The following is a 56,832-nucleotide window of genomic DNA, read 5'->3' as shown; positions in this document are numbered from 1 at the left end:
CCTGCGACGACCAGCCCAAGGGCAACGTCTGCAAGCAGGACCAGGCTCCCGACACCCGTGTCGACAAGGGCTCCACGATCAAGCTGACGGTCTCCGCGGGCGCGCCGATGGTGGCGGTGCCCAACGTCGTCAACCTCTCCTTCGACGAAGCGGAGAAGGCGCTGAAGGAGAAGGGCTTCCAGGTCGAGAAGAAGACCCAGGAGTCCGACCGCACTCCCAACACCGTCCTGGACCAGAACCCCAAGAACGGCCAGGCCCAGAAGGGCAGCACGGTCACCGTGACCGTCGCCAAGGAGCAGGCCAAGTCCGAGATGCCGAACCTCCTCGGCAAGACCAAGGAAGACGCGGTCAAGCTGCTCAACGCCGCCAAGCTGAAGCTGGGCAGCACCACCGAGGTCGACTCGCCGGCCGCCCCGCCGAAGACGATCGTCCAGCAGCAGTACCAGCCGGGCGAGCAGCTGGCCCCGGGCACCACGGTCAACGTCCAGATCTCCAAGGGCTCGGGGCAGATGACCCAGGTCCCGCCCCTGTCCGGCGCGACCGTCGCCCAGGCCAAGGCGGAGCTCGCCTCCAAGGGGTTGAGCCTCGCGATCCCGTCGGGCGCCACGGACGACAACGCCATCGTGATCTCGAGCGACCCGCCGGCCGGGACCCCCGTCCCGACGGGCACGGTCATCAACGTCACGACGGTGGGCGGCAACCAGCAGGGCGGCAACAACCAGGGCGGCTTCTTCGGCGGCCTCACCGGCGGCCGCCGCTGACCCGGCCCCGCACAGCCCGAAGGGCCCGGATCCTCACAGAGGATCCGGGCCTTTCGTTTTCCCCCACCACGTCCGCACATTTCCACGAAAGCCGATCGTGTCTTCATATGTCGGGACTCGTTGATCCGGTCGGGGCGGGGCATCGGGTTCCGCCCGGGAAGGGCAGAGCGATGGTCGACGAATCGGTCCTGCTGGAATCCAGGTCGCTGCGCACGAGCGTCCTGGACCGTACGGATGTCCTGGACAAGGGCTCGTGATCAATCGGCTGCGGCAGCGGCACCGCGAGGAGCTGACGCAGAACGGCATGAGGACCCTCAGGAGCTCCGACCTGGCTTCGTTTGAAAGAGACAACCTGTCTCTTTCAAACGAGGGTTATCCACAGCGACGCGGTCGAGGCGGCCGCGTGCAGCTCGCCGTATACAGCCGGCGGGCCGTCCTGAACGTCGGGATGCTCCTCCGCGACAGCGAAATCGCACGTCAGGTGCGTGCGTACCTTCTGGACACCGAGTACGAGGCCCGTACGCGACCTGTGGATAACCCTGTCCACAGGCCCGACTCGTGTGCCGAGGCCACGGAGATCCTCCGGCGGCAGGTCGTCCCCATGCTCAACGTGCTCATCGAGGCATCCGGCGAGCACCGCGCCAAGCTCGCCGAGCACGACATCGCCATCAGGCAGCTCCAGCGCGCGCAGGCGGCCCAGGAGGCCCGGGCCCTCACCGGGGTGATCGGGAGCATCGACGCCATGAACCGGCGCGAGTTCGAACTCCACGTCGCCGGCCTGCTCCACCGCGACGGCTGCACCGACGTCGACGTCCACGGCGCAGGCCACGGCGGCAAGCTCGGCGTCGACATCACCGCCCGCACCGCCGACGGCCGGACCGTCGCCGTCCAGTGCAAGAACTTCGCACCCTTCCGGCAGGTGCTCAGCGGTGAGATGCAGAAGTTCCTCGGCGCCGCCAAGGTCCTGCACGGTGCCGAGGTGGCCCTCTGCGTGGCCACCTGCGCCTTCAGCCGCGAAGCCCTGGCCATCGCCGCCCGGGGCGGGGTCACGGCTGTCCACCGCGGCCTGCTGGAGGCGTGGAGCGCGGGAACACGGCTCCAGGTGCTGCGGTGACCGCGAACCGGTAGGTACCGGCAGTCAGCGCAGCTCGACCGGGGGCGTGCGCTTCGCGTCCACCTTCTCGGTGCGCACCAGCTCGCCCCACACCACGTACCGGTACTTCGAGGTGTACACGGGGGTGCAGGTCGTCAGCGTGACGTACCGGCCCGGCACCGTCTTCCCCGAGCCCTTCGGGACCGGCGCGATCACGTCGACGTTGTACTTCGAGGTCTGGCGCAGCTCCGCGAAGACCTTGTACACATACCAGGTGTCCCGCGTCTCGAAGACGACCGCGTCGCCGGTCCGCACCTTGTCGATGTCGTGGAACTTCGCCCCGTGCCCGTCGCGGTGCGCCGCCAGCGAGAAGTTCCCCGGCCCCTCCCACGGCAGGACCGCCTTCACCGGGTCCGTGTAGTACCCGGCCACGCCGTCGTCGAGTACCCCCGGCGACGTGCCCCGCTTGACCAGCACCTCGCCGTTCTTCATCGACGGCACGTGCAGGAAGCCGACGCCGCCCTGGGTGTCCAGCGCCCCCGGCTGCCCCTGCGCGCCCGCCGCGGGCGCGCTCTGCCACTGGCGGCGGATCTCGTCGCCGCGCGCCGACGCCTGCCGGTCCGCGAGGACGTTCGTCCACCACAGCGAGTACGCCACGAACAGGGCCAGCACCAGGCCCACGGTGATCAGGAACTCGCCCAGCAGGCTCAGGAATCCGGCGAGCAGGCTGCTGTTGCGGGGCGGTGCGGTACGCGACACTGCTGGTTCGTCCTTCGGCGGCTGTCGTCGGCTCTTCGGCTGCTCTTCGGCGGCTGTGCGCCGGCTCAGGGTGCTGCCAGCGCGGGCGGTGCGCCCTGGCTGCGGGGGCGTTCGTCGACCATCCTGCCCCATACGATCATGCGGTAGGTGCTGGTGAACTCGGGCGTGCAGGTCGTCAGGGTGATGTACCGGCCGGGCCCGGTGAAGCCCGAGCCCTCCGGAACCGGTTTGAGCACGGACACGTTCGTCGGCGGCGTCTGCGCCAGCGCCGAGGTCATCTCGTACGTGTAGTACGCGTCCCGCGTCTCGACCACGATCGGGTCGCCCGGCACCAGCCGGTTGATGAAGCGGAACGGTTCGCCGTGGGTGTTGCGGTGCCCTGCCACCGCGAAGTTGCCCTGCCGGTCGGCGGGCATCGCCGTCTTCAGCGTCCCGTCCCCGTAGTGCCCGACCATCCCCCGGTCGAGCACCTTCGGCTTGCTGACGCCCTCCGCGACCGGCACCTTCACGTCCAGCTTCGGGATGTGCAGGATCGCGAAGCCCTGCCCCGGCTCGAAGGCCGTCGCGGGCGGCGCGGCCGCCCCGCCGGGCTGCTGCTCCCAGGTCTGGCGCAGCGAGCCCGCGGCCCCGTCGGCCGTGCGCTGCGCGAGGACGTTGGTGTACCAGAGCTGGTAGGCGACGAACAGCAGCATCACCACGCCGACCGTGATGAACAGCTCCCCGGCCAGCCGGGTCACCACGACCACCGCGCCGCCCGACCGGGGACGCCGGCGCCGGCGGCCGCCACTGCCCCCGCGCCTGCGCGTCCGCTTCGCGGCCTGCTGTGCGGCCCTGCGCCGCGCGGCCCGGCCCCCGGTGGGCGCGGACGGCGCGAGCGAGGTCACGCGACGGCCTTGCCCACCACCGGGGCCAGCCCTGCCGAGCGCTCGACCGCACCCGCGTCCCCGCAGCGCACCAGCCAGTTCGCAAGCATCCGGTGGCCCCACTCGGTCAGCACCGACTCGGGGTGGAACTGCACGCCCTCGACGTCGTGCTCCCGGTGGCGCAGGCCCATGATGATCCCGTCCTCTGTCCGCGCGGTGACCTCCAGGACGTCCGGCAGGGTCTGCGGCTCGGCCGCGAGCGAGTGGTAGCGGGTCGCGGTGAACGGCGACGGCAGCCCCTCGAAGACGCCGAGCCCCTCGTGGACCACCGGCGAGGTCTTCCCGTGCAGCAGCTCGGGCGCCCGGTCCACGACGCCGCCGTACGCGACCGCCATCGACTGCATGCCCAGGCAGACGCCGAAGACGGGGACGCCGGTCTCGGCGCAGTGGCGGACCATGTCGACGCAGACGCCCGCCTCCTCCGGGGTGCCCGGGCCGGGTGACAGCAGCACGCCGTCGAAGCCGTCCTGCGCGTGGGAGAGTTCCACTTCGTCGTTGCGGAGCACCTCGCACTCGGCCCCGAGCTGGTACAGGTACTGGACCAGGTTGAAGACAAAGCTGTCGTAGTTGTCGACCACCAGAATGCGCGCGCTCACGGAGTGGCTCCCGATCCCTCGTCCACCGTCACATCGTTGAACGGAAGGAGCGGCTCGGCCCACGGGAAGACGTACTGGAACAGCACGAAGACCACCGCGAGGACCAGTACGAGGGAGATCAGCGCGCGTACCCACGCGTTGCCCGGCAGATGCCGCCAGATCCAGCCGTACATGCCGTCCGCGTTCCCTTTCGCTCTCGCACCGCGGGGGGCGGTACTCACCCAGACTAAGGGCAGCGGCCGTTACCGGAGGGTCAGCTCGGCAAACCCTCGGGACGGCCCCGATCGGCGGTCCGCGTCGCGGTCAGCTCCGCCCACACCACGAGCCGGTGGCTGTGCCCCCATTCCGGATCACAGGTGGTCAGGGTCAGGTACCGGCCGGGCCCGGAGAAGGGGGAGCGGCGCGGTACCGGGTCGACGACCCCGACGTCGGTGGGCAGGGTGCGCAGCACCGCGCCGCGGACCGTGTACGTGTACCAGGCGGTCGCGTCCTTGAGGATCACGGCGTCGCCCGGGCGCAGGTCGGGGACGTCCTTGAAGGGGTCCCCGTACGTGCGCCGGTGGCCGGCCACGGCGAAGTTCCCGGTGGCGCCGAGCCGGGCCGTGCCCGCGTAGTGGCCGAGCCCCTTCTTCAGCACCTCGGTGCCGGTGCCCTGCAGGACGGGCTTGTTCCAGTCCGCTCCGAAGCGGGGGACGTACATCTCGGCGAAGGGCTCGCCGTCGGGGTAGCCGGGCTCCGGCGCGGGTGCCGGTGTGGCTGCCGGTGCGGGCGGGGTCGCCGGTGCCGGCCCGGGCCCGGGCGTGGTCGCGGGGGCGGGCGTGGGGGCGGTCGCGGGGGCGGCTGCCCAGCCCTCGCGCAGCCGCGCCATCTCGCCGTCCATGGCCCGGTCGGCCTTGACCCCGGTCCACAGCAGCACGTATGCCGTGAACAGCACGATCAGGGTGCCGGCCGTCAGGCACAGCTCGCTGAACGTCCGGACCGCCAGGCGCAGCAGGGCGTCAGGGCGTGCTCGTCGCGGAGGAGGTTTCCAGCGGCTTCGCATAGTGGAGGTCCACTGTGCCGGAGTAGCCGGGAAGTTTCAGCTCCTTGTGCTCGTCGACTTTCCAGCCGAGCCCGTACGCCGCCACGTACAGCTGGTAGTTCTGCAGGGCCGGGGAGGCGGCGAGCGCCTTGCGCAGCGCGCCCGGGTCGCCGACGGCGGAGACCTTGTAGGGCGGGGAGTAGACGCGGCCCTGGAGGATCAGGGTGTTGCCCACGCAGCGCACCGCGCTGGTGGAGATCAGGCGCTGGTCCATGACCTGGATGCCCTGGGCCCCGCCCAGCCACAGGGCGTTCACCACGGCCTGGAGGTCCTGCTGGTGGATCACCAGGTCGTTGGGCTGCGGCTCGGGGACGTTGGGGATGCGGGCGGTGGCGTTCGGCGGGGCGTCGTTGAGGGTGACCGTGAGGCCCTTCCCGGACAGCTCTTCCGTGCCGGAGGCGGTGCGCAGGGCGGCCAGTTTGGCGTCCTCTGCCCGGGTGCTGCCGTCGTCGCGCTCCGCGAGGGCGTCGACGCGGCTGCGGACGGCGGCGGTGCTCTGCTCCAGCTGCGCGTTGTTCTGGCTGCGCTCGTGGATGAGGTCGGAGAGCTTCAGGAGCGAGGCGTCCGTGCGGATGTTCGTACCCTTGGACGTGTTGAAGCTGGTGACGAAGATGAGGCCGGCCAGGGCGAAGACGGCGGCCGTGAGCAGCCGGACCAGCCGGAGCCGGCCCTGGGGACGGCCCTGGGGACGGGGACCCGCGGAGGAGTCGTCGGAATTGCTCAACGTACCCTTCTCCTTCAACGCCACAGGTCCACTACGCTAACGGACGCCCGGGGCAGGCAAGGTCCCCAGCGCATCGACAGGAGAGCCCCTCGTGCCGAAGTCACGTATCCGCAAGAAGGACGATTACACGCCGCCGCCGACGAAGGCGCAGCCCATCAAGCTGACCAGCCGCGGCTGGGTCGCCCCGGTGATGCTGGCGTTCTTCCTGATCGGTCTGGCGTGGATCGTCGTCTTTTACGTGAGCGAGACCCAGCTGCCGATCGAATCCATCGGCAATTGGAACATCGTGGTCGGATTCGGATTCATCGCGGCGGGATTCGGCGTTTCCACGCAGTGGAAGTAGTCGGGGCGTGAAGCGCGGGCGGCATGCACAGCGGGCAGCCGCCCCGCAAGCTCTCCCCAGGGGTTATCCACAGGGTCATCCACACCTGAGGAAAAGACAGAAGATCTGTGGATAACTCTGTGGAGCTTGACGCCGGTGTGATCAGGTGAGTTCGGCCGTCCGGACCACGACCAGGGCCGCTGCCAGCACAAACACCGCCAGACACGTCGTCCACTGGATGAGCGGTCGCGTCTTTCCGGCCCGCGGGCCGACCATGCCCAGCCCGAGCAGCAGACCGGTCACCAGACCGCCGATGTGGGCCTGCCAGGACACCGACAGGCTGCCCCCGAGCGGCACGAAGGTCAGGACCAGCATGAGCACGACCATCGTGATCACCGGCCGCATCTCGTAGCGCAGCCGGCGCACCAGGACGACCGTGGCGCCGAGCAGGCCGAAGACGGCTCCCGAGGCGCCCAGGGTCTGCGTGTTCGGCGCGGTCAGCAGGTAGACGAGGGCGCTGGCGCCCAGGCCGGACAGCAGGTAGACCGCGAGGTACCGCAGCCGGCCCAGCGCCGCTTCGAGCGGGCCGCCGATGACCCACAGGGCCAGCATGTTCCCGGCGATGTGCCACCACTCCGCGTGCAGGAACACCGAGGTCAGCAGGCGGTAGTACTGGCCGGTGGAGACGCCTCCGACGGGGCCGCCCAGGTACTCGACGTACCGGCCGAGCAGCTCGAGCTGCACGACGAGCGGCGGCACGAGGAGCCCCACGAGGAACAGCGCGGCATTGATCCCGATGAGGATCTTGGTGACGAGGTGGGGGTCGGCGGCGACCGGCGCGCCCGCGAGGGTGCGCGGCGCGTGCGCGGCCGGGCCGCCCCGGCCCGTACCGGAGCCTTCGCGGACGCAGTCGGGGCACTGGAAGCCGACCGAGGCGCTGATCATGCACTCGGGGCAGATGGGGCGCTCGCAGCGGGTGCAGCGGATCCCCGTGTCGCGGTCCGGGTGGCGGTAGCAGCCCGGCAGACGGTCGGTGTCCATCGGTCCCCCTCGGTCGGCGGCGGGGCTCCGGGTCAGCGCTTCTCGACGGCGACGGACTGGATGATCACGTCGTCGAGGGGGCGCTCGGTGCGCGGGTTGGTCGGCAGGCCGGCGATCGTGTCCACGACCTTCTGGCTGGCCTTGTCGGTGACCTCGCCGAAGATCGTGTGCTTGCGCGTGAGCCAGGCCGTGGGGGCGACGGTGATGAAGAACTGGCAGCCGTTGGTGCCCGGCCCGGCGTTGGCCATGGCGAGCAGGTAGGGCTTGGTGAAGGCCAGGTCGGGGTGGAACTCGTCGGCGAACTGGTAGCCGGGGCCGCCGGTGCCGTTCCCGAGCGGGTCGCCGCCCTGGATCATGAAGCCGCTGATGACGCGGTGGAAGACGGTGCCGTCGTACAGCGGGTCCTTGGTCTTCTGGCCGTCGGTGGGACGGGTCCATTCGCGGGCGCCCGTGGCGAGCTCCACGAAATTCCGGACGGTCTTCGGGGCGAAGTTCTCCAGCAGCTCGATCTCGATGTCGCCGTGGTTGGTCTTCAGGGTGGCGTAGAGCTTCTCGGCCACGGATCTGCCTTCCATAGTCAGCACTGTCGGTTCCCGATCCTCCCACGGAGGGCCGTACGGGACGGAAATCCTCCACCCGGATGCCCTGTCACGCGCGCCGCCGGGGCATTGGACGGGCATGATCCGACAAAGGGTGGAAAGGTGAACTGTGTCCGCCACCGAGGAGGAGGATCACGTGACCCGCAAGGACAGCGTGCGCCTGGCCGCCGACAGCGCCAGGGACACCATGAGGCACGCAGCGGATGTGGTGGCGCCGTACGCAGAATCGGCCAGGGACGCCGCCGTGCACTACGCGCAGGAGGCGAACGAGCGGTTGGCACCGAAGGTGACCCATGCCGCCCACCAGGCCTCGCGACAGGCGCGTACGGCGTACGACACCCATCTACAGCCCCGGATGCATGCGGCGCGCACCCATGTGCCGCCGAACGTCGACCGGGCGGCGGTGTACGCGGTGCACCGGACGCGGCATGCGGCGCGGCAGGCCGCCGACTACACCACGCCGCGGCTGGAGAACGCGCTCGCGGTGAGCCGACCGGTGGCCGAGGAGGCCGCGGCCCGATCGCTGGCGGCGCTGGCGGCGCTACGCGGCCAGGTCTCGGCCAAGGAGGTGCAGAAGCTGATCCGGCGCCAGGAGCGGCGCGCGCGCACGAGCCGCGTGGTCAAGGGCGTGGCGCTGGTCGCCGCCCTGGCGGGCGCGGCGTTCGTGGCGTGGAAGTGGTGGGACCAGCAGTCGAACCCCGACTGGCTCGTCGAGCCGCCCGCGGCGACCGAGATGTCCTCGCGCGACGCGGCCCCGGCGAGCTTCGACGACGAACTGGCGGAGAAGGAACGGGAGAGCTCCGGCGAGTAGGCGCGGGCGGCGACAGAAGGCGACAGAAGGGGAGGCCCGGATCCTTGGGATCCGGGCCTCCCCTTCTTCCTGTTCTTCTTCCTGGTCTCAGTCGGGGAGCGTGAGCACCTGCCCGGGATGGATGAGCTCGGGGTTGCTGCCGATGACGCCCCGGTTCATGGCGTAGAGCTCGCGCCAGCGGGCCTCGTTGCCCATTTCCTGCCGGGCGATCGACAGGAGCGAGTCGCCGCTCCGGACGGTGTACGTCCGCCGGATCGCGACGGCCTCGGGCTTGGGGGTGGGGGCCGCCGGCACCGCCTTGTGCGCGGCCGACGACGGAGTCGGGGTGTGCGGCGGATGGTCGGCCCAGGCGGAGCCCGGCGGCGCGGTGGCCGCCTTCGGCGCGGCCGGGGCGTGCTTCGGAGCGTGCTTCGGCGGAGCGTGCTTCGGCGGGGCCGCGGCGGCCATCCGCTCGGCGGCCTCGCGCGAGGCCGCCACGCGCGTGGCGGCGACCGCGTCGGTATACGCGGCCGCGTAGTCCTCGGACGCGGCCGCTGCCTTCTCGGATGCGGCCCGTTTCTTCTTCTCGGACCTCAGGAAATCGAAGAGTCCCATGTGTCTGTACGCCTCCGGCGTGGTGTCGCCCCCTGGTCCCCCCTGGTTCGGTGCCTGTGTCCACTGTCGGCCAGGAGGCGCGAGACGGCAGCCCGTGACGGCCCCATCCGGGGGACGGCCCGCGGGCCCGGCCCCTACTGGCGGGCGCGGCGCGCCGGCCGGGGGGTTTCCGACGGCGCCTCGAGCCCGCCCTCGGCCAGCAGCTTCAGACCGCGCAGCAGTGCCTCGCGGTCGGCCGCGGCAAGGGAGGCGAGGGCCTCGGCGTGGACCCTGTCGACGATCTCCTGGCTGCGGGCCGCCACGGCCGCGCCCTTCTCGGTGACGGCGATCACGCGGGCCCGCCGGTCCTTGGCGGACGGCCGGCGCTCGGCCAGGCCCGCCTTCTCCAGGGCGTCGACGGTGACCACCATCGTCGTCTTGTCCATGTCGCCGATCTCGGCGAGCTGGATCTGGGTGCGCTCCTCCTCCAGGGCGTGCACGAGGACGCAGTGCATCCGGGCGGTCAGCCCGATCTCGGAGAGGGCCGCCGCCATGCGGGTGCGCAGCACATGGCTGGTGTGGTCCAGGAAGTAGGAGAGGTCCGGCTCGGTCCGGGCGGGCGCCATGGCAGTCATGCCTCCCAGCGTAGCGATCGTTCGGAAGAAAATAGTCCCGCAATAAATCGTCTGCAACAAAACCATCTGCTACGGTTCCACCACCTGCTGCACAGCGCCCACGCGACCTGCTCCCGGATGGAGACACCCATGCCTGCCGCCGGCTCCACCGTCCCGACCACCGACCGCCCCGAGGCCTCCACCGCGCCGCCCCCGCCCGCGGACGCCCGCCCCCGGCCCCGCGCCCTGCGTTCGCGCTGGACCGCCCTCGCCGTCCTGTCGAGTGGCATGCTCATGACCATCCTGGACGGGAGCATCGTCAGCGTCGCGATGCCGGCGATCCAGGACGACCTGCACTTCACTCCCGTCGGCCTCAGCTGGGTCGTCAATGCCTACCTGATCGCCTTCGGCAGCCTGCTGCTCCTCGCCGGCCGCCTCGGCGACCTCCTCGGCCGCAGGCGGCTGTACCTGGCCGGCACCGCCGTCTTCACCGCCGCCTCCGCCCTGGCCGGGCTCGCCGGCTCGCCCGAGGTCCTGCTGGCCGCCCGCTTCCTGCAGGGGCTGGGCGCGGCGATGGCCTCGGCGGTCAGCCTCGGGATCCTGGTCACGCTGTTCACCGGGTCCCGCGAACGGACCAGGGCCATCGCGGTGTTCTCCTTCACCGGGGCCGCCGGCGCCTCGCTGGGCCAGGTGCTCGGCGGGGTGCTCACCGACGCCCTCGACTGGCACTGGATCTTCTTCATCAACCTGCCCGTCGGGCTCGCCACGCTGGCCCTGGCCCTGCCCGCACTGCCCGCCGACCGGGGGCTGGGCCTGCGGGCGGGGGCCGACGTCCTCGGCGCCCTGCTCGTGACCGGGGGCCTGATGACGGGCATCTACGCGGTCGTCGAGGTCGAGCAGTACGGCTGGACCTCCGCCCACACCCTGGGCCTCGGGGCGCTCTCCCTGGCCCTCCTCGCCGCCTTCGCCGTCCGCCAGGCCAGGGCCCGCACCCCGCTGATGCCCCTGCGGATCCTGCGCTCGCGGGTGGTGGCCGGCGCGAATCTGGTCCAGGTGCTGATGGTGGCCGCGATGTTCGCGTTCCAGATCCTGGTCGCCGCCTACCTCCAGCGGGTCCTGGGCTACGGGGCGTCCGCGACGGGGCTGGCCATGCTTCCGGCTGCCCTGGTGAGCGGCGCGGTCTCCCTCACCGTCTCGGCCCGGCTGAACGCCCGCTTCGGCGAGCGGCGGGTCCTGCTGGCCGGACTCGCCCTGCTGGTACCGGCGTTGGCCCTGCTGACGCGGCTGCCGGTGCACGCCGGCTACGCCGGCGACCTGCTCCCGGTGATGCTGCTGACCTCCGGCTTCGGCCTGGCGATGCCGGCCCTCACCACCCTGGCCATGTCCGGTGCGGGGGAGCAGGACGCAGGACTGGCCTCGGGCCTGTTCAACACCACCCAGCAGATCGGCATGGCGCTCGGCATGGCCGTCCTGTCCACGCTCGCGGCCTCCCGCACCGAATCCCTCGTCCGTTCGGGCCGTCCCACCATCGAGGCGCTCACCGCCGGCTACCACCTGGCGTTCGCCGTGGGCACCGGCCTCCTCGCGGCCGCGGCCGCCGTGGCAGCGACCGTACTGCGGTCCTCGCGCCGCTGAGTTTCACGTGAAACATGGCCCCGAACGGGCGCCCCGCCACCGGGCCGGAGACGCGACAAAGCCCCCTTGACCGGCGTTTACGCAGGTCAAGGGGGCTTCCATCTGTGGAGCTTAGGAGACTCGAACTCCTGACATCTGCCTTGCAAAGGCAGCGCTCTACCAACTGAGCTAAAGCCCCGAACACGTGGACGCGACCGTCTCCGGCGAAGGAGCGACCGTTCCGCAGAACAGAGTACCGGGTTCACCCCCTCATCCCGCAAAATGATAGGGACTCCCGCCCTGCGACCACTCTCCGTAAGATGCTCGCGAGGTTCGCACCAGCGAAGGGGAGTAGTCAGAGTGGACGCAGTACAGCAAGAGGCCACTGCCAGAGCCAGGGAGCTCCAGCGCAGCTGGTACGGGGAGCCGCTGGGTGCGCTCTTCCGCCGGCTCATAGACGACCTCGGCTTGAACCAGGCCCGCCTCGCTGCCGTCCTCGGACTGTCGGCGCCCATGCTGTCCCAGCTGATGAGCGGCCAGCGCGCCAAGATCGGCAACCCGGCCGTGGTCCAGCGAGTCCAGGCCCTCCAGGACCTCGCGAGCCAGGTGGCGGACGGCAGCGTCAGCGCGGCCGAGGCCACCGACCGGATGGACGAGATCAAGAAGACCCAGGGGGGTTCCGTCCTCAGCAACAACGGCCAGACCAGCACCGGTTCGGGCGCTCCCACCGTCAAGCGCGTCGTCCGTGAGATCCAGTCGCTGCTGCGCTCGGTCTCCGCCGCCGGCGACATCATCGACGCCGCGAACGCGCTCGCCCCCAGCCACCCGGAACTGGCAGAGTTCCTCAAGGTCTACGGTGCGGGCCGCACCGCCGACGCGGTCGCCCACTACGAGGCGCACCAGAACTGAGACCGGACGCGCACGGCAGCGAACAGCAGCAACGGGGGACGGGCGCAGCAATGGGTGAGGTGTTCGCCGGCCGGTACGAGCTGATCGACCCGATCGGCCGCGGCGGCGCGGGCGCGGTCTGGCGGACCTGGGACCACCGCCGCCGCCGGTACGTGGCCGCGAAGGTCCTCCAGCAGAGCGACGCCCACATGCTCCTGCGGTTCGTCCGGGAGCAGGCCCTGCGGATCGACCACCCGAACGTGCTGGCCCCGGCCAGCTGGGCCGCGGACGACGACAAGGTCCTGTTCACGATGGACCTCGCCGCGGGCGGCTCCCTCGCGCATGTGATCGGCGACTACGGGCCGCTGCCGCCCCGGTTCGTGTGCACCCTGCTCGACCAGCTCCTGGCGGGCCTGGCGGCCGTGCACGCGGAGGGCGTCGTGCACCGCGACATCAAGCCGGCCAACCTCCTGATGGAGGCCACGGGAACCGGGCGGCCGCACCTGCGGCTGTCCGACTTCGGAATCTCGATGCGCAAGGGCGAGCCCCGGCTCACCGAGACCGACCACGTGGTGGGCACGCCGGGCTATTTCGCCCCCGAGCAACTCCAGGGCGCGGAGCCCGACTTCCCCGCCGACCTCTTCGCCGTCGGGCTGGTCGCCCTGTACCTGTTGCAGGGCCGCAGGCCCGATTCCCGGGCCCTGGTGGAGCAGTTCCGGGCCCGGGGCGTCCCCGAAGCCCCCGAGGACATCCCTGCGCCCCTCTGGGACGTCGTCGCGAACCTCCTGCAGCCCGACCCCGCGAGCCGCTTCCGGACCGCCACAGGGGCCCGCAAGGCCCTTGCCGAGGCCGTCCAGATGCTGCCGGACCCCGCCCCGGACGAGGATCCGGTCGAGGTGTTCGACCAACTCGGCCCGCTGCCCGCAGGTTTCGGCCCGGACGGCCCCCTGAGCACGGCAGCGGCGACGCCCGCCGCCGCTGCCTCGGCGACCGGCAGCTTCCACCTGGCGCCGCCCGCGCAGGGGACCGCCCCGAGCGCCCCGAGCGCCCCGGATGCCCCGAGCGCCCCGACCACCCCGCCCGCGCGGCCCGCCGGGATCGCCCCGCCTCCGCGGAAGGTCGCCGCGGCGCTACTGGCCGCCGCGCTGCTGTGCTTCGCCGTGGGCGCCTGGGCCCTCACCCGGCTCTGACGGCGCCCCGCCCGCGCCGGGCCAGCAGGACCCACCCGCCGAGGACGAGCAGCAGCAGGGTCCCGGTGCCGAAGCCGCCGGCGGCGACCAGTCCCATGGTGGCGCGCCGGTCCGCCGCGGCGAGCGCCTCGGGCTGCGTCAGCCCCTCCCGGGCGGCCGTGCGGTCGCCCTCGTCCACGCCGAAGCCGGACGGGAGCGGGCTCTCGGTGTACGGGGGAGGGGCCGCGGCCCTGCCCTCCACGTTCAGCCGCAGCGTGAGCGGCACCGGTACGGCGTCCTCGGTGAACTCGCCCACCTTCTCGGTCATCGTGACCGCCAGGTAGTACCAGCCGGCCACTCGGGCCGGGTGCACCGTGCGGTCGCTCGCGAACCGGTTCTCGTACGCCACCGGGGCGGTCAGCGGCAGGGTGGCGGCCGCCTGCTTGCCGTCGTATGCGGTGTCCTTGTCCGCGACCAGGGCGCCGTACGGCGTGTAGAGGCCGACGACCAGCCCGGTGGAGGCCGACCCGTACTCCTTGGTCATCCTGGCGCCGGCCAGCTCCGCGCTGACCGCGAGCTGCTGCCCCCAGTCCAGCGGCACCCGGTAGAAGCGGGTCTGTCCCGGCCGCAGCCCGTCGCGCCACACTCCGGCGCCCACCGCCCGGGCGTCGTTGAAGCCGGTTCCGCCCTCGCGCGGCACCGGCCTGCCGCCCGGCGCCACCGGCCGGGCGGAGGGCCACGAGCTCGGCGCCGCCATCGGGGCGCTGCCGCTCTTCAGGCCGGGCTCACGCGACACCTTCAGCTCCAGCGGCCACGCCGCCCGGTCGGAGCCGGAGGAGGCCTTGCGGGTGAGCTTCGCGTAGTAGACACCGGCCTGCTGGCATGCGGTGTCCTCCGCCAGCCGCCGCAGCCCGACGGCGCCGATCGGTCGGGGGCCCCTGCCGTACCCGAAGTCCGCCTCGGTCGGGTTGCCCGGGCAGGTCCGGCCGTCGGTGCTGATCACCGTGACCTCGATGCCGTCGTTGCCGGAGTCGATCTTCGCTCCGGGGGGAGGCGCCAGGACCGCCGAGACGTACACGGTGGAGCGGTCGTCCAGGTTGAGCCGGTAGAAGCGCTCGCCGGGGGCCATGGAGTCCTCGTAGGCCTTGCCCGGCTCCACCAGCGGTGCGTCCGCCGTGACGGCGGCGCCCTGCACCTTCCGTGCGCCCTCCGCGGGCCGGTAGGACGGCAGCGGGTCCCCGGCCGCGTGCGCAGTCCCCGGCAGGCCCAGCAGCAGGCCCAACAGGCCCAGGGCCGCCGCCCCCGCCGGGACCGCCCTCCGCGCCGGACTCCTCACACCCACCCCCGAATGTGCTGAAGCAACCGAATCCGTGAGTAACGGACGTTTCCGTCACCGAGCAGCACAAAGCCCCGGCCGCAGCGGCAGCCGGGGCTTCATGAGATCGGCCTTGGGTCTCACACGCCGGAACCAGAAGGCACGGAGTCGGTAGCCTCCGTCCACAGGTCCTGCTCGGCGCGGTCCGCCTGGATCTGGCGGTACACGAGGAGCCCGCCGATGGCGGCCAGTGCGACCAGGAGCAGCTTCTTCACCGCGCGACCTCGTCTTTCGTTGACGTTGGGTACTTCTGGCGGCCAACAATACACACCGATCGATACCGTTCGGTGACCTGGGAAGCCCCGGGTGGCCGAACGACGAAGACCCCCGGGCCGTGGGGCCCGGGGGTCTTCGTCGTCTGTGGGGCTAACAGGATTTGAACCTGTGGCCTCATCCTTATCAGGGATGCGCTCTAACCAACTGAGCTATAGCCCCATCCGCGCTGCGCGCTGACTCCTGAAGATTAGCGCACAGACACGGTCCCGCCAAAATCCGTTCCCGTGGGGCGTCCCCGCAGGTCATCCGACGGTCATTCGTCCTCGGCGAGCGTGAGCTCCACACCGCCCACGAAGCCGGCGGACAGGTTGTAGATGAACGCGCCCAGCGTCGCCAGCGCCGTCGCGAGCACGACGTCGATCACGGCGATCACCGAGGTGAAGATCAGCACCCGCGGCAGGGACATGAAGGACTGGAGGTCGAAACCGTTGCCCTCGTTCGAGCCGGTCGCCTCGCTGATCGTGCTGCCGACGGTCGAGAAGACGCCCATGGCGTCCATGACCATCCACAGCACCGCCGCCGCGACGACGGTGCACACGCCGAGCGCGATCGACAGCAGGAAGCTGACCTTCATCACCGACCACGGGTCGGCCTTGGCCACCCGCAGCCGCGCCTTGCGCGTCCTGGGCGTCGTACGGACCGCCGGACGCGGTTTGCGTGCGGCACCGGAGTCCCCGGCCCCACGCTGCGCACCGGGGCCCGAGGGGGCCGCGTACGCCTGCGGCGGGTAGTAGGGCTCCTCGTCGGCCTGCCGGTCGGCCGGCGGGGCCGCAGCAGGGGCGGCCTGCGTGCCGGCCTGCTTCGCACCCTGCTTCGCGCTCTGCTTGGCGGCCGGCTTGGCCGGAGCGGCGGCCGCCGGCTTGGCGGCGGCCTTCTCCTGCTTCTGCTTCGGCTCGCGGGCGTCCGTCACGGTTGTCCCCCTGCCCTCGGCGGCGCCGGCCCCACCCTGGGAGTCCGCGGCGGGGCCACGGGCACCGTCCTCCCCAGTCTTGGCCGGTCCGGCGCCCGTGGCTCCACTCACGACTTACTCCTCGTGCTCCCCGGCCGAGGGCTGTGCGCCCTCGGCTGCCTCGGCGGCCTGCGGTTCGGCCGCCTCGGACTCCTCGACGTCGTCCGCTTCCTGACCGGCCTCGGCGTTGCGGGCGATGCCGACGACGGCATCGCGCTTGCCCAGGTTGATCAGCTGGACGCCCATGGTGTCACGGCCGGTCTCCCTGACTTCGTTGACTCGCGTACGGATCACACCACCGCCGAGCGTGATGGCGAGAATCTCGTCCGACGCGTCCACCACGAGCGCGCCCACGAGCGAGCCGCGGTCCTCCACGATCTTGGCGGCCTTGATGCCCAGACCGCCGCGGCCCTGGACGCGGTACTCGTCGACCGGCGTCCGCTTGGCGTAGCCGCCGTCGGTCGCGGTGAAGACGAACGTACCGGGGCGGACCACGCTCATGGAGAGCAGTTCGTCGCCCTCGCGGAAGCTCATGCCCTTCACACCGGAGGTCGCGCGGCCCATCGGGCGCAGCGCCTCGTCGGTCGCCGTGAAGCGGATCGACTGCGCCTTCTTGCTGATCAGCAGCAGGTCGTCCTCGGCGGACACCAGCTCGGCGCCGATCAGCTCGTCGTCGCTGCCGTCCTCCCGCTCGCGCAGGTTGATCGCGATGACACCACCCGAACGGGGCGAGTCGTAGTCCTTCAGCGCCGTCTTCTTCACCAGGCCGGCCTTGGTGGCCAGGATCAGGTACGGGGCTGCCTCGTAGTCGCGGATCGCGAGGATCTCGGCGATCTGCTCGTCCGGCTGGAAGGCCAGCAGGTTCGCCACGTGCTGGCCGCGCGCGTCCCGGCCGGCGTCCGGCAGCTCATAGGCCTTGGCGCGGTAGACCCGGCCCTTGTTGGTGAAGAACAGCAGCCAGTGGTGCGTGGTGGAGACGAAGAAGTGGTCGACGATGTCGTCTTCCTTCAGCTTCGTACCGCGTACGCCCTTGCCGCCGCGCTTCTGCGAGCGGTAGTCGTCGGTCTTGGTGCGCTTGACGTAGCCGCCGCGCGTGATCGTGACGACGATGTCCTCTTCGGCGATCAGGTCCTCGATGGACATGTCCCCGTCGAAGGGCACCAGCTTGGAGCGCCGGTCGTCGCCGAACTTCTCGACGATCGCGGCCAGCTCCTCGCTGACGATGCCGCGCTGCTTCTCCGGCGAGGCCAGGATCGCGTTGTACTCGTTGATCTTCGCCTGGAGCTCGTCGTGCTCGGCGACGATCTTCTGGCGCTCGAGGGCGGCCAGGCGGCGCAGCTGCATCTCGAGGATGGCGTTGGCCTGGATCTCGTCGATCTGGAGCAGGCCCATCAGGCCCTCGCGCGCGATCTCGACCGTCTCGCTGCGCCGGATCAGGGCGATGACCTCGTCGATCGCGTCCAGCGCCTTGAGCAGGCCGCGCAGGATGTGGGCGCGCTCCTCGGCCTTGCGCAGGCGGAACTTCGTCCGCCGGACGATGACCTCGATCTGGTGGTGCACCCAGTGGCGGATGAACGCGTCCAGCGAGAGCGTGCGCGGCACGCCGTCCACCAGCGCCAGCATGTTGGCGCCGAAGTTCGTCTGCAGGTCGGTGTGCTTGTACAGGTTGTTCAGCACGACCTTGGCGACCGCGTCCCGCTTGAGGACGATCACCAGGCGCTGGCCGGTCCGCGAGGAGGTCTCGTCGCGGACGTCGGCGATGCCGCCGATCCGGCCGTCCTTGACCAGGTCGGCGATCTTCTGCGCGAGGTTGTCCGGGTTGACCTGGTACGGGAGCTCGGTCACCACCAGGCACTGGCGGTTCTGGATCTCCTCGACCTCGACCACCGCGCGCATCGTGATGGAGCCGCGGCCGGTGCGGTACGCCTCCTCGATGCCCTTGCGGCCCACGACCAGCGCGCCGGTCGGGAAGTCCGGGCCCTTGATCCGGTCGACGAGCGCGTCCAGCAGCTCCTCGTGCGTGGCCTCGGGGTTGGCCAGGTACCACTGGGCGCCGTCCGCGACCTCGCGCAGGTTGTGCGGCGGGATGTTGGTGGCCATACCGACGGCGATACCGGCGGAGCCGTTGACCAGCAGGTTCGGGAAGCGCGCCGGCAGGACCGTCGGCTCCTGGTTGCGGCCGTCGTAGTTGTCCGTGAAGTCGACGGTCTCCTCGTCGATGTCGCGGACCATCTCCATCGACAGCGGCGCCATCTTGCACTCGGTGTAGCGCATGGCGGCGGCCGGGTCGTTGCCCGGGGAGCCGAAGTTGCCGTTGGAGTCCACCAGCGGCATGCGCATCGACCACGGCTGGGCCAGGCGGACCAGGGCGTCGTAGATCGAGGAGTCGCCGTGCGGGTGGTAGGTGCCCATGACGTCGCCGACGACGCGGGCGCACTTGTAGAAGCCCTTCTCGGGCCGGTAGCCGCCGTCGTACATCGCGTACAGCACGCGGCGGTGCACCGGCTTGAGGCCGTCGCGCACGTCGGGCAGCGCACGGGACACGATGACGGACATCGCGTAGTCGAGGTAGGAGCGCTGCATCTCCGTCTCGAGCCCGACGGGCTCGATCCGCACCTGCGGCTCCTCTTCGGGGGTCTCGGTGGTGGTGGGAGTGTTCTCGTCGGCCATTGCTGGTCTTCAGGTCCTTTCAGGCGGTCAGCGAACGGACCGACTCAGATGTCGAGGAAGCGGACGTCCTTGGCGTTGCGCTGGATGAAGGAGCGCCGGGCCTCGACGTCCTCACCCATCAGCACCGAGAACAGGTCGTCGGCCTGGGCCGCGTCGTCGAGCGTGACCTGGCCGAGGACGCGGTGGTCCACGTCCATCGTGGTGACGCGCAGCTCCTCGGCGTTCATCTCGCCGAGACCCTTGAAGCGCTGGATCGAGTCTTCCCTGATCCGCTTGCCGTTCTGCTTGCCGAGCTCCACCAGGGCGTCGCGCTCGCGGTCCGAGTACGCGTACTCGAAGTCGTCACGGCCCCACTTGATCTTGTAGAGCGGCGGGCGGGACAGGTACACGTGACCGGCCTCGACCAGCGGGCGCATGAAGCGGAACAGGAAGGTCAGCAGCAGGGTGTTGATGTGCTGGCCGTCGACGTCGGCGTCGGCCATCAGGATGATCTTGTGGTACCGGAGCTTCTCGATGTCGAAGTCCTCGTGCACACCGGTGCCGAAGGCGGAGATCAGCGCCTGGATCTCGGTGTTCTGCAGGATCTTGTCGATCCGGGCCTTCTCGACGTTCAGGATCTTGCCGCGGATCGGCAGGATGGCCTGGTACATCGGGTTGCGGCCGGACTTGGCGGAGCCGCCGGCGGAGTCGCCCTCGACGATGAAGATCTCGCACTTCGTCGGGTCGTTCGACTGGCAGTCCGACAGCTTGCCGGGCAGCGAGGCGCTCTCCAGCAGGCCCTTGCGGCGCGTCAGGTCGCGGGCCTTGCGGGCGGCGACACGGGCCGTGGCGGCCTGGACGGACTTGCGGACGATGTCCGCGGCCTCGTTCGGGTTGCGGTCCAGCCAGTCGGCGAAGTGCTCGTAGACCGCCTTCTGGACGAAGGTCTTCGCCTCCGTGTTGCCCAGCTTGGTCTTGGTCTGGCCCTCGAACTGCGGCTCGCTGAGCTTGACCGAGATGATCGCCGTCAGACCCTCGCGGATGTCCTCGCCCGTGAGGTTGTCGTCCTTCTCGCGCAGGATCTTCTTGTCGCGCGCGTACTTGTTGACCAGCGAGGTCAGCGCGGCGCGGAAGCCCTCCTCGTGGGTGCCGCCCTCGTGGGTGTGGATGATGTTGGCGAAGGAGTAGACGCCCTCGGTGTACCCGGTGTTCCACTGCATCGCGATCTCGACCGAGAGCATCCGCTCCTTGTCGTCGGCCGCGATGTCGATGACCGTCGGGTGGACCAGATCGCCCTTGCGCGAGTTCAGGTACTTCACGAAGTCGACGATGCCGCCCTCGTAGTAGTACGTGACGCTGCGCACCTTGTCGGGCTGCTCGGCCTCCTCCGGGGAGTCGGCGCCGACCGTGGCCTTGGCGGACTCGCGCTCGTCCGTCAGCTTCAGCGTCAGGCCCTTGTTGAGGAAGGCCATCTCCTGGAAGCGGCGGGAGAGCGTCTCGAAGGAGTACTCGGTGGTCTCGAAGATGTCCCCGTCGGCCCAGAACGTCACCGAGGTGCCGTGCTCGTCGGTCTCCTCGTGGCGGGCGAGGGCCGCGGTGGGCTCGCCCATCTTGTAGTCCTGGGTCCAGCGGTAGCCGTCCGTCTTGATCTCGACCGAGACCTTGCTGGACAGGGCGTTGACGACGGAGACGCCCACGCCGTGCAGACCGCCGGAGACGGCGTAGCCGCCGCCGCCGAACTTGCCGCCCGCGTGCAGCACCGTCAGCACGACCTCGACGGCCGGCTTGCCCTGCGCGGGGATGATGCCGACCGGGATGCCGCGCCCGTTGTCGATCACGCGCACGCCGCCGTCGGCCAGGATCGTGACGTCGATCGTGTCCGCGTGACCGGCCAGCGCCTCGTCCACGGCGTTGTCGACGACCTCGTACACCAGGTGGTGCAGGCCGCGCTCACCCGTGGAGCCGATGTACATGCCGGGCCGCTTGCGGACCGCCTCCAAGCCCTCCAGGACCTGGATCGCACTAGCGTCGTAGTTGTTCTCGTTGGAGTCGCCGGAATCGGCCACGAAGCGCCCTTTCTGGCACAGCGCAGACCGGACTCCCAGGCGGCGCGAGTGGGCCGGCGGGAACGGCTGCGTCGATCTGCGTTGTCGGTGTTGCTCGGCGGATCCCGCAAGCGGGCGGGACTTAGCACTAAGTCTACCGGTAGCGCTGACATCAATGGGGGTTTGCCGGTACCTGGATCCGCATGTGCCGCCCTGAACCTCCCTCTCGCGACTCCCCATATTCAGACCGGGGCTCAAAGAGGCTCACACGGGCACCCAGCGCTTCGGCCTGTCAACCTCCGGCTACCGTGAGGGACGCCACCCGCGCCGCCGCTGCGGCCGCCTATCCGTAGGTGTCCCCGGGGCCCGTGCTGCCCGGTGCCCGCAAGGGTCCGTACCGCTTCGGCCGCCCGCCCGGACCCTGCACCTTGATCAGCCGGACCGTCCCCTGGCCCAGGTCGGCGTTGAGCCGCGCGACCAGCTGCGGCGCCAACAGCTTCAGCTGCGCCGCCCACGCCGAGGAATCGCACCGCACGACCAGTTCACGGTCCTCGTAGCGTTCCGGTTCGCAGTGCGCGGCGATCTCCGGCCCGACGATCTCAGGCCAGCGCTCCATCACGCCGGCCACCGCCATCGGCATCTCCCAGCCGCGCTCCGTGCGCAGCCGGTCCAGCGCCGCCATCAGCGGCATCGGGTCCCGGCCGTCCGCGCGGGCGCCCGAGCGCAGCCCCTGCTGCGGCCGCCCCTTCTTCCCGGCGGCGGCGTTGCCGCGGGCCCGCGCCGCCTCGCGGGCGGCCGCCAGCGCCTGCCGCGCCAGGTCCACGCCGGAGGGCTCGGGCGCCTTCCGGTTCGGCTGCGGCTCCCGCGACTGATCCCGGGTCTGTCTCGTCTCCCGCCCGTCGTGCCGGTCGGCCCGGTCGTGCCGGTCGGGCTGCCTGTCCGTACTCACAGCCGGGTCACCTCACCGCCGGACACCCCGAACCGCGCCCCCACCAAAACGTCCGGAACGTCGTCGTCCACCGCCGCCGTCACCAGCACCTGCTCCCCCGGCGCCACCAGCTCGGCCAGCCGCTCCCGGCGCCGGGCGTCCAGCTCCGCGAACACGTCGTCGAGGATCAGCACCGGCTCGGTCCCCTCCGCGCGGAGCAGCTCGTACGAGGCCAGCCGCAGCGCCAGCGCGTACGACCACGACTCCCCGTGGCTCGCGTACCCCTTCGCCGGCAGCTCCCCCAGCCGCAGCAGCATCTCGTCCCGGTGCGGGCCCACCAGGGTCACGCCCCGCTCGATCTCCTGCTTGCGGACCTCCGTGAGCGCCTGCAGCAGCGCCTCGTACAGCGTCTCCCGGGACCGCGCCGCCCCGCTGTCCACCGCCTCGCCCGCGGAGGAACGGTACGCCAGCCCCAGCGGCCCGCCGCCGGGGGCGAGCTGCTCGTACGCCTTGTCCGCCAGCGGCAGCAGCGTCGCGATCAGGTCCAGCCGCTGCGCCAGCAGCTCCGCGCCCGCCCGCGCCAGGTGCTGGTCCCACACGTCCAGCGTCGACAGGTCCATCGAGCGGCCGCCGTGCCTGCGGGCCATCGCCGCGGACTTCAGCAGCGTGTTGCGCTGCTTGAGCACGCGCTCGTAGTCCGAGCGCACACCGGCCATCCGCGGCGAGCGCGCCGTGACCAGCTCGTCCAGGAAGCGCCGGCGCTCGCCGGGGTCCCCCTTGACCAGGGCCAGGTCCTCCGGCGCGAAGAGCACCGTCCGTACGATCCCCAGCACGTCCCGCGGCCTGACCTGCGAGGACCGGTTGATGCGCGCCCGGTTCGCCCGCCCCGGGTTGAGCTCCAGCTCCACCAGCTGCTGGCGCTCCCCCTGCCGGACCGCCGCCCGGATCACCGCCCGCTCCGCGCCCATGCGCACGAGCGGGGCGTCCGAGGAGACCCGGTGGCTGCCCAGCGTCGCCAGGTAGCCGATCGCCTCGACCAGGTTCGTCTTGCCCTGGCCGTTGGGGCCCACGAAAGCCGTGACGCCCGGGTCGAGGGGAACCTCGGCCCGGGCGTACGAGCGGAAGTCGGCCAACGAGAGATGCGAGACATGCATACGGCGCCGACCTCCCCCGGCTTCCTGCTCTGCTGTTCTGTGGTGCTGTGGTGCTGTGCTGCTGCCGTGCGGCGGGCGGGCTACTTCTTCTCGACCGCGTGGCCGCCGAACTGGTTGCGCAGCGCGGCGATCATCTTCATCTGCGGGGAGTCGTCCTGCCGCGAGGCGAACCGCGCGAACAGCGAGGCCGTGATCGCGGGCAGCGGCACGGCGTTGTCGATCGCGGCCTCCACCGTCCACCGGCCCTCGCCCGAGTCCTGCGCGAAGCCGCGCAGCTGCTCCAGGTGCTCGTCCTCGTCCAGCGCGTTGACGGCGAGGTCGAGCAGCCAGGAGCGGATGACCGTGCCCTCCTGCCAGGACCGGAACACCTCGCGGACGTCGGTGACCGAGTCCACCTTCTCCAGCAGCTCCCAGCCCTCGGCGTAGGCCTGCATCATGGCGTACTCGATGCCGTTGTGGACCATCTTCGCGAAGTGGCCCGCGCCGACCTTGCCGGCGTGCACGGAGCCGAACGCGCCTTCCGGCTTGAGGGCGTCGAAGATCGGCTGGACCGCGGCGACGTGCTCCTTCTCGCCGCCGTACATGAGCGCGTAGCCGTTCTCCAGGCCCCACACGCCGCCGGAGACGCCGCAGTCGACGAAGCCGATGCCCTTGGCGGCGAGCTCCTCGGCGTGCTTCTCGTCGTCGGTCCAGCGCGAGTTGCCGCCGTCCACGACGATGTCGCCGGGCGAGAGCAGGTCGCCGAGCTCGTCGATGGTGGACTGGGTCGCGGCACCGGCCGGGACCATCACCCACACCACGCGGGGGGCCTGCAGGCCGTCCACAAGCTCCGAAAGGCTGTGGACATCGGCGAGATCCGGGTTGCGGTCGTATCCGATGACGGTGTGGCCTGCGCGGCGGATGCGCTCGCGCATGTTGCCGCCCATCTTGCCGAGACCGACGAGACCGAGCTCCATCAGGTGGTTCCTTACGCGTTGTGGCCGTGTGTGCCGGGCTCCCCCGACTGCCGGGGACACCCGGCTCCGAGCCTACGCCGGGCGGTGCCGCCCGGCGCCACGGGCGGCACCGGGCACGGCCGTACGGGCGCTGTACGGGCTCTGGGCGCGCCTCTACGGGCCACACGGGCGGTACGGGGGCCTGAGCCGCGGGGGCGCGGGGGGCGCGAACGCCGTCGGGCCCGGTCCCGCGGGCTGCGCGACCGGGCCCGACGTGCGCGGGCGTCAGCCGGACAGGCGCACCGGCATGATCAGGTACTTGTAGGCCTCGTCCGCCTCGGCGTCGACGGCCGGGCGCCCGCTGAGCAGCGCCGGCTTGGTGGAGGTGGTGAAGCTCAGCTGGGCGACCGGGGAGTCGATCGCGCTCAGGCCGTCGAGCAGGAACGTCGGGTTGAAGGCGATCGAGATGTCGTCGCCCTCGAGCTGGGCGTCGACGCGCTCCACAGCCTGTGCATCGTCGGAGGAGCCGGCCTCGAGGGTCAGCACGCCCGTCTCGAAGCTGAGGCGGACCGGGGTGTTGCGCTCGGCGACCAGGGCCACGCGCTTGACGGCCTCGACGAACGGGGCGGTCTCGATCACCGCGATGGAGTTGAACTCCGTCGGGAAGAGGGTGCGGTACTTCGGCAGGTCACCCTCGAGCAGGCGGGTGGTGGTGCGGCGGCCGGCGCCCTCGAAGCCGATGAGGCCCTCGCCCGCGCCGGAGCCGGACAGCGCCAGGGTGACGGTGTCACCGCTGGTCAGGGACTTGGCGGTGTCGAGGAGCGTCTTGGCGGGCACCAGGGCCACGGCGGAGGCGTCCGGGTTCTCCGGCTTCCACAGGAACTCGCGGACCGCGAAGCGGTAGCGGTCGGTGGAGGCCAGGGTGACGCGGTCGCCCTCGATCTCGATGCGGACACCGGTCAGGACGGGCAGCGTGTCGTCGCGGCCGGCGGCGATGGCGACCTGGGCGGCGGCGGAGGCGAACACCTCGCCGGGCACGGTGCCCGTCGCGGTCGGCATCTGCGGCAGCGCCGGGTACTCCTCCACAGGCAGGGTGTGGAGTGTGAATCGGGAGGAGCCGCAGACCACGGTCGCCCGTACACCGTCTGTGGAAATCTCCACCGGCCGATTGGGGAGGGCGCGGCAGATGTCGGCGAGGAGCCGGCCGGAGACGAGGACGGTGCCGTCCTCCTCCACGTCCGCCTCGACGGAGACGCGGGCCGAGACCTCGTAGTCGAAGCCGGAGAGGGACAGCGTGCCCTCCTCGGCCTTCAGCAGCAGGCCCGCGAGGACGGGCACCGGCGGCCGGGCCGGGAGGCTGCGGGCAGCCCAGGCCACCGCCTCCGCGAGTACGTCGCGCTCCACCCGGATCTTCACCGGAACCGCCTCCTGCTGTTGCTCGCTCGCCTGCCGGCCTTCGTCGTCGGCTCTCGCTGCCTCGGTGCCTGGACGGCTCGGAGCCTCGATGCCGGGAACCAGTCTGACGTACGGCGCCGACAGCTGGTGCTGCCGACCGTCAAATCGGGAGCGAGGTGTCGGGGCGGCCTCTCGACCACGTTGTGCACAGCACCCGCTTGAAAACCGAATCCGGGCTAACTGTCCATGGGGGTAGTAGTAGGGCCTGTGGAAACCGTGGATAACGCGGTTTGCGCAGGTCAGCAACTGTTTTTTATCCCCACACCCTGTGGGTGGCACCGGTGGACAACAGGGGGGTGCTGTGGAGAACGAAAACTTCTGCACAGGCCATCCCCAGGTGACCCGGACTACTCCACAGGTGTGTCCCCAGCTTTCCCCAAGTACTCCACAGCCCAAACGTCGACTTCTGTGTGACGGCTTTCACTCCGGGCGGTGAGCAGGGGGCTGCTGTTGCCGAACAGTGGACAGCGGTGTGGGTAAGTCGTCGGATCCTGTGCACAGGATGGGGCAACCTGTGGGTCGACGGTGGACAACGCCGTGGACGAACCTGTGGACGGATCTTCTGTCCACAGCCTGTGGACAGCGCCTGCGCACAATTCCACAGGCTACTGACCTGCCCTGATGGCGCATCAACAGGCTGCCCTGTGGACAGATTGTGGGCGACGGAACCCGTCCCCAGCCTGTGGACCGCAGAAAGTCCCGCAATCTGTGGACAAGTTGCTCCACAGGGGGCGTATTCGAACAGACCGAGGGCGCGCGCACGAAGAAGGGCGCCCCCGGAGTGACCCGGGAGCGCCCTGAAAAGAGGTGTGGAGGGACGGAGAAGGGGCGGAGACAGGGCGGAGGAGCCGTCGGAAGGGGCCCGGAAAGGGCCTCGGCTCAGCCGTTCTTGATGCGGTTGGTGAGCTCGGTGACCTGGTTGTAGATGGAGCGGCGCTCCGCCATCAGGGCCCGGATCTTGCGGTCCGCGTGCATGACGGTGGTGTGGTCCCGGCCGCCGAACTGCGCCCCGATCTTGGGCAGCGACAGGTCGGTGAGCTCCCGGCACAGGTACATGGCGATCTGGCGGGCGGTGACCAGCACGCGGCTGCGCGAGGAGCCGCACAGGTCGTCCACGGTGAGGCCGAAGTAGTCGGCGGTGGCCGCCATGATGTCCGAGGCCGTGATCTCGGGCGCCGAGTCCTCGCCGCCGGGGATCAGGTTCTTCAGGACGTCCTCGGTCAGCCCGAGGTCGACCGGCTGGCGGTTCAGGCTCGCGAACGCCGTGACCCGGATCAGCGCCCCCTCCAGCTCGCGGATGTTGCGCGAGATGCGGGAGGCGATGAACTCCAGGACCTCCGGCGGGGCGTTGAGCTGCTCCTGGACGGCCTTCTTGCGCAGGATCGCGATGCGGGTCTCCAGCTCGGGCGGCTGGACGTCGGTGATCAGGCCCCACTCGAAGCGGTTGCGGAGGCGGTCCTCCAGGGTGACCAGCTGCTTGGGCGGCCGGTCGGAGGAGAGCACGATCTGCTTGTTGGCGTTGTGGAGCGTGTTGAAGGTGTGGAAGAACTCCTCCTGCGTCGACTCCTTGCTCGCGAGGAACTGGATGTCGTCGACCAGCAGGATGTCCATCTCGCGGTAGCGCTTGCGGAACGCGTCGCCCTTGCCGTCGCGGATGGAGTTGATGAACTCGTTCGTGAACTCCTCGGAGCTCACGTAGCGGACGCGGGTGCCCGGGTAGAGGCTCCGTGCGTAGTGCCCGATGGCGTGCAGCAGGTGTGTCTTGCCGAGCCCGGACTCCCCGTAGATGAAGAGGGGGTTGTACGCCTTCGCCGGCGCCTCGGCGACGGCCACCGCGGCCGCGTGCGCGAAGCGGTTGGAGGCGCCGATGACGAAGGTGTCGAAGAGGTACTTGGGGTTCAGCCGGGCGGTCGGCTCCAGCGGGCCCGAGGTGGAGCCGCCGGACGGGGCCGGCGGCGGCGCGGGCCGGCCGGGCGCCGGGCGCGTGGCGGGCGACTGCTCGTAAGGCTGGTCGTAGGACTGGTCGTACTGCGATTCGTACGACTGCTGGTCGTAGGAGCCCTTGTCGTAGCCGCCCGGCTCGGGCTGCTGGAGGTAGCCCGGCTGCGGGGAGGCGTACGGGTCGCGCTCGGGGAAGCCGCCGAGGCGCGGCTGCTGCCAGCCGTAGTCGTCCTGCTGCCCGCCGCGGGGCCAGGCGCCGGGCTCGGGGCGCGGCTGCTGGTAGTCCGGGTAGGCGGGGCGGGCGGTGGGCAGCTGGTCGTCGGCGGGGCCGGGCCCCGTGTGGCCGCCGGGGCGCTGGCCGCCGTAGGGCTCGTAGGACTCGGGGCGCTGCGGGGCGGGCGCGGCCAGGGGCGCGGGCTCGCCGGCGGAGTCGTCGACGGTGATCGCGATGCGGATGGGGCGGCCGCACTCGCGGCTGAGGGCATCGCTGATCAGGGGCGCGAGGCGGCCTTCGAGGACGCGCTTGCCGTATTCATTGGGGACGGCGAGCAGCGCGGTGTCGGCGACGAGGGCCAGGGGCTGGCAGCGCTCGACCCACTGCCGGTCCTTGGGCTCGATGGCCTGCTGTCCCTCCCCGAGGAGCTTTTCGAGCACCCTTGGCCACACTGCGGCAAGATCGGCAGGTACGTCAGCCACAGGGCACGCTCTCTCACAGGGGTCCCACGAAGGTGTGGTTCTTCGGGACGGTCGGGACAAAAGAATCCGGGATCAGGCAACGGTAGTCAGGGCGACGGGTGCGGTTCAAGTCGTTGTCCACAGCCTGTGCACAGTGCGGGGTGGTGTCGGCTCGGTTTGACCGGATGGCGTAGCCGCGCGTACCGTAACGAGGTCGAGTTGTCGATGGCTGCTGCCGCCTGCCTACCGATGGGCGAAGATCACTGATTGTGATCATTTAGCGGTGTCCACTCGGGCGAACACGCGAGTTCCTCGTGGGCGCACGGTGACAGCCAGGCGATGTACCGCCACAACGATTCATTTTCTGGAGCCCCCGAGTGAGCAAGCGCACCTTCCAGCCGAACAACCGTCGTCGCGCCAAGACCCACGGCTTCCGCCTGCGGATGCGTACCCGTGCCGGTCGCGCGATCCTCGCGAACCGTCGCAGCAAGGGCCGCGCCGCCCTCTCCGCGTAATCACACGCGGATCGTGACGTCGTGCTGTCTCCCGAAAATCGGCTGAGGCGGCGCGAGGACTTCGCGAGCGCGGTACGCCGAGGCCGCCGGGCCGGTCGCCCGCTCCTCGTCGTCCACCTACGTACAAGCGGTGCAACGGACCCGCACGGGTCGGGGGAGACAGATCCCCCGACGCGTGCGGGTTTCGTCGTCAGCAAGGCCGTGGGCGGCGCCGTGGTCCGCAACCGGGTCAAGCGCCGCCTGCGCCATCTGGTGCGGGAGCGGCTGTCCCGGCTGCCCGCCGGTAGCCTGGTGGTGGTGCGGGCATTGCCCGGATCGGGTGATGCCGGCCTCGACGATCTGGCCCGGGACCTGGATGCCGCTCTGCTGCGGCTCCTGGGAGGCGCAGCTCGATGAAGTACCCGCTGCTCGCTTTGATCAAGCTGTACCAGTGGACGATCAGTCCGCTGCTCGGGCCGGTGTGCCGCTACTACCCCTCGTGCTCGCACTACGGGTACACGGCCATCGACCGGCATGGTGCGGTGAAGGGGACGGTCCTGACCGCCTGGCGGATCCTGCGGTGCAACCCGTGGTCCGCGGGTGGTGTCGACCATGTCCCACCTCGTAAACGCCCGCGTTGGCACGAGCAGCTGCGCAGTGCGTTGCGTAGACCTCGCAATGCTCAAGGAGCCTGATTAGTGGACACGATTGCCAGTCTGTTCAGCTTTATCACCACGCCCGTCTCGTGGATCATCGTCCAGTTCCACACGCTGTACGGTGCGATCTTCGGCCCGGACAGCGGATGGGCCTGGGGCCTGTCCATCGTGTCCCTGGTGATCTTGATCCGTATCTGCCTCATCCCGCTCTTCGTGAAGCAGATCAAGGCAACGCGCGGTATGCAGGCGCTCCAGCCGAAGATGAAGGCGATCCAGGAGCGCTACAAGAACGACAAGCAGCGCCAGTCCGAAGAGATGATGAAGCTGTACAAGGAGACGGGTACCAACCCGCTCTCCTCGTGCCTTCCGATCCTGGCGCAGTCCCCGTTCTTCTTCGCGCTGTACAGCGTGCTGTCGGCCATCGCCAACGGCAAGACGATCGGCGTCATCAACCAGCAGCTGCTGGAGAGCGCCCGTCAGGCGCACATCTTCGGTGCTCCGCTGGCTGCGAAGTTCATGGACAGCGAGGAGAAGGTCGCCGCGCTCGGCGCCAGCCTCATGGACGTCCGGATCGTCACCGCGGTGATGATCATCATGATGTCGCTGTCGCAGTTCTACACGCAGCGCCAGCTGATGCAGAAGAACGTCGACCTGTCGGTCAAGACGCCGTTCATGCAGCAGCAGAAGATGCTCATGTACATCTTCCCGCTGATCTTCGCCTTCATGGGCATCAACTTCCCCGTCGGTGTCCTCGTCTACTGGCTGACCACGAACGTGTGGACCATGGGCCAGCAGATGTACGTGATCAACCAGAACCCGACGCCGGGCAGCAAGGCGCAGGACCAGTACCTGACGCGTCTGCTGAAGCACATCGGCTCCCACGGTGACGTGAAGGGCCGGCGCCGGAAGAAGATCGTCGCGACGATCGTGGCCAAGGGCCCGGACCGCAACGACAACGAGCGCAAGTTCATCACTGCTCTGACGAAGCAGGGCCTGGCCGCCCAGGCGGACGGTTCCGTGATCAAGAGTGCCGAGGCCACGGCGGACTCCGACGCGGCGAGCGGCGGTGCCCCCAAGCGCCAGCAGCCCAAGCGCCAGACGAAGGCACAGCGTCAGACGCCGCCCTCCAAGCCCTCTTCCAAGAAGTAAGAAGGAGTCCCTCCCGTGACGGAAGGCACCACCACGGCCGCCGCTGAGAGTGGCGACACCCTGACCCGCCTCGAGCAGGAGGGTGAGATCGCGGCCGACTACCTCGAGGGTCTGCTGGACATCGCCGACCTGGACGGTGACATCGACATGGACGTGGAGGCCGACCGTGCCTCGGTGTCGATCGTCAGCGACTCGGGCAGCCGTGACCTGCAGAAGCTCGTGGGCCGCGACGGCGAGGTCCTGGAGGCGCTCCAGGAGCTCACCCGCCTCGCCGTGCACCGTGAGACCGGGGACCGCAGCCGGCTGATGCTGGACATCGCCGGGTTCCGGGCGAAGAAGCGCGAGGAGCTGGCGGCGCTGGGCGCCAAGGCCGCGGAGGACGTGAAGGCGTCCGGCGAGCCGCTGAAGCTGGCCCCCATGACCCCGTTCGAGCGCAAGGTCGTCCACGACGCCGTGGCGGCCGCCGGTCTGCGCAGCGAGTCGGAGGGCGAGGAGCCGCAGCGCTTCGTCGTCGTGCTCCCTGCCTGACCCGTTACATCCGATGGTTCGGCCCCGTCTGTGTCGCAGGCGGGGCCGAAGTTTGTCAGCCTGGCAGTGCCGTGGTACGCAAGCGCGGTACGCAATACGGAAGGACGGTCCCCGTGACGGAGGCAGCGGAGCTTCCCCCGGCGCCCGAACAGGCACGCGCGGTGTTCGGCGAGTTTTTCCCGGAAGCCGTGCGGTACGCGGAGCTGCTGGCGGACGCGGGCGTCAAGCGCGGCCTGATCGGTCCGCGTGAGGTCCCGCGGCTGTGGGAGCGGCACCTGCTGAACTGCGCCGTGCTCTCGGAGGTGGTGCCCGAGGGCGTCACGGTCTGCGACGTGGGCTCCGGCGCCGGCCTGCCCGGTATCCCGCTGGCCCTGGTGCGGCGGGATCTGAAGATCACGCTGCTGGAGCCGCTGCTGCGGCGGACGACCTTCCTCCAGGAGGCCGTGGAGCTGCTGGGCCTGGACCACGTCACGGTGGTGCGCGGGCGGGCCGAGGAGGTTCTCGGCAAGGTGCAGCCGGTGCACGTGGTGACGGCGCGCGCGGTGGCCCCGCTGGACCGGCTCGCGGGCTGGGGCGTGCCGCTGCTGCGCCCGTACGGCGAGATGCTGGCTCTCAAGGGCGACACCGCCGAGGAGGAGCTGGTGGCGGCGAAGGCTGCTCTGGCGAAGCTGGGTGTGGTGAAGACCTCGGTGCTCCAGGTGGGCGAAGGGGTCGTGGACCCGATGTCGACGGTGGTCAGGGTCGAGGTCGGGGAGAGCCCCGGCGGTGTGAGGTTCGCCGCCAAGCGGGCCAAGGCTGCGCGCGTGGGGCGGACCCGTCGGCACCGTTGAGGTCCGGTTGGTGTGAGGAGCGGCCCGGGGGAACCAGAGGGTTCCACCGGGCCCTTTTCGCGCGTGTTGGGCCCTATAGGTATGGATTTCGGAGTGTCGTAGAGGCCTGCAGTCGCGGTCCCGGCATCGTGTTTCACGTGAAACATCGCTACCTGCTGCACGGAATCATCAGCCGCGGCCGTGCAGCCGCGGCTCCCCGCTCCGGTACGGGAGAAGGGGGGGCGGAGTTGTCCACAACGGTGGATTCATCCACAGGAGTACGGGCCCCGCTGGTTCGCGACCCCGGGGGCATGGCAGGCTCTGTTCATCGCGAGCCTGATGTCGAGGAGAGTGACACCGTGCGGTCCGACGCCAACCTCGCGGGGCCGATGGCCGATCCGGTCCCCGGTCCCCGCTCTGAATCGGCGGGCGGCGATGTTTCACGTGAAACATCGTCTGTGCCCCTTGCCGACAACGACACGCCCAGCGGCGGAGTCGCCCCCTTTGCGGTCGAGGCGCTGAGCCGTGCCGGCGAGGGGCTGCCCCGTCCGCACCAGCGCCGGGTGATCGTGGTCGCCAACCAGAAGGGCGGGGTCGGCAAGACCACCACGACGGTGAATCTGGCGGCCTCGCTGGCGCTGCACGGTGCCCGCGTCCTGGTGATCGACCTGGACCCGCAGGGCAATGCCTCCACGGCCCTCGGTATCGACCACCACGCGGACGTGCCGTCGATCTACGACGTGCTGGTGGACAGCCGCCCGCTGCTCGAGGTCGTCCAGCCGGTGGTGGACGTGGAAGGGCTCTTCTGTGCCCCGGCCACGATCGACCTGGCGGGCGCGGAGATCGAGCTGGTCTCGCTGGTCGCCCGTGAGAGCCGCCTCCAGCGGGCCATCCAGGCGTACGAGCAGCCGCTCGACTACATCCTGATCGACTGCCCGCCCTCGCTGGGACTCCTGACGGTGAACGCCCTGGTGGCCGGCGCCGAGGTGCTGATCCCGATCCAGTGCGAGTACTACGCGCTGGAGGGCCTGGGACAGCTCTTGCGCAACGTCGACCTGGTTCGGGCCCACCTGAACCCGACGCTGCACGTCTCCACGATCCTGCTGACGATGTACGACGGCAGGACCCGGCTCGCGTCCCAGGTGGCGGACGAGGTGCGTTCCCACTTCGGCAACGAGGTGCTGCGCACGAGCATCCCGCGGTCGGTGCGCATCTCCGAGGCCCCCAGCTACGGGCAGACGGTGCTCACCTACGATCCGGGGTCCAGTGGTTCCCTCTCCTACATGGAGGCGGCGCGGGAGATCGCGTTCCGCGGGGCCGGAATCCAGTACGACGCCCGGAACGCCCATATGGGCGCGGGCATGAACAGCACGCAGAGCATGGCGGAGGGCATCCAGTGAGTGAGCGACGTAGGGGTCTGGGGCGGGGGCTCGGCGCGCTGATCCCCGCCGCTCCCCAGGAGAAGACGCCGTCGGTGATCGGTACGGGCTCGACGTCTCCGGCCGCAGTGCCGGTGCTGCCCTCGGAGCGCGGAGTCGCCGCGGCGAAGCTGGCTTCGCTCGCGCAGGCCGATGTTTCACGTGAAACATCGGTCGATGTGATTGACGCGCCGGAGGCAGTGGAGCCCGCGGCCAACGAAGTGGCGGGCGCGACCTTCGCCGAGCTGCCGATGGACGCGATCACGCCGAACCCGCGGCAGCCCCGCGACGTGTTCGACGCGGACGCGCTGGCGGAGCTGGTGACCTCCATCCAGGAGGTGGGCCTGCTCCAGCCGGTGGTGGTGCGGCAGGCGGGTCCGGACCGCTACGAGCTGGTCATGGGCGAGCGCCGGTGGCGGGCGTGCCGTGAGGCGGGACTGGAGCGCATCCCGGCGATCATCCGGGCGACGGACGACGAGAAGCTGCTGCTGGACGCCCTGTTGGAGAACCTTCACCGGGCTCAGCTGAACCCGCTGGAGGAGGCTGCGGCCTACGACCAGCTGCTGCAGGACTTCAACTGCACCCACGACGAGCTGGCCGACCGGATCGGCCGTTCCCGTCCCCAGGTGACCAACACCCTGCGGCTGCTGAAGCTGTCGCCGCCGGTGCAGCGGCGGGTGGCTGCGGGCGTCCTCCTGGCGGGGCACGCCCGTGCGCTGGTGGGTGTGCAGGACCACGAGGCGCAGGACCAGCTGGCGGCCCGCATCGTGGCCGAGGGCCTCTCGGTCCGTGCGGTCGAGGAGATCGTGTCGCTGATGGGCTCGGAGCCGGCGAGCACGGTGAAGCCCAAGGGGCCGCGGGCGGGTGCCCGGGTGTCCCCGGCGCTGAGCGAGCTGGCGACGCGGCTGTCGGACCGGTTCGAGACCCGGGTGAAGGTGGACCTGGGTCAGAAGAAGGGCAAGATCACCGTTGAGTTCGCCTCGATGGAGGATCTGGAGCGGATCCTGACGACGATGGCGCCGGGCGAGGGCCGGGTGCTGGAGCAGGGCCTGTCCGGGGAGTGAGTCCCGGGCCGCCGCGGGGCGGGTCGTGCCGGTGTGTGCCGGCGCGGTCCGCCCTTTGCCTTGTTGCGGTTTCTCCTGATTCGGGCTGTGGATACCATGCGCTCATGGGGCGTCGGCTGGTACCTCTCACACTGGACAACCTCCAGGACCTGCCTCGGCGTTGCCGGTCCTGCGTCTTCTGGGAGCTCGATCCCGTCAGCGGTGAGGCCGCCGTGAAGGCGGGGACTTCGGAGCTCGAGAAGGAGGCGTGGATCTCCGCCGTCCTGCTGGAGTGGGGTTCGTGCGGCCGCGTGGTCTATGTGGACGACGTTCCGGTGGGCTTCGTGCTCTATGCGCCGCCGGCCTATGTCCCGCGGTCCACTGCCTTTCCGACCAGCCCGGTGTCTCCGGATGCGGTGCAGCTGATCACTTCGTGGATCATGCCGGGGTATCAGGGCCAGGGGCTGGGCCGGGTGATGGTCCAGACGGTGGCCAAGGACCTGCTGCGACGGGGCTTCCGGGCGATCGAGGCGTTCGGCGATGCCCGGTGGGAGGGGCCGGCGTGTCTGCTGCCGGCGGACCATCTGCTCTCGGTGGGCTTCAAGACGGTGCGCCCGCACCCCGTGCACCCGCGGCTGCGGTTGGAGCTGCGCTCGACGCTGTCCTGGAAGGAAGACGTGGAACTGGCGCTGGACCGCCTGCTGGGTGCGGCTCGCAAGGAGCCGGCACTGCGCCCCCTGTGACAGTCGTCCGTCGAGGAGCGGTGCGGAATACGCGAACGGGGCCGCCCCTGTGAGGGGGCGGCCCCGTTTCACGTGAAACCTCGGCGTCGCCGTCGGCGGGTGCGCTGTCAGGCGGCCTTCAGTGCCGTCAGGCGGTCTTGATGAAGGCGTCGAGGTCGCGCAGGATGGCGGCCTTCGGCTTGGCACCGACGATGGTCTTGGCGACCTCGCCGCCCTGGTAGACGTTCAGGGTCGGGATCGACATGACGCCGTACTTGGCGGCCGTGGCCGGGTTCTCGTCGATGTTGAGCTTGACGATCTCGATCTGGTCGCCGTACTCGGCCGCGATGGCCTCCAGGGACGGCGCGATCTGGCGGCACGGACCGCACCATGCGGCCCAGAAGTCCACCAGGACGGGCTTGTCGCTCCTGAGGACCTCGGCGTCGAAGTCGGCGTCGGTGACGTTCTTGAGGGTGCCGGCCACAGCGGCCTCCTGATTCTTCCTGCGGGGTGTTGGGGCGGGGGGTGTTCGGGGTCAGACGGTTGCGGCGGCGGCCTTCTCGGCGTCCGAGAGGGCGGCGAGGAAGCGCTCCGCGTCGAGGGCGGCGGAGCAGCCGGTGCCCGCGGCGGTGATGGCCTGACGGTACGTGTGGTCCACGACGTCGCCGGCGCCGAACACGCCGGTGACGTTGGTGCGCGTGGAGGGGGCCTCGACCTTGAGGTAGCCCTCGTCGTCGAGCTCGAGCTGGTCCTTGAAGAGTTCGGTGCGCGGGTCGTGGCCGACGGCGATGAAGAGGCCGGTCACGGCGAGCTCGGAGGTCTCACCGGTCTTGGTGTTGCGCAGGGTGAGGCCGGAGAGCTTCTGGTCGCCGTGGATCTCGGCGACCTCGCTGTCCCAGGCGAACTTGATCTTGGGGTCGGCGAAGGCGCGGTCCTGCATGGCCTTGGAGGCGCGCAGGGCGTCGCGGCGGTGGACGACGGTGACGGACTTGGCGAACCGGGAGAGGAAGGTCGCTTCCTCGATTGCGGTGTCGCCGCCGCCGACGACGGCGATGTCCTGGTCCTTGAAGAAGAACCCGTCGCAGGTGGCGCACCAGGAGACGCCGCGGCCGGAGAGGAGGTCCTCGTTGGGCAGGCCGAGCTTGCGGTGCTGGGAGCCGGTCGCGACGATGACGGCCTTGGCGCGGTGCACGGTGCCGGCGGTGTCCGTGACGGTCTTGATCTCACCGGTGAGGTCCACGGAGACGATGTCGTCCGGAACGAGCTCCGCGCCGAAGCGCTCGGCCTGGGCGCGCATGTTGTCCATGAGGTCCGGGCCCATGATGCCGTCCTGGAACCCGGGGAAGTTCTCGACCTCGGTGGTGTTCATCAGCGCACCGCCGGCGGTGACGGCGCCTTCGAAGACCAGCGGCTTGAGCGAAGCGCGTGCGGTGTAGAGGGCGGCGGTGTAACCGGCCGGCCCGGAGCCGATGATGATCACGTTACGTACGTCGCTCACGGGTTTCTTCCTCGTCTCTGTGGACTGCGCGCTGCTGTGTGCCGGGGCCGTTGTGGAGTCTCACCCCACCCAACGGATCCTACGGCGCGCACATTCCCGGCCTGCTCCTGTCCGGGCCGCAAGCTGTCAGCTCCGGGGGTAGGTCCTGGTCAGCAGCGGCTTGCCGGGGCCGCCCGCAGGGGTGTCCGCACAGTCGGCCCCGATGACGTAGGCGTCGACCCGGTCCGGGTCGCCCGGATGCGGAAGGACGACGAGGTAGGCGCGGGTGCCCTCGTAGCTGCCGCGCTCCGCGGCGAGCGGGGCGTCGGTGCGGCCCGTGCCCTGCTGGACGCAGGGCGGAACGGCGGCGGCGTCGGTTCCCGAGCGCTCGCCGGGCACGAGACCCGGGCCGGGCGAGGTGTTCTCCAGGCCGTAGGTGCGGTTGCCCTCCGTCGTGGAGGCCTTGGCTCCGGGGTCCGCGGCCAGGAGCCGGCGGACGCTGTCCTGGAGGCCCTGGGCGGTGTAGCCGCCGGCCGCCGTCGCCTGCGGGTTCTCGCTGGTGGCGGCATGGCGGGCGGCGGTGTCCGGGGAGCCGGGGCCGGAGGGGTTCCCGGCGAGGAAGACGCCGAAGGCACAGGCAGCGGCGGCGGCCAGGCCGCCGAGGATCGCGATCCGGCGGCGGGCGCGGCGGCGCCCGGGGCCCGTCCCGCCGATCGGGTGACCGGCGGGACGGCGGCCGCCCGGTCCGGAGGGCGTGGCCGGCGCCTCGGTCCCGGCTGCTCGGGGAAGGGCCTCCCGGTCGCCGTCCGCTGCGGCGGCCGGCCGGTCCTCGGCCCTGGGCACGGTGGAGTCGAGGAGAGCCTCGGCGGCGAGGGCGGCATCGATGCGCCCGGCGATGTCGGCGGGCATGCGGGGCGGCCCCGGCAGGGTGCCCAGCAGGGAACGGATCTCCTCCAGGGAGGCGTGGACGTCGGCGCACAGGGGACATTCGTCCAGGTGGCGGCGCACCTCGGCGGTCCGGGCCGGGGAGAGGATTCCCTCGGTCAGGTCGGAGATCTCCGAGACGTCAGGGTGCCGGATCGTGCCGGCTGCGGGAGTCACGTTCGTCCACCTCCGCCCTTCACCGTGTCTGCGCCCGGGGCTGGATGACCGGGGTCTGCCGCTGGTGGGACGGGTGTCCCCGGCGTCCGGTTCCTTCCCCGCTCCGCGGCGGTGTTATCCACGGCATTCGAGCGCAGATGAGTGAGCATCGGGACGAGTTTCGCCCGGCCGCGCGCACAGCGGCTCTTGACCGTGCCGGTCGGGACGTCGAGGACGCGGGCCGCCTCGGCGACGGAGTACCCCTGCATGTCGACGAGGACCAGGGCGGCCCGCTGGTCGGCGGGCAGGGTGGCCAGGGCCGCCAGCAGCTGGCGGTGGAGGTCCTGGCGCTCCGCGGGGGCTTCGGCGGACTCGTGGGGCTCCAGCAGGCGTTCCAGGTGCTCGGTGTCGTCGAGGGGAGCGGTCCTGCGGGAGGCCGCCTTGCGGGCCCGGTCGAGGCAGGCGTTGACGGTGATGCGGTGCAGCCAGGTGGTCACGGCGGACTCGCCGCGGAAGGTGTGCGCCGCCCGGTAGGCGGAGACCAGGGCGTCCTGCACGGCGTCCGCGGCCTCCTCCCGGTCGCCGAGGGTGCGCAGGGCCACGGCCCACAGCCGGTCGCGGTGGCGGCGTACGAGCTCGCCGAAGGCGTCGGGGTCGCCGGCGACGTGCCGTGCGAGCAGGTCCCGGTCGCTGTCGCCGTCCTCGCCGGTCGTCGCGTCGTGCATCACACCTCCCCTCCCCGAAGGGAGCGTACGGGGCGGGCGGAACGAATACGAGGGTCCGCCGTGCCGGCGGCGCAGCGGACCCGGGACCTGCCGTTCGGGGACGGGCTAGTCGTCCGTGCCCATGACCTTGATCTCCTTGATGCCGCCGCGGTAGCTGTCCCCGCTCTCCGGGGGCAGCACGGTGATGTGAACCAGCACGAAGCGGGTCTTCACCGGGGTGGCGAGGGTGCCCTGCACCTTCTTCCCCGTGGTGCCCAGCTTGTGGAGCTCCTGGGGGAAGTCGGAGATGCTGCGCGCCGAGGAGGCCTCCGCGGCGGCGGCCCGGACTTCGAGCTTGTGGCCGGCGGCGAACATGTCCGCCTCGAAGCCCGTGACCTCCTTGACGCTGCCGAGGTCGACGATGATGCCGCTGCCGTCGTCGTAGCTGTCCAGGTTGCCGAACTTGCCCCCGTAGCCGTCGAACCGAATCGTTCTCCACGCGGTGTCGGAGTCGCCGTCGACGGCCTTCCCGGCGTCCTCGGCCTTGATCGGGTCCTTGCCGAATACGGAGGCGCTGCTGATGCGCAACTGCGTGCTCGGCTTGGCCGCCTTCGGGTCCTCGCTGGGCTTGGCGGTCTGCGAGGTGCTGCCGCTGCCGCCGCTGTCGCCCTTGACGCGGTCCAGCAGGGTGTCGGCCAGCTGCCAGCTGCCCAGGCCCAGGGCGGCGATGAGCAGGGCTGCGACGCCCCACTTCAGGACGCGGCCGGTACGGCTCTGCAGCGGGGGCGGCGGCGGGACGGCGATGGGCTGGGTCCCGGGCATGCCGGGGTGCGTGGGCGGACGGCCGTAGCTGCCCTGCTGGTAGGTGGTGTGCTGGTACTCGGGCGGGGCCGTGAAGGCGGGCTCCGGGGGCCGGATGCGGGGCATCGCGGCGACCGCCTTGGCCAGCTCCTCGGGGGTGGTGCAGGCGGGCTCCTGGCGCGAGGCGGTGGCGCCGTCGTTGGCGAGGGCGCGCATGGCGAGCTGGCCCAGGCCCCGGTGGACGCCGGCGCGGACCTGGTCCGGCGGGATCAGGCCGACGCCCTTGGGCAGGCCGGTGAGGCCGTAGGCGTCGGTCTCGTAGGGCCAGCGCTGGGTCAGGGAGGCGTACAGCAGGGCGCCGATGGCCTCGGTGTCGGTGCGCTGCGGGGTGTCGCTGGTGATGCCGCGCAGGGCGGCATTCACGGCCAGGCCGCGGATGCGGTACTGGCCCGTGGAGGTCCGCAGTATCGCGCTGGGCGTCAGGCGCAGGTGGGCCAGGCCCTCGCGGTGCGCGGCGGCCATGGCCTGGGAGACCTGGCTGACGAGCTGGTAGCACTCGTGGGGCTCCAGCGGGCCGGAGGCGAGGAGCGCGGTCAGCTCGGTGGCGTCGGGCAGCCACTCGTGGACGACGTAGACGAGGTCGCTGTCCTCCACGGCGTCGAGGACGTGGACGAAGCGGGGGTCTCCGAGCAGGGCGGAGGAGCGTGCGGCGGCCAGCACGGAGCGGGCCCGCGGGTGGTCGGCGGGCAGCAGGTGGACGCCGACGGCGCGGCGCAGCTTCTCGTCCATCGCGCGCCAGCTGCTGAATCCGTCCAGACGGGTGACGCACTCCTCGAGGCGGTAGCGCCGTGCGAGCTTGTGGCCGCTGTGGAGTTCGGGCGCGGCAGCAGGAGCCGCTTTCCTGCGCTCGCCGTCCTTTTCTGGCATGGGTCCGTCCGCGGCTCGTCCGTTCTGGGTGTCCACCCCGTCGGCCGTGGCCTTCGCTGTATCAGCGAGCGGCGGCTGGTCGCCGCCGTTGTCGGCCACGTCGACGGCAGCCGTGCTACGTTCCGCCACCGTCGTTCCTGCCTCCCCATCCGTTACGCGCTGTCGGCCAGTCTGCGAAGTCATGCCAATTGTGCCCACAGTCCGGTGCTATGCACGACACGCGAAGGGGTGCGACGGTTGTACGCATCAGCGGCCCATGCGCCCGCGGACCATGCCCACCATCGCGTTGAGCTCCTCGATGCGCATCCGCTTGGCGGCGACCAGGAACACCACGGCGAGTGCGGCGCCGCCGGCGGTCAGTGCGAGGGCGGAGCCGAGGACTCCGCTGCCCAGCCACTGCATGACGGCGTAGGCCGCGCCGCCGCCCACCGCGGCGGCGGGGATGCAGGCGCCGGTGAGGCGGGTGTAGGTGCGGCGCACGTGGGCGCCGTCGAGGTCGCCGCCGAGCCGCTTGCGCAGGCGCTTCCACGCGACGCCGACGCCCACGGCGTAGCCGAGGCCGTAGGCCGCGGCCATGCCGACGACGGCCCACCGGGCGGGGAGCACGAAGAACGCAGCAGTGGAGACGGCGGCGTTGACGGCGGCGACGATGACGGTGTTGTAGAAGGGCGTGCGGGTGTCCTCGTACGCGTAGAAGCCGCGCAGGACGACGTACTGGACGGAGTACGGGATGAGTCCGAGGCCGAAGGCCATCAGCACGTAGCCGATGTTCTGGGCACCCGCGCCGGAGCCGGCGTAGAGCAGGGTGGACATCGGGACGCCGAGGGCGAGGAAGGCGAAGGCGCAGGGCACGATCGCGACGGCCGAGGTGCGCAGCCCGTAGGAGATGTCGTCGCGGACCGCGGCGGCGTCCCCGTCGTGGGCGGAGCGGGAAATCCTGGGCAGGACCGCCGTCATGACGGAGACGGTGATGATGGCCTGCGGCATCTGCCAGAGCAGCAGCGCGTAGTTGTAGGCGGTGATGCCGGTGCCCGGGTGGCCCTGCTTCTCGGCGACCGAGCCGGACCAGGTGGCGAGCTGGGTCACCACGACGAGGCCGATCTGGTTGGCAAGGACGAAGAAGAACGTCCACTTGGCCAGGCGGGCCGCCTTGCCCAGGCCGTGGCCCTTCCAGTCGAAGCGCAGGCGCGGGGAGAAGCCGGCGTCGCGCAGGTAGGGCAGCATCGCCAGGGCCTGCACGGTGAGGCCGAGGAGGGTGCCGAGGCCGAGCAGGCGCACGCCCTCCGCGGTGACGGTGGTGGCGCTGACACCGGAGGTGGTGAAGCCGCCGAAGGCCCAGATGAAGGCGCCGAAGGTGGCGATGACGACGATGTTGTTGAGGACGGGGGTCCACATCATCGCGCCGAAGCGGCCACGGGCGTTGAGGATCTGACCGAGCACCACGTGCACGCCCATGAAGAACATGGTGGGCAGGCAGTAGCGGGCGAAGGCGACCGCGACGTCCATCTGGTGCGGGTCGGAGGCGATCTTCGGCGACATCATGGTGATGAACACCGGTGCGGCCAGGACGCAGATCGTGGTGATGGCGGCCAGCAGGACGACGACGAGCGTCAGCAGGCGGTTGGCGTAGGCCTCGCCGCCGTCGTCGTCGTTCTTCATGGCGCGCACCAGCTGCGGGATGAAGACCGCGTTGAGCGCGCCGCCGCCGACCAGCACGTAGATCATCGTGGGCAGCGTGTTGGCGATCTGATACGTGTCGTTGAACGTGCCGACGCCGATCGCGGCGGCGATGACCAGCGTCCGCAGGAAGCCGGTGATGCGCGAGACGATCGTGCCCGCGGCCATCAGGGCGCTGGACTTCAGCAGGCCTGCGGCGCGGCCGGCGGGCTTGCTCGGGGCCGGGGCCGCGACGGGCGCGTCCTCGGCGGGCGCGCCGGGCACCGCCTGCTGGTCCTTGTACAGGTGTGCGAAGGCGTCGGGCTCGGGCTGCTCCTCCGACGCGCTCGTGACGAGGGAGTCCACGCCCACGAACTCGGTGGTGGTGGCACGGTCGCCGTACCGCAGGTGGCGCGAGGGCCCGTCCGGCTCGGGCGGCGGGGTCTGCGCCCACACCCGCGGGTCCGGGCCGTGCGCCGGGGCCTGCGGGGCCGCGTACAGCGGGCCGGGCTCCCGGAAGGTACCGGGCGGCGGCGGGGGGTGGGAGGCGCGGTCGTAGAGCACCTCGGCCACGGGGTCCTGCGCCGAGAGGTCCTGCGACCGGTACGGGTCGCGGACGTAGGCGTCCTGGACGTACGGGTCGCGGTCCGGCGCGGGGGCGGGTACGCCTGCCTGCCCGGGCAGCGCGGTGCCCGGGTCTGCGCCCGGGGAGGGCGCGGGCGCGCCAGTGCCCTGCGCACGGTCACCGTCGTACGGCGCGTTCATCGAAACCCCACCTCATCGTCCCCAGGCCGGCCGGCCACGGCATCGCTCAACGGTCCACTGTCTCACCCGCGCCGGACGGCCCGGTGCTTTGCACTCCGGTGTCCGGGGTCCCGTCACTCGGCTGCGTGCTCTCCTCGGCTGCCGCCCGGGCGGCGACGCGCTTGCGGCTGGCGTACATCTTGATGCCTGCCAGGACCAAGAGCAGCACGCCGCCGGCGATGACGAGCATCACGGTCGGGGTGATCTCGGTGGCCTCCACGGTGAACCTGCGCTCCTTGCCGTAGGGCAGGCCGTTCTCGGTGAAGAGCTGGGCGGTGACCTCGACGGGACCGCTCGCCGTGGCGTTGGCGGTGAACTTCACCGTCTGGCTGTGCCCGCCCTGCACGGTGACTTCCTGCTCGGCCTCGCCGCTGTCGCCGAAGACCAGGCGGGTCGGATTGGCGGACTTCACCCGCAGGACGAGGTTGTGCACGTCCTGGACGAGGCTGTTCTGGACGCTGACCGGGATCGTCGCGCTGTGCCCGGACAGGGTGGCGTCGGACTTGGGGACGACCTTGACCTTCTCGGTGAGGCCGATCAGGTACTCCTGCACCTGGTCCCGGTAGAGCGCGGCCTCCTGGGGCCGGCCCCGCCAGGACGTGGACATCTCGCGGTTGGTGGTGTTGCCGAACGGGATCTCGACGCGGTCGGGCGCGCTCAGGATGACCTTGAAGTGGTCGAGCGTGTTCTGCGTGGTGCGGATCTTCTCGAAGGCGGCGACGGGCAGCTCCGTCTTACGCAGGGCCTCGGGGTACTGGCCGGCACCCGGCACCTGGGTGTTGACCCCCGCGTCGGGCTTGGCGGCCGCCGCGGCGTCGAGGTCCGCCGGCTGCGTCCAGCGGCCCGCCTGCAGCGCCCGCACGGCGTCGGCCATGGACTGGGCCTGGGTGGCGGTCGGCGTGCGCTGCGGGGTCACGACGAAGCTGCGCTGGCTGTCGGTCTTCTGCAGGTTCAGGGCGAGGCTGTGGGCGAGGAAGCGCTGCACGGCCAGCGTGGAGTTCGCGGCGCTCAGCATGTCGCCCTCGAATGCGGTGGACAGGTCGGCGTCGGCCACGACGGCGGTGGCGCCCGCGCCGATGGGGCGGGCCGCCGACGGGGTGTAGCCGAGGGCGCCGGTCTCCTGGAGGCTGTCGCTGCGGGCGAGCACGTTGTGGGCGCCGGCCGAGGTGGCGACGTTCACGATCGACGGGTCGATGGCCCCGTCCACGGGCCAGGAGAAATCGGTGGACGGCGTGACGTGCAGCACGGTCTCCACGGCCTGCTTCGCCTTGTCCGTGGCGGGCCGGAGCTGGCCCAGGGTGCCGGAGACGTCCTTGCCCTGGTGGGCGAGGGAGGCGATGTCGGGGTCCGCGAACGGCAGCGCCACGACCTTCTTGCCCTGGACGGCGGCCTCCAGTGAGCTCAGCCACTGTTCGGCTACGGCCTTGTTCCTGCCCTGGACGATCTTTCCGTCCGGGGTGCGGTACCGGTAGCCCTTGGTCATCGCGTCGACCGTGTACAGCAGGTCGGGGTCGATGACCCAGGTGATCGGCAGCTCCTTGCCCAGCGAGACCATCCGCTCCAGGCGGCCGCCGGTCCGCAGCTCGTCGGCGAGCGAGTCGTCCAGGAAGACCGGGGTCTGCACCTCGTCCGAGCCGGTCTCGGCGGTCAGGTGCGTGGTGGAGATCAGCGGCCACAGATACGTGAGCTGGGAGCGCTTGGCAGCCGCCTCCGGCTGCCAGGGCAGGAAGGTCCGCTTGATGCCGAGGACCTGCTCGTACGGCCTGCTGTCGGTCTCCCCGGACAGGGAGACGCCCAGCTGGTAGACCCCGTCCTTGTCCAGCTCCAGCTTGTTCAGCGGGACCGAGAGCGTGAAGGTCTGGCTCACCTTCGAGGGCAGCGAGGCGATCTTGACCGAGTAGGCCTGGTCGATCTCGCCCGGGTCCGTGCCGGCCCGGAAGCCGGCGCGCTCCGCCGCCTCGTCGATCGAGGCCCGGTCCCCCAGCACCGGCCCGACCCGCAGGCCCACGTGTGCGCCCGTGATCGTCTCGCGGCCGGTGTTGACCACCGTTCCCGAGATGGTGAGCGTGTCGGTCTTGACCGGTGCGGCGGGGGCCACGCTGGTGAGCTGGACGTCCACGGTTCCCGCGTCGGCGGCCTGCGCCTGCGGCGCGGGAAGGCAGACCAGGGCGGCGAGCACGGGTGTCCCGGCCAGCAGGGCGGCGGCTGCGCGGCTCAGCCGGCGGCGCCGGGCAGGTTGGGGGTGGGCCCCCTGGTTGACTGCCGCCTCGGCCACGCGCTAGCCCGTCCCTCGAAGTGTCAGTGGTCGTCGTATGTGCGTCCACGCATGGTAACGAGCCCCGCTGTGCGCGAGTGCCGCGCCTTGCCCTACAAGATCGGGACCGCCCCCCGCCGCCCCGGCATGCCGGGTCGGGCACAAACGGGGAAGCCCGCACCGGGCGGGGCACGTACCCTTTTCTGTTGTGCCGAACGCCAACGAAGACAACCCCAGTGCCCTGAGTCAGGTGCAGCACCGCGCGGTCAGTGAACTGCTGCGGGTCGCCCCTGTCGCCGACGAGCTCGGCCGCCGGTTCCAGGAGGCGGGCTTCCGCCTCGCCCTGGTCGGCGGGTCCGTACGCGATGCGCTGCTCGGCCGTCTCGGCAACGACCTCGACTTCACCACCGACGCCCGCCCCGAGGACGTCCTGAAGATCGTCCGGCCGTGGGCCGACTCGGTCTGGGACGTCGGCATCGCCTTCGGCACGGTCGGCGCGCAGAAGGCCGGCTTCCAGATCGAGGTCACCACCTACCGCTCGGAGTCCTACGACCGGACCTCCCGCAAGCCGGAGGTCTCCTACGGCGACTCGATCGAGGAGGACCTCGTCCGCCGCGACTTCACCGTGAACGCGATGGCCGTCGCGCTGCCGGAGAAGGAGTTCGTGGACCCCCACGGCGGTCTGGAGGACCTTCAGGCGCGCGTGCTGCGCACCCCGGGGACTCCGCAGGACTCGTTCTCCGACGATCCCCTGCGGATGCTGCGCGCGGCCCGCTTCGCCGCCCAGCTCGGCTTCGAGGTCGCCCCCGAGGTGGTGGCTGCGATGAAGGCGATGGCCGACCGGATCGAGATCGTCTCGGCCGAGCGGATCCAGGGCGAGCTGAACAAGCTCCTGCTGTCCGCGCACCCCCGCACGGGCCTCGGCCTGCTCGTGGACACCGGGCTGGCCGACCACGTGCTGCCCGAGCTGCCCGCGCTGCGGCTGGAGAGCGACGAGCACCACCGGCACAAGGACGTCTACGAGCACTCGCTGATCGTGCTGGAGCAGGCCATCGCCCTCGAGGAGGACGGCCCCGACCTGGTCCTGCGGCTCGCGGCCCTGCTCCACGACATCGGCAAGCCGCGCACCCGCCGGTTCGAGAGCGACGGCCGGGTCTCCTTCCACCACCACGAGGTGGTGGGCGCAAAGATGACCAAGAAGCGCATGACCGCGCTGAAGTACTCCAACGACATGGTCAAGGACGTCTCCCGGCTGGTGGAGCTGCACCTGCGCTTCCACGGCTACGGGGACGGCGAGTGGACCGACTCCGCGGTGCGGCGCTACGTGCGCGACGCGGGGCCGCTGCTCGAGCGTCTGCACAAGCTGACCCGGTCGGACTGCACCACGCGCAACAAGCGCAAGGCCAATGCGCTCTCCCGCACGTACGACAGCCTGGAAGAGCGCATCGCGCAGCTCCAGCAGCAGGAGGAGCTGGACGCGATCAGGCCCGACCTGAACGGCAACGAGATCATGCAGGAGCTGGGGGTCGGCCCCGGTCCGGTGATCGGCAAGGCCTACGCGTTCCTGCTGGACCTGCGGCTGGAGAACGGCCCGATGGAGCGCGATGCGGCGGTCGCGGCCCTCAAGGAGTGGTGGGCTGCGCAGGCCTGACCGCCCACCCGCGTCGATGTTTCACGTGAAACACCGACGGCGGGCCCTCATCCCCGGGGCGATGTTTCACGTGGAACATCGCCCCGCCGCAGCATGTAGGCGGCGGTGAGTGCGTAGAGGACGGCGACACCGACGACCAGCGCTGCGGACTGCCCGTCGGCGGGAAGCATGAGCGCGGCCACGCCGGCGGCACCGACGAACGCGATGTTGAAGAGCACGTCGTAGACGGAGAAGACGCGGCCGCGGAAGTCGTCGTCGACGCGGGACTGGAGCACGGTGTCCGTGGCGATCTTGGCGCCCTGGGTGGCGAGGCCGAGGACGAAGGCCGCGGCGAGCATGGGGCCGGGCAGGAAGAACAGGCCGAGCGCGGGGACCAGGACGGCGGCCGAGGCCGAGCAGACGGTGATCCAGCCGTGCGTGCCGAGCCTCCCCGCCAGTCCGGGCGTGACCACGGCGGCCGCGAAGAACCCGGCGCCCGAGACGGCCACGGCCATCCCCAGCAGGGCCAGGCCTTCGGACTCGGTGTCCGACCAGGAGTAGCGGCAGAGCATCAGCAGCGTCACGGTCAGGGCCCCGTAGCAGAACCGCATCAGGGTCATGGCGGTGAGCGCCTGCGCGGCCTCACGCCGCCCTGCCAGATGCCGCAGCCCCTCGGCCATGCCCCGGACGGTGAGCGCGGCCCCCTCGGCGACCGACGGGTGGAGCACGCCGGGCGGATGAGCGGGCCCCAGCAGCCCGGCGGCCAGGCGCAGCGAGACCAGGGCCGCGGCCAGGTAGAGGGCGGCGCCGAGCAGGACGACCAGGGCGTTGGAGTCGGAGGCCAGCAGCCGCAGCAGGAAGGCCATGCCGCCGCCGGCGACGGCCGCGAGGGTGCCGGCGGTGGGGGAGAGCGCGTTGGCGGTGACCAGCTGGGCGGGCGCGACGACCCGGGGCAGGGAGGCGGCGAGCCCGGCCAGGACGAAGCGGTTGACGGCGGTCACGGACAGGGCCGAGGCGTAGAACAGCCAGTCCGGGACGTGGGCGACGATCAGGATCGCGGTGGTGCAGGCGAGGAAGGCCCGCAGCAGGTTGCCGAAGAGGAGGACCTGGCGGCGGCGCCACCGGTCGAGGAGCACCCCGGCGAAGGGGCCGATCGCCGAGTAGGGCAGCAGCAGGACCGCCATGGCCGACGCGATGGCCGCGGGCGAGGTCTGCTTCTCGGGGGAGAACACCACGTAGGTGGCGAGCGCCACCTGGTAGACGCCGTCCGCGGCCTGGGAGAGCAGCCGTACGGCGAGCAGGTTGCGGAAGTCCCTCAGGCGCAGGAGTACGCGCAGATCACGTACGACAGGCATGAGGGCAAGGGTCACACACGCGGAGGGTCCCCGGGCACATTGCCCGGGGACCCTCCGCGGAAGAACAGTCGAAGACCAGGTGTCGGGGACTCCCGGTGCCTCGCTCTGCGCCGTGGGTCAGCGCTCGACCTCGCCGCGGATGAACTTCTCGACGTTCTCCAGCGCCTCGTCGTCGAAGTACTGGACCGGCGGGGACTTCATGAAGTAGCTGGACGCCGACAGGATCGGGCCGCCGATGCCGCGGTCCTTGGCGATCTTCGCGGCGCGCAGCGCGTCGATGATGACACCGGCGGAGTTCGGGGAGTCCCAGACCTCGAGCTTGTACTCCAGGTTCAGCGGGACGTCGCCGAAGGCGCGGCCCTCGAGGCGGACGTACGCCCACTTGCGGTCGTCGAGCCACGCGACGTAGTCGGACGGGCCGATGTGGACGTTCTTCTCACCGAGCTCGCGGTCGGGGATCTGCGAGGTGACGGCCTGCGTCTTGGAGATCTTCTTCGACTCCAGGCGGTCGCGCTCCAGCATGTTCTTGAAGTCCATGTTGCCGCCCACGTTGAGCTGCATGGTGCGCTCGAGACGGACACCGCGGTCCTCGAACAGCTTCGCCATCACGCGGTGCGTGATGGTGGCGCCGACCTGCGACTTGATGTCGTCGCCGACGATCGGGACACCGGCCTCGGTGAACTTGTCGGCCCACTCCTTGGTGCCGGCGATGAAGACCGGGAGGGCGTTGACGAAGGCGACCTTGGCGTCGATGGCGCACTGGGCGTAGAACTTCGCCGCGTCCTCGGAGCCGACGGGCAGGTAGCAGACCAGAACGTCGACCTCACGGTCCTTGAGGACCTGGACCACGTCGACGGGGGCCTCGGAGGACTCCTCGATCGTCATGCGGTAGTACTTGCCCAGGCCGTCCAGGGTGTGGCCGCGCTGAACGGTCACGCCCGTGGTGGGGACGTCGCAGATCTTGATGGTGTTGTTCTCGCTGGCGCCGATGGCGTCCGAGAGGTCGAGGCCGACCTTCTTCGCGTCGACGTCGAACGCGGCGACGAACTCGACGTCACCGACGTGGTAGTCGCCGAACTGGACGTGCATCAGTCCGGGGACCTTGGCCGCCGGGTCGGCGTCCTTGTAGTACTCGACGCCCTGCACCAGCGAGGCGGCGCAGTTGCCCACGCCGACGATGGCTACGCGAACCGAACCCATTCCGGTTGCTCCCTGTTTGTTCTCGGACGAGGCCTGCGCGGTGCAGGCCTCACTTTGCAGTTTCGTCGGGTGGGCCGGGTCGTTTCCGATCCCGTCCCGCCCGCTCGCTCTCGATGAGCTCGTTCAGCCAGCGCACCTCGCGCTCCACGGACTCCATTCCGTGCCGCTGGAGCTCGAGCGTGTAGTCGTCGAGGCGCTCGCGCGTCCGGGCGAGGGAGGCGCGCATCTTCTCCAGCCGCTCCTCCAGCCGGCTGCGGCGGCCCTCCAGGACGCGCATGCGCACGTCCCGCTCGGTCTGCCCGAAGAAGGCGAAGCGCGCGGCGAAGGACTCGTCCTCCCAGGCGTCGGGGCCCGTGTGGGACAAGAGCTCCTCGAAGTGCTCCTTGCCGGCGGCCGTCAACCGGTAGACGATCTTGGCCCGGCGCCCTGCGAGTGAAGTGGTGTGAGCGTCCTCCGGGCCGTTGCCCGGTTCTTCGATCAACCAGCCGTTGGCGACCAACGTCTTGAGGCAGGGATAGAGCGTCCCGTAGCTGAACGCCCGGAAGACCCCCAGCGAGGTGTTGAGCCGTTTGCGGAGCTCGTAGCCGTGCATGGGGGCCTCGCGGAGCAGGCCGAGTACGGCGAACTCGAGGATGCCCGAACGTCTGCTCATCCGCCTGCCTCCCCTCGCCCCTGAGTTTTATGCCGAGCTGATGTATCGGCTCGATACATCCAGACGATAGAACGGGGCGTCTCCGGCGACAAGTCGTGATCTGGTGACCGGCATCACATCACCGATTCGCACGAGGCGACTTGCCTGATTTGGGGTGAACTTCGGCACTGTTCGGGTTTTGAGCGTGCGTAGTCTGTGCGCCAGGACAGCCGGGCGAACCGGAACTCAACAGCCGCTTCCAGGCCAGTCGCCTGCCCGAGGAGTAGTCGTTCGATGAGCGAGCACCGCCGCAAACCGCCGCAGCCCGAGGGCGGCGGACGTGCCGCGGCCCGCAGGGCCGCCCCACAGCGCCCCGGACGGGGCGCCGGGCCCGCACGTGACGTACCCGCCGCGTCGCACAGCGGGCCCTACGCAGACCCGCGCGGCCACGGCAGCCGCGCCGACGCGCGCCGGGCCGCCCAGCGCGGAAGCGGAAGCCGCGGACGCGGCGGAGGGCGCCAGGACAAGCGCCTGATCAACTACCCCCGCTCCGACAAGGACGGCTGGCAGCGCTTCATGCCGTCCTGGAAGCTGGTGGGCGGTACGGCCCTCGGGTTCTTCGCCCTCATCACGGCCGGCGCCGGCATCGGCATCGCCGCGGTGAACACGCCGAACCCGAACCTGGCGGCCCAGGCCCAGAACAACGTCTTCTACTGGGACGACGGCAGCCAGATGGTCGCCACCGGCGGCTCGATGAACCGCCAGATCGTCGGCATCGACAAGATCCCCAAGTCGATGCAGAACGCCGTGATCGCCGCGGAGAACGAGTCCTTCGAGACCGACAAGGGCGTCGACCCGATGGGCATCCTGCGGGCCGTGTGGAACATGGCCAAGGGCGGATCCACGCAGGGCGGCTCCACCATCACCCAGCAGTACGTGAAGAACACGTACCTGGACTCCGACCAGACGCTCAAGCGCAAGGTCACCGAGCTCTTCATCTCGATAAAGCTCGGCGTGTCCGAGGAGAAGGACACGATCCTCGCCGGCTACCTGAACACCGCCTACTACGGGCGCGACGCCTACGGGATCCAGGCCGCGGCCCGTGCCTACTTCGGCAAGGACTGCTCGGACCTCACCCCCTCGGAGAGCGCCTTCCTCGCCTCCGTGCTCAAGGGCCCGAACCTCTACAACCCGGACGGCGGCATCGGCCCCACGGCCACCCCCGAGCAGAACACCCAGCGCGCCCACGCCCGCTGGGCCTGGGTCCTGGACCGCGAGGTCGCCGTCGGCCGCATGCAGAAGTCCGAGCGCGACCAGTTCAAGGAGTTCCCCAAGCTCGTCGACTCCGAGCAGGCCCGCAGCCTCTCCGGGCAGACCGGCTACCTGGTCGAGACGGCCAAGCAGTACGTCATGAAGGTCGCGAAGATCGGCCCGGAGCAGATGGCCCGGGGCGGCTACCAGATCAGGACCACCTTCCAGAAGCCCAAGGTGGACGCCCTGGTCAAGGCGGTCGAGGACACCCGCAACGACTTCCTCGACGAGAAGGCCCGGCCCGAGTACGACACCTTCGTGCAGTTCGGCGCCGCCTCCGTGGACGTGAAGACCGGTGCGATCGTGGCCCTGTACGGCGGCCCCGGCATGGACAAGAAGTACTTCAGCAACAACGCCAACACCATCGGCGTCCCGGTCGGCTCGACCTGGAAGCCGTACGTGCTGGCGGCCGCCATGGAGTACGGCACCCAGAACTCGGGCGGCCGGGGCATCTCGCCCGAGAGCAAATACCAGGCCAACGACCTCACGGTGATCAACAACCGCGACGGCAAGCCGCTGCGGGACGCCTCCGGCCAGCCGTTCCGGCAGAAGAACGAGAGCGAGTACCCCTACGGCTTCGTCACCCTCAACGAGGCGATGGAGAAGTCCATCAACGTGCCGTTCGCCCAGCTCGTCTTCGACGTGGGCCACAGCAAGGTCCGCGAGGTGGCCAAGTCCACGGGCATCCTCGAGGACTCGATGAACCCGAACAACGACGCCTCGTTCGCCCTGGGCACCTCCACCCCGAGCGCCATCCGCATGGCCGACTCCTACGCCACCTTCGCCGCCTCCGGCACGCACCACGAGCCGTTCTCCGTGCGCAAGGTCGAGAAGGACGGCAAGGAGCTGCCCGGCTTCGAGCCGCCCAAGGAAGAGCGCGCGATGGACGACTCCATCGCCGACAACATCACCAAGGTGCTGCGCAACGTCGTCGAGAACGGCACCGGCACCAAGGCCAAGAAGCTCGGCCGGCCGGCCGCCGGCAAGACCGGTACGACCGACGAGAACAAGTCCGCCTGGTTCGTGGGGTACACGCCGCAGCTGTCGACCTCGGTCACGCTGTTCCGCACCGACCCCAATTCCAAGGACAAGAAGCTGATCTCCATGAACGGCGTGGGCGGCATCGACTCCATCCACGGCGGTGACATCCCGGCGGCGATCTGGACCGCCTACATGAAGGACGCCCTCAAGGACGCCCCCGTGAAGGACTTCCCCGAGGCGGACAAGCTCGGTGTCATCGCGGACGGTCCCGGCGCCCCCTCGCCGAGCCCGTCGGTGTCCGTCTCGCCGTCGATGTCGGCCTCCCCGTCCCCGTCGATGTCCACCTCCCCGTCCCCGACGCCCTCCAAGGGCGGCGGCAAGCCCTGCAAGCCGTGGCAGCTGGACTGCTTCTCCACCAACGGCGGGACGACCGGCGGCACCGGCGGCGCCAGCGGCTCGCCGTCCCCGACGCCCACCCCCAGACCCGGACGCGCCGGAGGCGTCACCAGCTGGGGCGCCACCACGGGCACTACCGGCTGATCCCCCGCCGGAAGAGGGCCGTCGCACACGGTGCGGCGGCCCTCCCGCACGTCCGGCGCCGTACGGCAGGATGAGCGCATGACGAAGGTGCACGAGGAGCGTCCCGTACTGCCCACCCAGCAGGACGAGGTCGCCGCGGCCGGCAGCGAGTTCATCGGCGGCCCCATCGGCCGCCACGCCCGGCTGGGCGGCCACTGGCTGCACCCGGTGCGCGTCGTGGCGCTCGTCGCCCTCGGGATGTTCGCGCTCGGCATGGTCCAGAAGCTGCCCTGCTACGACTGGGCCTGGTTCCGGGGCGCAGGGTCGCAGTACACGCACGCCTGCTACTCCGACATCCCCCACCTGTTCGTCGCACGCGGCTTCGCCGACGGCCTCACGCCGTACTTCGACCGCCTGCCCGGCGACATGGAGTACCTGGAGTACCCGGTCCTGACCGGTCTCTTCATGCAGGTCGCGTCCTGGCTGACGCCCGGCGGCGGCTCCATGCAGCACCGCGAGCAGATGTACTGGATGGTCAATGCCGGGATGCTGATGGCCTGCGCCGCGGTCATCGCCGTGTGCGTCGCCCGCACCCACCGCCGCCGACCCTGGGACGCGCTGCTCTTCGCCCTCGCTCCCGCCTTCGCCCTCACCGCGACGATCAACTGGGACCTGCTGGCCATCGCCCTGACCGCCGCCGGGATGCTGATGTGGGCCCGCGGTCGGACGTGGCTCTTCGGCGTCCTGATCGGCCTGGCCACCGCGGCCAAGCTCTATCCCGTGCTGCTGCTGGGAGCCCTGTTCGTGCTGTGCTGGCGGGCCGGGAAGTGGCGGGCCTTCGCCGCGGCCCTGCTCGGCGCGGCCGTCTCCTGGCTCGTGGTGAACGTGCCCGTGATGCTCCTGGCCTGGGACGGCTGGAAGAAGTTCTACACCTTCAGCCAGGAGCGGCCCATCGACTTCGGCTCCGTGTGGCTGCTGATCTCCCAGCGCTCCGGCAACCCCCTGCACGACGCCAACACCTACGCGACGGGCCTGACGCTGCTGCTGTGCGCGGGCATCGGCCTGCTCGCGCTGACCGCGCCCCGCCGGCCGCGCTTCGCGCAGCTGGCCTTCCTGGTCGTGGCCGTCTTCTGCCTGGCCAACAAGGTCTACTCGCCGCAGTACGTGCTCTGGCTGATCCCGCTCGCGGCGCTGGCCCGGCCGCGCTGGCGGGACTTCCTCGTCTGGCAGGCCGGCGAGGTCGTCTACTTCCTCGGGATCTGGCTCTACCTGGCCTACATCAACAGCGGCGACAAGCACCAGGGCCTGCCGCCGGAGGGCTACCAGCTGGCCATCGCCGCCCACCTGCTGGCGACGCTCTACCTGTGCGCGATCGTCGTGCGCGACATCCTCCTGCCCGAGCGGGACGTCGTGCGCCGCGACGGCTCGGACGACCCCTCCGGCGGTGTCCTGGACGGGGCGAAGGACGTGTTCGTGCTCTCGGACGCCGCGAGGGCGCCGCAGGATGCGGCGCCCTCGCAGGGACAGCGTGTGGAGTGGGGCACGGTCCGCGGGGACTGAGCGTCCCGCCGGGCCGGCCCGCGCGGCTCAGGCGTCGAGGACCCGGTCGAACTGGGTGGTGGTGTGCCGCAGGTGGGCCACCAGCTCGTCACCGACCTGCGGCTCGGGGGAGTCCGACGGCACGAACAGGATCGACACCTGCATGTGCGGCGGCTCCGCGAACCACCGCTGCTTGCCCGCCCAGACGAACGGCGAAAGGTTCCGGTTCACCGTGGCCAGGCCGGCCCGGGCGACGCCCTTGGCGCGCGGCATCACGCCGTGCAGGGCCTTGGGGGCCTCCAGGCCGACGCCGTGCGAGGTACCGCCCGCGACCACGACCAGCCAGCCGTCGGAGGCCGCCTTCTGCTGCCGGTAGCCGAACCGGTCCCCCTTGGCGACGCGCGTGACGTCCAGGACGCTGCCGCGGTACTGGGTGGCGTCGTGGTCGCCCAGCCACAGCCGGGTGCCGATCCGGGCCCGGAAGCGGGTCTGCGGGAACTGCTGCTGCAGCCGGGCGAGCTCCTCGGCGCGCAGGTGGCTGACGAACATGGTGTGCAGCGGCAGCCGGGCCGCGCGCAGCCGGTCCATCCAGCCGATGACCTCCTCGACGGCGTCCGAGCCGTCGGGGCGGTCGAGCGGCAGGTGAAGGGCGAAGCCCTCCAGCCGGACGTCCTCGATCGCGGCGTGCAGCTGTCCCAGGTCCTGCTCGGAGATGCCGTGGCGGCGCATCGAGCTCATGCACTCGATGACCACGCGGGCGCCGACCAGGCCGCGGACCCCGTCCAGCGAGGACACCGAGCGGATCACCCGGTCCGGCAGCGGCACCGGGTCCTCACCCCGCCGGAACGGGGTGAGGACGAGCAGGTCGCCGCCGAAGAGGTCCTTGATGCTGGCGGCCTCGTACGTCGTGCCGACGGCCAGGACGTCGGCGCCCAGCCGGGTCGCCTCCTCGCACAGCCGCTCGTGGCCGAAGCCGTAGCCGTTGCCCTTGCAGACCGGGATCATCCCGGGGAACTGGTCCTGGATCTGCTTCTGGTGCGCACGCCAGCGCGCGGTGTCGACGTAGAGCGTGAGCGCCATGCCCGTCCGGAGCCTCTCTGGGTGGCTGCGTGATGCAGCGGTGCGGTGTGGGGGATGCAGCGGGTCAGCGACGCGACATGTAGATGTCGAGCGCCTTGTGCAGCATCTTGTTGAGCGGGAAGTCCCACTCGCCGACGTACTCGACGGCCTCGCCGCCCGTACCGACCTTGAACTGGATCAGGCCGAACAGGTGGTCGTTCTCGTCCAGGGTGTCACTGATGCCGCGCAGGTCGTAGACGCTGGCGCCGAGCGCGTACGCGTCGCGCAGCATGCGCCACTGCATCGCGTTCGAGGGGCGTACCTCGCGCTTGTGGTTGGCGGAGGCTCCGTACGAGTACCAGACGTGCTGGCCGACGGTCAGCATGGTCGCCGCGGCCAGGGCCTCGCCCTCGTGCTTGGCGATGTACAGGCGCATGCGGTTGGGGTCCTCGGAGTTGAGGGCCGTCCACTGGCGCTGGAAGTAACTGAGCGGGCGCGGGCGGAACTTGTCGCGCTCGGCCGTGATCTCGTACAGGTGCTGCCAGGTCGGCAGGTCGTCGTAGCCGCCCTGGACGACCTCGACGCCGGCCTTCTCGGCCTTCTTGATGTTGCGGCGCCACAGCTGGTTGAAGCCCTTGAGGACATCGTCCAGCGAGCGGCCGCCGAGCGGCACCTGGAAGACGTAGCGGGGCTGGACGTCGCCGAAGCCGGCGCCGCCGTCCTCGCCCTGCTGCCAGCCCATGCGGCGCAGCTTGTCGGACACCTCGAACGCGCGGGGCTCGATGTGCGAGGCCTCCACGTCGCGCAGCCGCTTGACCTCGGGGTCCTGGATGCCGGCCTTGATGGCGGCCGAGTTCCAACGGCGGATGACGACGGGCGGGCCCATCTTCACGGTGAAGGCGCCCTGGCGCTTGAGGTGCGCCAGCATCGGCTGGAGCCACTCCTCCAGGTTCGGGGCGAACCAGTTGATGACGGGACCCTCGGGAAGGTAGGCGAGGTAGCGCTTCACCTTGGGCAGCTGGCGGTACAGCACGAGTGCGGCACCGACCATTTCGTCGTTCTGGTCGAACCATCCGAGGTTCTCCGACCGCCACTCGTTCTTCACGTCGGCCCACGCCGGGACCTGGCAGTGGCTAGCCGAGGGCAGGCTCTGGAGATATCCCAGATGCTGCTCTCGGCTGATGGTCCTCAGGGACAGGCTCATGCGGGGCGTCTCCTCCGGCGGCTTCGCTGGCTATGGCGCGAAGCCTACTGCGACAAGGGCGCCACCCTTCTGGGGGACGGGCCGGAAAGCGCCTGGTCCGGGCCTGTAGCGGGCCGGCGCCCCGTCGCGGAGGTGCCCCGGTCAGCCCAGCCAGCCCCCGAACAGGCCGCCGTGGGCCATGCCGAGGAAGAAGCCGATGCCGGCGGCTCCAAGGCCGATGATCAGCGCGAAGCGCTCGCGCGTGGTCTCCGAGATGAACTGGCCGTATGCGCCGGTCAGGATCCCGATCAGCCCCGTCCACGAGGTGAGCAGGTGCAGATTGTGGAAGAAGGCCGTGACGAACGACACGGCGCCGAGGACGAGAGTGATCGCCAACAGGGTGTCCTGCAGCGGATGGGGCTTGCCGTCGGTGGCGAGGAGCGAGATGGACTGCCGTTGCATTGCCTGTGCCATCGGAAAGGCACCTCCTGGCGGACGCAGAGCGGTGTTGCGGGGCCGCCGCCGGCGAGGCCGGGGGCATAGCACCGAGCACACCCGATGCCTACAGATTGTGGCGCTCCCGTGCCGGATTTCAACCGGAAGGAGTCGGCGGGGTAGTCTGTACGGTCTGCGCGGTGTCTGCTCTCAGGACGCCGTGCGCACGCATCACGACCCTCCTGCCACGGAACGACCGTGGCCGCTGAGTCCAAAGGAGGTGGGTTCCACATGCGTCACTACGAAGTGATGGTCATCCTCGACCCCGATCTCGAGGAGCGCGCTGTCGCCCCCCTGATCGAGAACTTCCTCTCCGTCGTCCGCGAGGGCAACGGAAAGGTCGAGAAGGTCGACACCTGGGGCCGTCGTCGTCTCGCTTACGAGATCAAGAAGAAGCCCGAGGGCATCTACTCGGTCATCGACCTGCAGGCCGAGCCTGCGGTCGTCAAGGAGCTCG

At 70.6% G+C, this 56,832-nt stretch carries 51 protein-coding genes, 2 tRNA genes and 2 pseudogenes (2 of these 55 running past the window's edge); 20 read left to right on the top strand and 35 right to left on the bottom strand.

The window, feature by feature from the left end:
- A protein-coding gene (pknB, locus tag ABZ924_RS04495) for a Stk1 family PASTA domain-containing Ser/Thr kinase (RefSeq protein ID WP_361903931.1) crosses the window boundary here: on the top strand, positions 1 to 761 show its 3' portion. It extends 1,258 nt beyond the left edge of the window; the window shows 761 of its 2,019 coding nt (coding positions 1,259–2,019); its start codon lies off the left edge, out of view; its stop codon occupies positions 759 to 761.
- Positions 762 to 1,362: 601 nt separating this feature from the next.
- The gene (locus ABZ924_RS04490) at positions 1,363 to 1,875 is read left to right on the top strand and encodes a restriction endonuclease (RefSeq protein WP_361903928.1); all 513 of its coding nucleotides are present in this window, start codon (positions 1,363 to 1,365) and stop codon (positions 1,873 to 1,875) included.
- A 24-nt stretch (positions 1,876 to 1,899) separates the two neighbouring features.
- On the opposite strand, the gene ABZ924_RS04485 is transcribed toward ABZ924_RS04490, so the two are convergent.
- From ABZ924_RS04485 to ABZ924_RS04460, 6 genes and pseudogenes are all read right to left on the bottom strand, one after another.
- Positions 1,900 to 2,613, bottom strand: a complete 714-nt coding sequence (locus ABZ924_RS04485; RefSeq protein ID WP_361903926.1) for a class E sortase — start codon at positions 2,611 to 2,613, stop codon at positions 1,900 to 1,902.
- Between the two features lie 65 nt (positions 2,614 to 2,678).
- A pseudogene (locus ABZ924_RS04480) lies at positions 2,679 to 3,356 on the bottom strand (class E sortase); the annotation flags it as partial.
- A gap of 137 nt (positions 3,357 to 3,493) precedes the next feature.
- A complete protein-coding gene (locus ABZ924_RS04475) occupies positions 3,494 to 4,132 on the bottom strand; it encodes an aminodeoxychorismate/anthranilate synthase component II (RefSeq protein ID WP_361903923.1) in 639 nt (212 codons plus the stop codon).
- Complete coding sequence (locus tag ABZ924_RS04470; RefSeq protein WP_030011120.1) at positions 4,129 to 4,305, bottom strand: hypothetical protein; 177 nt, start codon at positions 4,303 to 4,305, stop codon at positions 4,129 to 4,131. The genes ABZ924_RS04475 and ABZ924_RS04470 overlap by 4 nt, the downstream gene beginning before the upstream one ends.
- A gap of 80 nt (positions 4,306 to 4,385) precedes the next feature.
- A complete protein-coding gene (locus ABZ924_RS04465; RefSeq protein WP_361903920.1) occupies positions 4,386 to 5,174 on the bottom strand; it encodes a class E sortase in 789 nt (262 codons plus the stop codon).
- The gene (locus ABZ924_RS04460; protein WP_361903918.1) at positions 5,131 to 5,937 is read right to left on the bottom strand and encodes a DUF881 domain-containing protein; all 807 of its coding nucleotides are present in this window, start codon (positions 5,935 to 5,937) and stop codon (positions 5,131 to 5,133) included. Before ABZ924_RS04460 ends, ABZ924_RS04465 begins: the two co-directional genes overlap by 44 nt.
- Positions 5,938 to 6,028: 91 nt before the next feature.
- Between ABZ924_RS04460 and crgA the strand changes: the two genes are divergently transcribed.
- Positions 6,029 to 6,280, top strand: coding sequence for a cell division protein CrgA (crgA, locus tag ABZ924_RS04455; protein WP_361903915.1), 252 nt, complete (start codon positions 6,029 to 6,031; stop codon positions 6,278 to 6,280).
- Between the two features lie 141 nt (positions 6,281 to 6,421).
- On the opposite strand, the gene ABZ924_RS04450 is transcribed toward crgA, so the two are convergent.
- Entirely contained in the window at positions 6,422 to 7,300 is an 879-nt protein-coding gene (locus ABZ924_RS04450; protein WP_361903912.1) for a rhomboid family intramembrane serine protease, read from the bottom strand.
- Positions 7,301 to 7,332: 32 nt separating this feature from the next.
- The gene (locus ABZ924_RS04445) at positions 7,333 to 7,860 is read right to left on the bottom strand and encodes a peptidylprolyl isomerase (RefSeq protein WP_361904063.1); all 528 of its coding nucleotides are present in this window, start codon (positions 7,858 to 7,860) and stop codon (positions 7,333 to 7,335) included.
- 175 nt (positions 7,861 to 8,035) lie between these two features.
- Between ABZ924_RS04445 and ABZ924_RS04440 the strand changes: the two genes are divergently transcribed.
- On the top strand, positions 8,036 to 8,710 hold the full coding sequence (locus ABZ924_RS04440; protein ID WP_361903908.1) for a DUF5324 family protein: 675 nt from the start codon (positions 8,036 to 8,038) through the stop codon (positions 8,708 to 8,710).
- An 87-nt stretch (positions 8,711 to 8,797) separates the two neighbouring features.
- Here ABZ924_RS04440 and ABZ924_RS04435 read toward each other — a convergent pair whose 3' ends face one another.
- Together ABZ924_RS04435 and ABZ924_RS04430 are read right to left on the bottom strand one after the other, a co-directional pair.
- Positions 8,798 to 9,304, bottom strand: a complete 507-nt coding sequence (locus ABZ924_RS04435) for a LysM domain-containing protein (RefSeq protein ID WP_361903906.1) — start codon at positions 9,302 to 9,304, stop codon at positions 8,798 to 8,800.
- Positions 9,305 to 9,438: 134 nt separating this feature from the next.
- Positions 9,439 to 9,918: a MarR family transcriptional regulator gene (locus ABZ924_RS04430; protein WP_361903903.1), complete on the bottom strand. Its 480-nt coding sequence runs from the start codon at positions 9,916 to 9,918 to the stop codon at positions 9,439 to 9,441.
- Positions 9,919 to 10,185: 267 nt separating this feature from the next.
- Here ABZ924_RS04430 and ABZ924_RS04425 point away from each other — a divergent pair, with 267 nt between their 5' ends.
- The gene (locus ABZ924_RS04425; RefSeq protein ID WP_361904061.1) at positions 10,186 to 11,532 is read left to right on the top strand and encodes an MFS transporter; all 1,347 of its coding nucleotides are present in this window, start codon (positions 10,186 to 10,188) and stop codon (positions 11,530 to 11,532) included.
- 105 nt (positions 11,533 to 11,637) lie between these two features.
- Here the strand turns inward: ABZ924_RS04425 and ABZ924_RS04420 are convergent.
- A tRNA-Ala gene (locus ABZ924_RS04420) sits at positions 11,638 to 11,710 on the bottom strand.
- Positions 11,711 to 11,871: 161 nt separating this feature from the next.
- On the opposite strand from ABZ924_RS04420, the gene ABZ924_RS04415 reads away from it, so the two are divergent.
- Together ABZ924_RS04415 and ABZ924_RS04410 are read left to right on the top strand one after the other, a co-directional pair.
- Positions 11,872 to 12,420, top strand: a complete 549-nt coding sequence (locus tag ABZ924_RS04415; RefSeq protein WP_361903900.1) for a DNA-binding protein — start codon at positions 11,872 to 11,874, stop codon at positions 12,418 to 12,420.
- 50 nt (positions 12,421 to 12,470) lie between these two features.
- Positions 12,471 to 13,589 carry a protein kinase gene (locus ABZ924_RS04410; RefSeq protein ID WP_361903898.1) on the top strand — a complete coding sequence of 373 codons (1,119 nt, stop codon included), beginning with the start codon at positions 12,471 to 12,473 and terminating at the stop codon, positions 13,587 to 13,589.
- On the opposite strand, the gene ABZ924_RS04405 is transcribed toward ABZ924_RS04410, so the two are convergent.
- From ABZ924_RS04405 to dnaA, 11 genes are all read right to left on the bottom strand, one after another.
- Positions 13,576 to 14,904 carry a hypothetical protein gene (locus tag ABZ924_RS04405; protein WP_361903895.1) on the bottom strand — a complete coding sequence of 443 codons (1,329 nt, stop codon included), beginning with the start codon at positions 14,902 to 14,904 and terminating at the stop codon, positions 13,576 to 13,578. The two genes, ABZ924_RS04410 and ABZ924_RS04405, sit on opposite strands and share 14 nt — an antisense overlap.
- 119 nt (positions 14,905 to 15,023) lie before the next feature.
- Positions 15,024 to 15,158: a DLW-39 family protein gene (locus ABZ924_RS04400; RefSeq protein WP_208809277.1), complete on the bottom strand. Its 135-nt coding sequence runs from the start codon at positions 15,156 to 15,158 to the stop codon at positions 15,024 to 15,026.
- A gap of 146 nt (positions 15,159 to 15,304) precedes the next feature.
- Positions 15,305 to 15,378 (bottom strand) — tRNA-Ile (locus tag ABZ924_RS04395).
- Between the two features lie 94 nt (positions 15,379 to 15,472).
- Complete coding sequence (locus tag ABZ924_RS04390) at positions 15,473 to 16,240, bottom strand: DUF3566 domain-containing protein (RefSeq protein WP_361903892.1); 768 nt, start codon at positions 16,238 to 16,240, stop codon at positions 15,473 to 15,475.
- 3 nt (positions 16,241 to 16,243) lie between these two features.
- Entirely contained in the window at positions 16,244 to 18,838 is a 2,595-nt protein-coding gene (gyrA, locus tag ABZ924_RS04385; protein ID WP_361903889.1) for a DNA gyrase subunit A, read from the bottom strand.
- 44 nt (positions 18,839 to 18,882) lie between these two features.
- Positions 18,883 to 20,904 (bottom strand): DNA topoisomerase (ATP-hydrolyzing) subunit B, encoded by a 2,022-nt coding sequence (gene gyrB, locus ABZ924_RS04380; protein ID WP_361904058.1) that lies wholly within the window; start codon positions 20,902 to 20,904, stop codon positions 18,883 to 18,885.
- Positions 20,905 to 21,205: 301 nt separating this feature from the next.
- Positions 21,206 to 21,685, bottom strand: coding sequence for a DUF721 domain-containing protein (locus tag ABZ924_RS04375; RefSeq protein ID WP_361904055.1), 480 nt, complete (start codon positions 21,683 to 21,685; stop codon positions 21,206 to 21,208).
- A gap of 122 nt (positions 21,686 to 21,807) precedes the next feature.
- The gene (gene recF / locus ABZ924_RS04370; protein ID WP_361903887.1) at positions 21,808 to 22,944 is read right to left on the bottom strand and encodes a DNA replication/repair protein RecF; all 1,137 of its coding nucleotides are present in this window, start codon (positions 22,942 to 22,944) and stop codon (positions 21,808 to 21,810) included.
- 80 nt (positions 22,945 to 23,024) lie between these two features.
- Complete coding sequence (gnd, locus tag ABZ924_RS04365; protein ID WP_361903883.1) at positions 23,025 to 23,900, bottom strand: phosphogluconate dehydrogenase (NAD(+)-dependent, decarboxylating); 876 nt, start codon at positions 23,898 to 23,900, stop codon at positions 23,025 to 23,027.
- 264 nt (positions 23,901 to 24,164) lie between these two features.
- Positions 24,165 to 25,295 carry a DNA polymerase III subunit beta gene (gene dnaN, locus ABZ924_RS04360; protein ID WP_361903880.1) on the bottom strand — a complete coding sequence of 377 codons (1,131 nt, stop codon included), beginning with the start codon at positions 25,293 to 25,295 and terminating at the stop codon, positions 24,165 to 24,167.
- Positions 25,296 to 26,213: 918 nt separating this feature from the next.
- Positions 26,214 to 27,971, bottom strand: coding sequence for a chromosomal replication initiator protein DnaA (dnaA, locus tag ABZ924_RS04355; RefSeq protein WP_361903877.1), 1,758 nt, complete (start codon positions 27,969 to 27,971; stop codon positions 26,214 to 26,216).
- A 356-nt stretch (positions 27,972 to 28,327) separates the two neighbouring features.
- On the opposite strand from dnaA, the gene rpmH reads away from it, so the two are divergent.
- The 9 genes and pseudogenes from rpmH to ABZ924_RS04310 all read left to right on the top strand — a co-directional run bounded on the left by rpmH (position 28,328) and on the right by ABZ924_RS04310 (position 34,790).
- Positions 28,328 to 28,465, top strand: a complete 138-nt coding sequence (gene rpmH, locus ABZ924_RS04350) for a 50S ribosomal protein L34 (protein WP_018547628.1) — start codon at positions 28,328 to 28,330, stop codon at positions 28,463 to 28,465.
- Positions 28,466 to 28,486: 21 nt separating this feature from the next.
- Positions 28,487 to 28,861, top strand: a complete 375-nt coding sequence (rnpA, locus tag ABZ924_RS04345) for a ribonuclease P protein component (RefSeq protein WP_361903874.1) — start codon at positions 28,487 to 28,489, stop codon at positions 28,859 to 28,861.
- Positions 28,858 to 29,112, top strand: a pseudogene (yidD, locus tag ABZ924_RS04340) (membrane protein insertion efficiency factor YidD); the annotation flags it as partial. The gene rnpA and the pseudogene yidD, both read left to right, overlap by 4 nt.
- A gap of 30 nt (positions 29,113 to 29,142) precedes the next feature.
- Entirely contained in the window at positions 29,143 to 30,249 is a 1,107-nt protein-coding gene (gene yidC / locus ABZ924_RS04335; protein ID WP_361903871.1) for a membrane protein insertase YidC, read from the top strand.
- 15 nt (positions 30,250 to 30,264) lie between these two features.
- Positions 30,265 to 30,777 (top strand): R3H domain-containing nucleic acid-binding protein, encoded by a 513-nt coding sequence (locus tag ABZ924_RS04330; protein ID WP_361903868.1) that lies wholly within the window; start codon positions 30,265 to 30,267, stop codon positions 30,775 to 30,777.
- A gap of 113 nt (positions 30,778 to 30,890) precedes the next feature.
- Positions 30,891 to 31,607: a 16S rRNA (guanine(527)-N(7))-methyltransferase RsmG gene (gene rsmG / locus ABZ924_RS04325; protein ID WP_361903865.1), complete on the top strand. Its 717-nt coding sequence runs from the start codon at positions 30,891 to 30,893 to the stop codon at positions 31,605 to 31,607.
- A gap of 290 nt (positions 31,608 to 31,897) precedes the next feature.
- A complete protein-coding gene (locus tag ABZ924_RS04320) occupies positions 31,898 to 32,986 on the top strand; it encodes a ParA family protein (RefSeq protein ID WP_361903862.1) in 1,089 nt (362 codons plus the stop codon).
- Positions 32,983 to 34,068: a ParB/RepB/Spo0J family partition protein gene (locus ABZ924_RS04315; RefSeq protein WP_361903859.1), complete on the top strand. Its 1,086-nt coding sequence runs from the start codon at positions 32,983 to 32,985 to the stop codon at positions 34,066 to 34,068. Before ABZ924_RS04320 ends, ABZ924_RS04315 begins: the two co-directional genes overlap by 4 nt.
- A 104-nt stretch (positions 34,069 to 34,172) precedes the next feature.
- A complete protein-coding gene (locus ABZ924_RS04310) occupies positions 34,173 to 34,790 on the top strand; it encodes a GNAT family N-acetyltransferase (protein ID WP_361903856.1) in 618 nt (205 codons plus the stop codon).
- Positions 34,791 to 34,917: 127 nt separating this feature from the next.
- Here ABZ924_RS04310 and trxA read toward each other — a convergent pair whose 3' ends face one another.
- The 7 genes from trxA to ABZ924_RS04275 all read right to left on the bottom strand — a co-directional run bounded on the left by trxA (position 34,918) and on the right by ABZ924_RS04275 (position 44,493).
- The gene (trxA, locus tag ABZ924_RS04305) at positions 34,918 to 35,253 is read right to left on the bottom strand and encodes a thioredoxin (RefSeq protein ID WP_361903854.1); all 336 of its coding nucleotides are present in this window, start codon (positions 35,251 to 35,253) and stop codon (positions 34,918 to 34,920) included.
- A gap of 51 nt (positions 35,254 to 35,304) precedes the next feature.
- Positions 35,305 to 36,267 (bottom strand): thioredoxin-disulfide reductase, encoded by a 963-nt coding sequence (gene trxB, locus ABZ924_RS04300; RefSeq protein ID WP_361903851.1) that lies wholly within the window; start codon positions 36,265 to 36,267, stop codon positions 35,305 to 35,307.
- Between the two features lie 126 nt (positions 36,268 to 36,393).
- On the bottom strand, positions 36,394 to 37,347 hold the full coding sequence (locus ABZ924_RS04295) for a zf-HC2 domain-containing protein (protein WP_361903848.1): 954 nt from the start codon (positions 37,345 to 37,347) through the stop codon (positions 36,394 to 36,396).
- Complete coding sequence (gene sigM, locus ABZ924_RS04290) at positions 37,344 to 38,051, bottom strand: RNA polymerase sigma factor SigM (protein ID WP_361903846.1); 708 nt, start codon at positions 38,049 to 38,051, stop codon at positions 37,344 to 37,346. The genes ABZ924_RS04295 and sigM overlap by 4 nt, the downstream gene beginning before the upstream one ends.
- 105 nt (positions 38,052 to 38,156) lie before the next feature.
- Entirely contained in the window at positions 38,157 to 39,887 is a 1,731-nt protein-coding gene (locus tag ABZ924_RS04285) for a protein kinase family protein (RefSeq protein ID WP_361903845.1), read from the bottom strand.
- Positions 39,888 to 40,004: 117 nt separating this feature from the next.
- The gene (gene murJ, locus ABZ924_RS04280) at positions 40,005 to 42,179 is read right to left on the bottom strand and encodes a murein biosynthesis integral membrane protein MurJ (RefSeq protein ID WP_361903843.1); all 2,175 of its coding nucleotides are present in this window, start codon (positions 42,177 to 42,179) and stop codon (positions 40,005 to 40,007) included.
- A gap of 46 nt (positions 42,180 to 42,225) precedes the next feature.
- A complete protein-coding gene (locus ABZ924_RS04275) occupies positions 42,226 to 44,493 on the bottom strand; it encodes a DUF6049 family protein (protein WP_361903840.1) in 2,268 nt (755 codons plus the stop codon).
- 187 nt (positions 44,494 to 44,680) lie between these two features.
- On the opposite strand from ABZ924_RS04275, the gene ABZ924_RS04270 reads away from it, so the two are divergent.
- Positions 44,681 to 46,123, top strand: coding sequence for a CCA tRNA nucleotidyltransferase (locus tag ABZ924_RS04270; RefSeq protein ID WP_361903837.1), 1,443 nt, complete (start codon positions 44,681 to 44,683; stop codon positions 46,121 to 46,123).
- A gap of 47 nt (positions 46,124 to 46,170) precedes the next feature.
- Here ABZ924_RS04270 and ABZ924_RS04265 read toward each other — a convergent pair whose 3' ends face one another.
- From ABZ924_RS04265 to ABZ924_RS04255, 3 genes are all read right to left on the bottom strand, one after another.
- A complete protein-coding gene (locus ABZ924_RS04265) occupies positions 46,171 to 47,457 on the bottom strand; it encodes an MFS transporter (protein ID WP_361903834.1) in 1,287 nt (428 codons plus the stop codon).
- A 117-nt stretch (positions 47,458 to 47,574) separates the two neighbouring features.
- A complete protein-coding gene (locus ABZ924_RS04260; protein WP_361903831.1) occupies positions 47,575 to 48,657 on the bottom strand; it encodes an inositol-3-phosphate synthase in 1,083 nt (360 codons plus the stop codon).
- 49 nt (positions 48,658 to 48,706) lie between these two features.
- The gene (locus tag ABZ924_RS04255) at positions 48,707 to 49,309 is read right to left on the bottom strand and encodes a helix-turn-helix transcriptional regulator (protein WP_361903828.1); all 603 of its coding nucleotides are present in this window, start codon (positions 49,307 to 49,309) and stop codon (positions 48,707 to 48,709) included.
- 273 nt (positions 49,310 to 49,582) lie between these two features.
- Here ABZ924_RS04255 and ABZ924_RS04250 point away from each other — a divergent pair, with 273 nt between their 5' ends.
- On the top strand, positions 49,583 to 52,120 hold the full coding sequence (locus ABZ924_RS04250; protein WP_361903825.1) for a transglycosylase domain-containing protein: 2,538 nt from the start codon (positions 49,583 to 49,585) through the stop codon (positions 52,118 to 52,120).
- 78 nt (positions 52,121 to 52,198) lie between these two features.
- On the top strand, positions 52,199 to 53,659 hold the full coding sequence (locus ABZ924_RS04245) for a glycosyltransferase 87 family protein (RefSeq protein WP_361903822.1): 1,461 nt from the start codon (positions 52,199 to 52,201) through the stop codon (positions 53,657 to 53,659).
- 27 nt (positions 53,660 to 53,686) lie between these two features.
- Here the strand turns inward: ABZ924_RS04245 and ABZ924_RS04240 are convergent, their stop codons facing one another.
- The 3 genes from ABZ924_RS04240 to ABZ924_RS04230 all read right to left on the bottom strand — a co-directional run bounded on the left by ABZ924_RS04240 (position 53,687) and on the right by ABZ924_RS04230 (position 56,354).
- The gene (locus ABZ924_RS04240) at positions 53,687 to 54,718 is read right to left on the bottom strand and encodes an alanine racemase (protein WP_361903818.1); all 1,032 of its coding nucleotides are present in this window, start codon (positions 54,716 to 54,718) and stop codon (positions 53,687 to 53,689) included.
- 64 nt (positions 54,719 to 54,782) lie between these two features.
- Entirely contained in the window at positions 54,783 to 55,901 is a 1,119-nt protein-coding gene (locus ABZ924_RS04235; RefSeq protein WP_361903815.1) for a peptidoglycan bridge formation glycyltransferase FemA/FemB family protein, read from the bottom strand.
- A 141-nt stretch (positions 55,902 to 56,042) separates the two neighbouring features.
- Positions 56,043 to 56,354, bottom strand: coding sequence for a hypothetical protein (locus tag ABZ924_RS04230; protein ID WP_361903812.1), 312 nt, complete (start codon positions 56,352 to 56,354; stop codon positions 56,043 to 56,045).
- A 252-nt stretch (positions 56,355 to 56,606) separates the two neighbouring features.
- Here ABZ924_RS04230 and rpsF point away from each other — a divergent pair, with 252 nt between their 5' ends.
- Positions 56,607 to 56,832, top strand: partial view of a 30S ribosomal protein S6 gene (rpsF, locus tag ABZ924_RS04225; protein WP_003956532.1) — the 5' portion only. 65 nt of this gene lie beyond the right edge of the window; only the first 226 of its 291 coding nucleotides appear in the window; the start codon lies at positions 56,607 to 56,609; its stop codon lies beyond the right edge, outside the window.

It is taken from the genome of Streptomyces sp. NPDC046876 (assembly GCF_040645035.1).
Lineage (GTDB): Bacteria > Actinomycetota > Actinomycetes > Streptomycetales > Streptomycetaceae > Streptomyces.
The sequence above is the reverse complement of the archived record's forward strand: the minus strand, read 5'-3'. Positions and strand labels throughout refer to the sequence as shown.

What these genes read in the sequence shown, in the direction of transcription:
- ABZ924_RS04490 (WP_361903928.1), top strand. Translation starts at nt 1,363, where the DNA reads ATGCTCAACGTGCTCATCGAGGCATCCGGCGAGCACCGCGCCAAGCTC.
- ABZ924_RS04470 (WP_030011120.1), bottom strand. Translation starts at nt 4,305, where the DNA reads ATGTACGGCTGGATCTGGCGGCATCTGCCGGGCAACGCGTGGGTACGC.
- ABZ924_RS04465 (WP_361903920.1), bottom strand. Translation starts at nt 5,174, where the DNA reads ATGCGAAGCCGCTGGAAACCTCCTCCGCGACGAGCACGCCCTGACGCC.
- ABZ924_RS04450 (WP_361903912.1), bottom strand. Translation starts at nt 7,300, where the DNA reads ATGGACACCGACCGTCTGCCGGGCTGCTACCGCCACCCGGACCGCGAC.
- ABZ924_RS04435 (WP_361903906.1), bottom strand. Translation starts at nt 9,304, where the DNA reads ATGGGACTCTTCGATTTCCTGAGGTCCGAGAAGAAGAAACGGGCCGCA.
- ABZ924_RS04430 (WP_361903903.1), bottom strand. Translation starts at nt 9,918, where the DNA reads ATGACTGCCATGGCGCCCGCCCGGACCGAGCCGGACCTCTCCTACTTC.
- ABZ924_RS04425 (WP_361904061.1), top strand. Translation starts at nt 10,186, where the DNA reads ATGCTCATGACCATCCTGGACGGGAGCATCGTCAGCGTCGCGATGCCG.
- ABZ924_RS04410 (WP_361903898.1), top strand. Translation starts at nt 12,471, where the DNA reads ATGGGTGAGGTGTTCGCCGGCCGGTACGAGCTGATCGACCCGATCGGC.
- gyrA (WP_361903889.1), bottom strand. Translation starts at nt 18,838, where the DNA reads ATGGCCGACGAGAACACTCCCACCACCACCGAGACCCCCGAAGAGGAG.
- recF (WP_361903887.1), bottom strand. Translation starts at nt 22,944, where the DNA reads ATGCATGTCTCGCATCTCTCGTTGGCCGACTTCCGCTCGTACGCCCGG.
- gnd (WP_361903883.1), bottom strand. Translation starts at nt 23,900, where the DNA reads ATGGAGCTCGGTCTCGTCGGTCTCGGCAAGATGGGCGGCAACATGCGC.
- ABZ924_RS04320 (WP_361903862.1), top strand. Translation starts at nt 31,898, where the DNA reads ATGGCAGGCTCTGTTCATCGCGAGCCTGATGTCGAGGAGAGTGACACC.
- ABZ924_RS04310 (WP_361903856.1), top strand. Translation starts at nt 34,173, where the DNA reads ATGGGGCGTCGGCTGGTACCTCTCACACTGGACAACCTCCAGGACCTG.
- sigM (WP_361903846.1), bottom strand. Translation starts at nt 38,051, where the DNA reads ATGCACGACGCGACGACCGGCGAGGACGGCGACAGCGACCGGGACCTG.
- murJ (WP_361903843.1), bottom strand. Translation starts at nt 42,179, where the DNA reads ATGAACGCGCCGTACGACGGTGACCGTGCGCAGGGCACTGGCGCGCCC.
- ABZ924_RS04265 (WP_361903834.1), bottom strand. Translation starts at nt 47,457, where the DNA reads ATGCCTGTCGTACGTGATCTGCGCGTACTCCTGCGCCTGAGGGACTTC.
- ABZ924_RS04260 (WP_361903831.1), bottom strand. Translation starts at nt 48,657, where the DNA reads ATGGGTTCGGTTCGCGTAGCCATCGTCGGCGTGGGCAACTGCGCCGCC.
- ABZ924_RS04255 (WP_361903828.1), bottom strand. Translation starts at nt 49,309, where the DNA reads ATGAGCAGACGTTCGGGCATCCTCGAGTTCGCCGTACTCGGCCTGCTC.
- ABZ924_RS04250 (WP_361903825.1), top strand. Translation starts at nt 49,583, where the DNA reads ATGAGCGAGCACCGCCGCAAACCGCCGCAGCCCGAGGGCGGCGGACGT.
- ABZ924_RS04245 (WP_361903822.1), top strand. Translation starts at nt 52,199, where the DNA reads ATGACGAAGGTGCACGAGGAGCGTCCCGTACTGCCCACCCAGCAGGAC.
- ABZ924_RS04240 (WP_361903818.1), bottom strand. Translation starts at nt 54,718, where the DNA reads ATGGCGCTCACGCTCTACGTCGACACCGCGCGCTGGCGTGCGCACCAG.
- ABZ924_RS04235 (WP_361903815.1), bottom strand. Translation starts at nt 55,901, where the DNA reads ATGAGCCTGTCCCTGAGGACCATCAGCCGAGAGCAGCATCTGGGATAT.
- ABZ924_RS04230 (WP_361903812.1), bottom strand. Translation starts at nt 56,354, where the DNA reads ATGGCACAGGCAATGCAACGGCAGTCCATCTCGCTCCTCGCCACCGAC.